This is a genomic window from Streptomyces buecherae (genome assembly GCF_014295035.1).
Taxonomy (GTDB): Bacteria; Actinomycetota; Actinomycetes; order Streptomycetales; family Streptomycetaceae; genus Streptomyces; species Streptomyces youssoufiensis.
On sequence record NZ_CP060404.1, the window covers coordinates 715343 to 773013 of the forward strand.

The following is a 57671-nucleotide window of genomic DNA, read 5'->3' on the forward strand; positions in this document are numbered from 1 at the left end:
CGGGGACGGCGAACTCCACGACCTCGCCGTCGTACCCGGCGTGGTCGCCGCGCGGCCGGTCCAGCGGCAGCGCCAGCTCGCCCGGCGCGCCGGCCAACCGCTCGCGCCAGTACGCCGTCTGCCGGCCGATGCCGCTGTCCGGGTCGTCCTCGGCGCCGAGCACCTCCCGCTGCCACAGCGCGTAGTCGGCGTACTGCACGGGCAGCGGCGTCCAGCGCGGGGCGTGCCCGGCCACCCGGGCGGCGTAGGCGCTGCTCAGATCGGTGAGCAGGGGCCGTACGGACCACTCGTCGCCCGCGATGTGATGCAGTACCAGGAGCAGGACGTCGCCCTCGGTGTCACCGTCGGTGTCGGTGTCGGCGGCGGCCTCGTCGAGGCGCGCGCCGGTGGCGGCGGGGAGCGGGCGCAGCACGGTGGCGCGCAGCGGCAGGTCGCGGGTCAGGTCGAAGGGGCGTACGGCGGCGGCGTGCAGCGCGGTGTCCAGCGCGGCGCCGTCCGACGGGGGCGTGGTGACGAGTTCGACCTCCACCCGGGCCTGGTCGGCGGGCACGACGTGCTGGCGCGGCACGCCCTCGGTGTCCGGGAAGACGGTGCGCAGCGCCTCGTGCCGCACCACCAGGTCGTGCAGGGCGGCGCGCAGCGCGGGCAGCTCCACGCGCCCGGTCAGCCGCAGCGCGATGGGCACGTTGTACGCCGCGGTCCCCGTGTCGAGCCGGTCGAGGAACCACAGTCGGCGCTGGGCCGGGGACAGCGGCAGCTCGGCCGGGCGCGGGCCCGCCACCAGCGGCGCCCGCTGGTGCGTCGCGGGCCGCAGCAGCGCGGCGGTGGCGGCGGGGGTGCGGGCGGTGAAGAGGTCACGCACCGCGAGCGAGACGTGCAGCGCCGCCCGTACGGTGCCCACCAGCCGCATCGCCGACAGCGAGTGCCCGCCGGCGGCGAAGAAGTCCTGGTCGGGGGCGACGGACTCGACGCCGAGCGCGTCGGCGAACAGCCGACACAGCAACTCCTCGCGCTGCCCGAGCGGCGCGGCGGGCACGGCGGTGGCCCGTCGCGGGGCGGGCAGCGCGGCCCGGTCCAGCTTGCCGTTGGCGGTCAGCGGCAGCCGCTCCAGGCAGACCACGGCCGTGGGCACCAGGTACTCCGGCAGCGTCCGCGCGAGCCGCTCGCGCAGCGCGCGGCCGAGGGCTTCGCCGTCGCCGGCCGGGGCAGCGCCCGCGTCGGCCGTCGGCTGGCCGGCCCGCGCGACGGCCGGCACGACGTACGCGACCAGGGCCGGGCCCCCCGGCAGGTCGGTGCGGGCCACGACGGCGGCGTCCGCGACCTCGGGCAGGGCCCGCAGCGCGGCCTCGGTCTCGCCGGGTTCGACGCGGTAGCCGCGCAGCTTGACCTGGTCGTCGGCGCGACCGACGAAGTCGAGCCGCCCGTCGACGCGCACCCGCACCACGTCGCCGGTGCGGTAGAGGCGCGCGCCGGGCGGGCCCGCGGGGTCGGCGACGAACCGCTCGGCGGTCAGCCCGGGTTGGCCCACGTAGCCACGGGCCAGTCCGGTGCCGCCGAGGTACAGCTCGCCGGGCACGCCGTCCGGCACCGGCCGCAGCGCCCCGTCCAGGACGCTGGCGGTCATCCCGTCCAGCGGGGTGCCGATCGGCAGCGCCGCGTCGGCCTCGATGGTGTCGGCCTCGACGGTGTCGGGGTCGGCGGTGGCGGGCTCGGCGGTGGCGGATTCGGCGGTGCCGGGCTCGGCGCTCCCGGGGTGCTCGTCTCGCCCGGCGTGCCCGGTGGTGAGCTGGCTCGACGTGGCGAAGGTGGTGGTCTCGGTGGGGCCGTAGCCGTTGACGATCCGCAGGTGCGGCGCGGCGGCGCGCACGGCCCGTACGGCGGCGGGCGAGACGACGTCGCCGCCCGTCCAGACCTCGCGCAGGCCGTGGAACGCCTCCGGTGTCTCGTGGGCGAGGAGCGCGAACAGGCCCGCGGTCAGCCACAGCGCGGTGGCGCCGCTGGCGGGCAACAGGGAGCGCCAGGCGGCCGGGGCGGTGTCGCCTTCGGGCGCCACGACCACCTCGCCTCCGCGCAGCAGCGGCACCCACAGCTCGTACGTGGCGGCGTCGAAGGAGTGCGGGGAGTGCAGCAGCACGGCGCGGTGCGCCGCGCCGTCCCAGCGGGTGTCGGCCGCCAGCGCCAGCACGGCCGCCTGCTCCACGGCCACGCCCTTGGGCGCCCCCGTGGAGCCGGAGGTGTACATGACGTAGGCGAGTTGCCCGGGATGCGCGGGCGCGGGCGGCTGCCACGGGGCGCCGACGACGCCGGGCGCCGGGCCGGCCGGCGGCGGGGGCAGGATCGGGAGCGCGCCCGCGGCCTCGGCCGCCCGGGCGTCGTCGGCCGCGGCGACCAGGGCGATGGCCCCGGCGGCGGCGAGCACGGCCCGGCAGCGCTCGGCCGGCCAGCTCGGGTGCAGCGGCAGGTAGCCGGCGCCGGCCCAGGCCACCGCGAGGAGGCTGGTGACCAGTTCGGGCGAGCGCGGCAGCAACACGCCGACCACGGCCTCCGGGCCCGCGCCGGCCGCGCGCAACCGCTCGGCCTGGCGGGAGGCGCGGGCGGCGAGTTCGGCGTAGCTGAGCCGGCCGGTGCCGTCCGCGCGCCGCACGGCGGTGGCGTCGGGGGTCGCCGCGGCCTGGGCGGCGAACGCGGCGGCGATGCCCGTTCCGCTCGCGTCACACGGGGTGACCGGTGACGCCTGGGCGAGGGCCGGCAGCGGGCGGGCCGGGGCGCCGGTCAGCCGCCAGCGCGGCGGGCGGTGCGGGTCGGCGGTGTCCACGGAGCCCACCGGGGCCTCGGGGGCGCGCGCCAGGTGGTCGATGGCGGCGGCCACGCGGCGGGTGATGTCGCGCGCGGCGTCGGCGTCGCAGAAGTCGGTGCGGTACTTCAGAGCGAGCCGCAGTCGGCCGGCCTGGGCGGTGGCGGAGAGGGTGAGCGGGTAGTGGGTGGCGTCCCGGCCGCCGACGCCGCGCACCGCGAGGCCGGCGGCGCGCTCGCTGCCGCTGAGGGCCTCGTCGTCGAAGGGGTAGTTCTCGAACACCATCATGGTGTCGAGGAGTTCGCCGTGCCCGGTGGCCCGCTGGATGTCGGCGAGGCCCAGGTGCTGGTGGTCCAGGAGCGCGACCTGCTCGGCGTGCACCTCGGTGACCAGTTCGCGCAGCGGGCGTCCCGGGGTGAGCCGTACGCGCGCCGGCACGGTGTTCACGAACAGGCCGATCATCGACTCGACGCCGGCCAGCTCGGGGGGCCGGCCGGAGACGGCGTTGCCGAACACCACGTCGTCGCGGCCGGTGAGTTGGCCGAGCACCAGGCCCCAGGCGGTCTGCGCCAGGGTGCTGAGGGTGACTCCGACGGCCCGGGCCGTGGCGTCGACGGCGGCCGTCGCCCGCGGGGACAGGGTCAGTTCCGTCTCGCCGGGGACGGCGGCCACGCCCGTGCCGCCCGCCGGCGCGACGAGCGTGGGCCGCTCGAACCCGGCCAGCGCCCGCCGCCAGGCGGCCAGCGCCGCCTGTTCGTCGCGCCCGGCCAGCCAGCGCAGGTAGTCGGCGTACGGGCGGCGGGTGGGCAGCGGCTGGTGCGCGTACGCGGCGAACAGGTCGGTCAGCAGCAGCGGCGCCGACCAGCCGTCCATCAGCAGGTGGTGGCTGGTGAACAGCAGGCGGTGCCGGTCGGGGGCGATCTGGGCCAGCGTGAAGCGCAGCAGTGGCGGCCGGTCCAGGTCGAAGCGTTCGACGCGGTCGGCCTCGGTGAGCTGGGCGAGCGCGGCGAGCGGGTCGGGCTCGGCCCGCAGATCGCGCTGGCGCCAGGCCACGGGCGCGGTCGCCGTCGTGTAGCGCACCAGGGTGCCGTCGCCGAGCTGTCGGAACCCGGCGCGCAGGCTCGCGTGCCGGTCCACGACGGCCTGCGCGGCCTGGCGCAACCGGTCCGCGTCCAGCGCCCCGGTCAGCTCCAGGTCGAGTTGGACGACGTAGACGTCGAGGGCGCTGGTGTCGGCGAGCGCGTGGTAGGCCAGGCCCTGTTGGAGCGGCGACAGCGGCAGCACGTCCGCCAGGTCCGGGTGGGCCCGCTCCAACTCGTCGATTTGCGCCTGGTCGAGGCTGACCAGCGGGAAGTCGGAGGGGGTGTGCCCGCCGTACGCGCCGTGGCCCGCGTGCTCGGCCAGCTCGCGCAGCGTCGCGGTGAAGCGGTCGGCGATACGGCGTACCCGCTCGGCGTCCAGCGGGCCCGGCGGGTAGGTCCAGCGGACGGTCAGGCTCGGGCCGTGTGGTCCACCGACGGCCGAGGCGTGCACGTCCAGCGCGTGGTCGGCGGGGAGGCGGGGGTCGGTGGGGGCGGTGACGGCGTCGGACTCGGGGGCCGGCGTCCAGCTTCCGGCGACCGGGTCGCCGCCGGGCGCGGCGCCGTCGAAGCGGCCCAGGTAGTTGAAGGCGACCTGGGCGCCGCTGGGGGCCTGCGCGTACAGCAGCCCGTAGCCGGTGCCCTGGCGCGGCACCGCGCGCAGTTGTTCCTTCACCCGCTTGACCGCGGCGGCGGTACCGGCCCCGCCGGGGGCGACGCGGACCGGGTACTGGGTGGTGAACCAGCCGACCGTGCGGGAGAGTTCGGCGCCCTCGACCAGTTCCTCGTGGCGGCCGTGCGACTCCAGGTCGATGAGGAGGGAGTCGGTGTCATCGCCGTCCGTGGCCTCCCGTTCCGCGACCACGGCCAGGGCGAGGGCGGCGAGCAGCACGTCCTCGGGACTGGCGTGGAAGGCGGCGGGCACCTCGCCGAGCAGCGGGCCGGCCAGTTCGGGCGCGAGGACGGTGCGCAGCGTGCGGCAACCGGCGGCGGTGTCGGTCACCGGGTCCAGGGGCCGCGTGCCCAGCGGGGGTTCGGCGCCGGCCAGGGTCGCCTCCCAGTGCGCGCGCTCGTCCTCGTGCCGGCCCGCGCCGGCGCGCAGTTCCCTGGCCCAGTGGCCGAAGGAGGTGCCGGGGGCCTCCAGCGTGCGGGGCGCGCCGGTGGTCGTGGCGCGCGGCCCGGTGCCGTCGCCCGGGTGGTCGCCGAGGAGGGTCGCGAGGTCGGCGAGCAGGACGCGCCAGGAGACGCCGTCCACGACCAGGTGGTGGATGGTCAGCAGCAGCCTTCCGCTCTCGCCGTGGCCGGCGTCGAACCACACCGCCTCGACCAGCCGGCCCCGCTCCGGGTCCAACCGTTCGACGGCGGCGGCCGAGTGCTCGGCGACCTGGGCGCGCAGCCGCTCGGGGCCGGCGTCGGCCGCGTCCACGACGGTCAGTCGGTACGTGGCGGGGGCGGCGCCCGCCTCCGCGTCGGTGGGCCGGTCGGCCGTGAGGGCGGGTGCGCCGGTGGCGTCGCGGACCACGGTGGCGCGCAGCATGCCGTGGGTGGCGACCAGTTCGCCCAGGGCGGCGGCGAGGGCCGGCTCGGTGAGCGTGCCGGGGACGCGGACCAGCATGGACTGGTGGAAGGTGCGCCAGGCGGCGGGCCGGCCGGCGAGCCAGTGCATGAGCGGGGTCAGCGGCACGGTGCCGCCCTCGCGGGCGCCCGCCGCGGCGGGCGCGGCGTCGCCAAGGGGGCCGACCACGGCGGCCAGCGCTCGCGGGGTGCGGTGCTCGAAGATCTGTCGGGCGCTCAGGGCGAGGCCCGCCGCCCGGGCGCGGCTGACGAGTTGGATGGAGGAGATGCTGTCGCCGCCGATGGCGAAGAAGCTGTCGTCACCGCCCGCCGGCGCGCGGCCGAGCACTTCGCCGAAGAGGGCGGCCAGCGTGGCGGCGGTGCCGTCGAGTGACCGCTCGTCGGTGGCGGTCGCGACGGGCGCGGGCAGCGCCGCGCGGTCCACCTTGCCGTTCGGGCTGAGCGGGAAGGCGTCCAGCTCCACCAGGACGGCCGGGACCAGGTAGTCGGGCAGCGTCCGGGCCAGCGCCGCCTGGAGCGCGGCGCTGTCCAGCGGGCCGCCGCTGCCCCGGTCGGCCACCAGGTAGCCGACCAGCAGCGGCCGTCCTGGCTGGTCCTCGCGGAGCAGCACGGCGGCCTGCCGTACGCCGGGCAGCGCGCCGAGCGCCGCCTCGACCTCGCCCAGTTCGATACGGAACCCGCGCAGCTTGACCTGGTCGTCCGCGCGGCCCAGGTACTCCAGGACACCGGCCGTGGTCCAGCGGGCCAGGTCGCCGGTGCGGTACATGCGGGCGCCTGGCGGGCCGTACGGGTCGGCGACGAAGCGCTGCGCGGTCAGGCCGGGGCGCGCGTGGTAGCCACGGGCGAGGCCGGTGCCGGCGACGTACAGCTCGCCGGGGGTGCCGGGGGGCACGGGTTGCAGGGCGGCGTCGAGCACGTAGGTGGCCGTCTCGGTGACGGGCCGGCCCACCGGCACCGGGCCGCCGCGCAGGGCGCCCGGGTCGCAGCGCCACAGCGTCGCGTCCACGGTGGTCTCGGTCGGCCCGTACGAGTTGAACATCGCCGTGTGCGGCGCCCAGGCGCGCACGAGTTCGGGCGCGCACGCCTCGCCGGCGACGATCACGGTGGTGCCGGGCGCGACGGCCCGCTCGGGGAGGGCGGCGAGCACCGCGGGCGGCACGGTCAGGTGGGTGATCCGGCGCTCGGCGACGAACCGCGCCAGGGGCTCGCCGAGTCGCCGCTCGGCGGGGACGATCTCCAGGCAGCCGCCGGACAGCAGCGCCATGACGATCTCCCACAGGGAGGTGTCGAAGCTCAGCGAGGCGAACTGGAGGACCCGGGAGCCGGGCCCGGCGCCGAAGCCGTCGATGACGGTGTCGGCGAGGGCGGGCAGCCCCGCGTGCGTGACGACGACGCCCTTGGGGCGGCCGGTGGAGCCGGAGGTGTAGATGACGTACGCCGCCGAGTCGGGGCGCAGCGCCCGCCACGTTCCGGGGTCGGTGGTCGGCTCGGGGTCGGTGGGCGTGGCGGGCAGGGCCAGTGTGGGCAGCCCGGCGGGGGTCGGCGGGTGGTGGCCGGGCGCGACGAGAATCAGGGTCGGCGCGGCGTCGGTGAGCGTGAACCGCACCCTCTCGGCGGGGTAGTCGGGGTCGACGGGCAGGTAGACGGCGCCCGCCTTGTGCACGGCGAGCAGCGCGGTGACGGCCTCGACGGTGCGCGGCAGGGCGACCGCCACCCGGTCGTCGGGCCGTACGCCGTGCGCGATGAGGGCGTGGGCGAGCCGGCTCGCCGCGTCGTCCAACGCGCGGTAAGTGAGGGCGAGGTGGTCGCCGGTGAGCGCGGAGGGGCCGGCGACGGCGGGCGCGGCGCCGTCCGCCGCGACGCGCGCGGCGAACAGCGCGGGGAAGGTCGCCGGACCGCCGGCGGGCAGGGCGGGGCCGCGCGCGGCGGGCCCGGTGGCGGCCGACCGGCGCGCGGGCGCGGCCGGCGCCGCGCCGGTCAGCGCCGCGCGCTCGGCGGCCGAGAGCACGTCGAGTCGGTGCAGCGGGACGTCGGGCTCGTGCGCCGCGGCGGTCAGCAGGCGCACCAGGCGGTCGGCGAGCGCCTCCGCCGTGGGCCGGTCGAAGAGGTCGGTGGCGTATTCGAGAATGCCGTCGATGCCGTCGGCGCCGGCCCGTTCGGCGAGCGTGAACGTCAGGTCGAACTTGGCGGCCTCGCCGAGCGCGGGCACGGCCGTGGTCCGCACGCCGGGCAGCCCGATCTCGGCGGCGGACCGGTTCTCGTAGGCCAGCATGGTCTGGAACAGCGGGTGCCGGGCCAGCGAGCGGTGCGGGCTCACCACGTCCACCAGGTGCTCGAAGGGCACATCGGCGTGGGCGTAGGCGGCCAGGTCCACGGCCCGGACGCGGTCGACGAGCGTGCGGAACGTGGGGTCGCCCGAGGTGTCGGTGCGCAGCACCAGGTTGTTGACGAAGAAGCCGACCAGGTCGTCCAGGGCGGCGTCGGCGCGGCCGGCGACGGGGGTGCCGACGACCACGTCGGTGCCGGCGCCGACCTTGGTCAGCAGGGCGGCGAGCCCGGCGTGGGCGGCCATGAACAGCGACCCGGAGGCGGCGCCGGCCACCTCGCGCAGGGCCCGGTGGGTGGCGGCGGGGACCCTGAAGCGCACGAAGCCGCCCCGGTAGCTGGGCTGGGACGGCCGGGGCCGGTCGGTGGGCAGGACCAACTCGTCGGGCAGCTCGGCGAGTTGGGTACGCCAGTAGGCGACCTGCGCTTCGAGGGGGCCGCCGGGCAGCGCCCCGTCCTCGGCCCAGCCGAGCACCTCGCGCTGCCAGAGGGTGAAGTCGGCGTAGCTGACCGGGAGCGGGGCCCAGGCGGGCGCGGCGCCCTCGCGGCGGGCGGCGTAGGCGGTGGCCAGGTCGGTGAGGAGCGGGCGGGCCGACCACTGGTCGGCGGCGATGTGGTGCACGACGAGGGCGATGACGTGCTGCTCGGCGCCGAGGGCGAGCAGCGTGGCGCGCAGCGGTATCTCCCGCTCCACGTCGAAGGCGGCGCCGGTGAGCTGGGCCAACTCGCGCTCCAGGAGCCCCGGCGCGACCGCGCGCACCGGCAGCACCTCGCCGATCTCGGCGAGCGGCACGACCGCCTGGTGGGGCCGCTCGTCCGCGGCCGGGAAGACGGTGCGCAGGCTCTCGTGCCGCTCAAGCACGTCGCGCACCGCGGCGCGCAGCGCTGGCACGTCCAGCGGCCCGGTCAGCCGGGCGACGAAGGGGATGTTGTACGTGGCGTTCGGGCCGTGCAACTGGTGCAGGAACCACAGCCGGCGCTGGGCCGGCGAGAGCGGCACCCGCTCCGGGCGCGGGCGCGGCACCAGCGGCGCGCGGCGGGAGCTGCCGGGCTCGGCGCGGCGGGCGAGCCCCTCGACGGTGGGCGCCTCGAACACGTCGCGCACCGACACGTCGGCGTCCAGGGCGGCCCGTACCCGGGAGGCGAGTCGGGTGGCGAGCAGCGAGTGCCCGCCGAGGGCGAAGAAGTCCTCGTCCACGCCGACGTGCGGGACGTCGAGCAGATCGCGGAAGAGGCCGGCGACGATCTCCTCCTGCGGGGTGCGCGGAGTGCGCCCGGCGCGCGCCCCGGCCCGCTCGGGCTCGGGCAGCGCCCGCCGGTCGAGCTTGCCGTTGCCGGTCAGCGGCCACCGCTCGACGCGCACGACGGCCGCCGGCACCAGGTAGCCGGGCAGCCGGTCGGCGACGCGGGCGCGCAGCCGGTCCACCTCCAGGTGGTCGGTGGCGGGGCGCACGTAGCCGATCAGGCGGGTGCCGCCATCGGGCCCGGGGCGGGCCAGCACGACGGCGTCGGCGACCTCTGGGTCGGCGGCGAGCGCGGCGCGGGCTTCACCGGGCTCGACGCGGAACCCGCGGATCTGCACCTGTTCGTCGGCCCGGCCCAGGTAGTCGAGTTCGCCGTCGTCGCTCCAGCGGGCCAGGTCGCCGCTGCGGTACATGCGGGCGCCCGGCGGGCCGAACGGGTCGGCCACGAAGCGGGTCGCGGTCAGCGCGTGCCGCCCCAGGTAGCCGCGGGCGAGCCCGGGCCCGGCGACGTAAAGCTCTCCCGGGTGGCCGGGGGCGACGGGCCGCAGCGCGGAGTCCAACACGTAGACGCCGAGGTCGTCGATGGGCCGGCCGACGGGGCTGAGCGGTCGCGAGGCAGCTCCCCCAGCGTGTTCGGCGCTCTCCCCGGCCTCGGCAGCCTCCCCGGCCCCGGCAAGCTCGGAAGCCCTTCCGGCCTCGGCAGGCTCGGCCTCAAGAACGTGCTGCGTGACATGCACCGTGGTCTCGGTGATCCCGTACATGTTGACGAGTTCGGGGCCGTCCGCGCCGTACCGGGCCTGCCACGGCGCGAGGCGGGGTGGCTCCAGGGCCTCGCCGCCGAAGACGACGGTGCGCAGGGTGAGCGGCGCGGCGTCGGCCGGAGCGGCGCACTCGACCTCGGCGAGTTGGTAGAACGCCGACGGGGTCTGGTTGAGGACGGTGACCCGCTCGGCGGCGAGCAGGGCGCGGAACTCCTCCGGCGCGCGTGTGGTGGCCGGGTCCACGACGACCAGCCGCCCGCCGTGCAGCAGGGCGCCGAAGAGTTCCCAGACGGAGAAGTCGAAGGCGTAGGAGTGGAAGAGGGTCCACACGTCGGCGTGGTCGAACGCGAAGAGTTCGCGGGTGGCGTCGAAGAGCCGCAGCACGTTGCCGTGCGGGACGACGACGCCCTTGGGGGCGCCGGTGGAGCCCGAGGTGTAGATGACGTACGCGGTGTGGGCGGCGGTCAGCCGGGGCGCGGGGGCCGGCGCGCCGGCCAGCTCGGCGAGGCGCGCGGCGGTGTGCGGGGCGTCCAGGGCGACGCGCGGCACGCCGCCGGGCTCCTGCGGGAACGTCTCGCCACGGGTCAGCAGCGCGACGGGGGCCGCGTCGCGGAGCACGGTGGCGGTGCGGTCGGCGGGACCGTCGGCGACCAGCGGCAGGTAGCCGGCGCCCGTCTTGAGTACGGCCAGCACGGCGGCGACCTGGTCCGTGGACGGCGGGAGGGCGAGCGCGACCAGCTCGCCGGGGGCCGCGCCGTGCTCGCGCAGCAGCGCCGCCAACTGGTCCGAGCGGGCGTCGAGTTCGCGGTAGCTGAGGTGGGTGGTGCCGTGTGTGACGGCGGTGGCGTCGGGATCGCGGCGGGCGGCGCGGGCGAAGCGGGCGGTGAGGGTGTCGTCGTCCGCCGGGGCTTCGGTGGTCAGCGGGGCGCCGTCGGACAGGGCGCGGCGGCGCTCGTGCGGGGCGAGGAGTTCGACGGAGCCCACCGGGCGGTCCGCGGCGCGCGCGTAGGCGCCGAGCATGCGCGCGTACGCCGCACCCAGTGCCCGCGCCCGCTCGGCGGTGAGCTGGTCGGGGCGGTAGCGCAGCGCGACGCGCGGGTTCGGTCCCGGGTGGACGACGACGGTGACCGGGTAGTGGGTGGCGTCCTCGCCGCGTACGGAGGCGACCCGTACGCCGCCCGCGGCCTGGGCGGCGGCCAGCCCGTCGGAGTCGACCGCGAAGTTCTCCACCACCAGGAGCGTGTCGAAGAGTTCGCCGATACCGGCCGCCTGTTGGATGCGGGCCAGGCCGATGTGCTGGTGGTCCAGGAGGCGGGCCTGGTCGCGCTGGAGGGTGTGGGCCACGTCGGTCAGCGCGCGGGCGCTGGGCGCGTGCACCACCACCGGCAGGGTGTTGATGAACAGGCCGATCATGGCGTCGGCGCCGTCGAGTTCGGCGGGGCGGCCGGAGACGGTGGTGCCGAAGGCGACGTCGGGGCGGCCGGTGTGCCGGGCCAACGTGGCGCCCCAGGCGGCCTGGTAGAGCGTGCTGGTGGTCAGGCCCTGCGCGCTGGCCAGCGCGGCGAGCCCGGCGCCGGTGCCCTCGGGGAGGGTGAGGTCGAGTTGGTGGGGCAGTTCGGGTACGCCGGCGAAGGGCCCGGGGACCAGCAGCGTCGGCTCGTCGAGGCCGGCGAGCGCGGCGCGCCAGGCGGCCTCGGCCGCCGCGTCGTCCTGTCCCGCGAGGTGGGCCAGGAAGTCCCGGTAGGGGCGGACCGGCGGGAGCGCGCTGTCCGAGCCGCCGGCCGCGTAGCAGGCGAACAGCTCCTTGCCGAGCAGCGGCACCGACCAGCCGTCGATGAGGATGTGGTGGGCGCACAGCAGCAGGTGCCACGCCTGGTCGTCGAGCTTGATCAGGGTGAGTCGCAGCAGCGGCGGCTCGGTCAGGTCGAAGCGGCGGGCCCGGTCGGCCGCGGTCAGCCGGGCGAGTTCGCTCTCTCGCTCGGCCGCCGGGTACGCCGACAGGTCGTGCTCGTACCAGGGCAGTTCGCAGTGGTGCGGGATGACCTGGACGGCGCGGTCCAGGCCGTCCTGGAGGAAGGCGGCGCGCAGGTTGGCGTGCCGGCGCAGCAGGCTCTGGCCGGCCGCGCGCAGGGCCCGGCCGTCGACGGGGCCGCGCAGGTCGAAGGCGAGCTGCAGGGTGTAGACGTCCAGGGCCCGCGCGTCGAACGCGGAGTGGAACAGCAGGCCCTCCTGCAACGGGGACAGCGGAAGGATGTCGTCCAGGCCGTCGTGCTCACTCACCGGTTCCTCCATCGTGCTTGGAGCAGGGCGCTCTGTTCTGGGCTGAGCGGGGAGAGCGGCGGCCCGGCGGGCCCGCGCTCGGGTGCGGGCGCCGGCCGCGGCTCGGCCGGCGCCGGCCGCGGCTCGGCCGGCGTCGGCCGCGCGCTCGCGGGCCGCGGCGGCTCGGCGCTGTCGTGCGGGTGCTGGTCGGCCGGATCGGCCGGATCGGCTGGGTCGGCTGGGTCGGCTGGGTCGTTCGGGTCCCTCTGGTCGGCCGGGTCGCCGTGGGCCAGGCGGGTCAGGGCGGCGAGCCACAGCGCGCCGAGTTCGGTCACCTCGGCCTCGGTCAGCGAGCTGGGCGCCCAGGTGAGCCGGGTGTGCAGGGCGGGTCCGCCCGGGGTCTCCCGGGTGACGGCGTTCAGCTCCAGCGGGTGGGCCATCGCCAGTGCGCCGTCGATGGCGCCGCCGAGCACGCCGGCCTCGGGCGCCGCCGACCAGGGCCGGTCGTCGGACGCGGCGGCGAAGCGGCCCAGGTAGTTGAAGGCGATCCGTGGCGTGGGGGCCTCGCGGAGCGCGGCCCGCCCCTCGGGGTCGAGGTGGCGCAGCAGCCCGTAGCCGATGCCGCTGTCGGGGATGGCGGCCGTCGCCTCGCGTACGCGGCGCACCGCCTCGCCGACGGGGCCGGTGACGGGGGCGTCCAGCAGGACCGGGTAGAGGCTGGTGAACCAGCCGACGGTGCGCGAGAGGTCGGCGCCCGGGCTGATGTGCTCCTCGCGGCCGTGACCCTCGACGTGCACCAGGAACCGGGCCCGCGCGGCGCCGCCCCACGCGCCGACAGCGATGGCCAGCGCGGTCAGCAACAGGTCGCCGACCCCGGCGCGGTACCGCTCGGTCGCGGTGGTCAGCAGCGGGCCGGTGGTCTCCGGTGGCAGCACCACGACGCGGTGCCGGGCCGCGCCCACGGTGTCGGTGACGGGCCCGTCGGCCCGGCCGCCCGGCAACCCGTCCGAGCCCGCCAACATCTCGCTCCACAGAGGGAGTTCGGACCGTCGCCGGGCGGCGAGGCGCGGCAGGTCGGCGGCCCAGGCCGGGAAGGAGGTGGGCACCGGCGGCAGCGCGGGGCGCCGCCCGGCGGCCACGGCCTGCCACGCCGCGCGCAGGTCGTCGACCAGGACGCGCCAGGACACGCCGTCCACGGCCAGGTGGTGGACGACCAGCAGCAGCCGGCCGGGGCGCGCGGGCCCGTGGTCGAACCACACGGCCCGCACCATCCGCCCGCGCGCCGGGTCGAGTCCGTCCGCCGCCGCCTCGACCGCGGCCTGGGTCGCGGCCTCGGTCAGCGGTCGCGCGTCGGCGACGTGCCGCAGCGGCGGTTCCGGGACCGCGTCGGCCGCCTCCGGTACGTCGAAGGTGCCTTGCTCAGCGCTCAGGTCCACGCGGGCCCGTAGCATCGCGTGCCGGTCGACCAGCGCGGCCAACACCGTCTCCAGCTCGGCGCGTTGGATGCCGGACGGCAGGGTGAGCAGCATCGACTGGCTGAACCGCCCGGTGGGCCCGGCGCGCTCGGCCAGCCAGCGCATGATCGGGGTCAGCGGGGCGGGCCCGGCCGGCGCGGCGGGCGCAGTGGTGGGTTCGGGCGCGGGCTCGGCCCGGTCGGCGACGAGTGCGGCCAGCCGGCGCACGGTGGCCTCCTCGAACACCTCGCGCGGGCTGATCCGCAGGCCCGCCGCGCGGGCCCGGGCCACCAGTTGCATGGACAGGATGCTGTCGCCGCCGAGCGCGAAGAAGCTGTCGTCGGCGCCGACCGTCGGCAGCGCGAGCACCGCCGCGAACAGTTCGGCGAGCAACTCCTCGGTCGGCCCGACCGGCTTGGCGTGCCCGATGGCCGCCGCGAAGTTGGGCGCGGGCAGGGCGTCCTGGTCGAGCTTGCCGTTGGCGGTCACGGGCAGCCGGTCCACCACGACGAGCGCGGCGGGCACCATGTGCTCGGGCAGCGCGGCGGCGAGTTCGGCCCGCAGCGCGTCGGTGTCCACCGCGCCGGCCCGCTGCCCGTCCCGGGCCTCGGGCTCCGTGGCCGGGACCAGGTAGCCCACCAGTCGCCTGGGGCCGCCGCCGTCGGCGCGGACCACGACGGCAGCCGCGCGCACCTGGGGCGAGCGGGTCAGGGCGGTGGTGATCTCGCCGAGTTCGACCCTGAAGCCCCGGACCTTGACCTGGTCGTCGCCCCGGCCGTGGTAGCGCAACTGGCCGTCGGGCCCCCAGGAGACCAGGTCCCCGGTGCGGTACAGGCGGGCGCCGGGCGCTCCGAACGGGTCGGCCACGAAGCGCTGCGCGGTCAGCCCCGGGCGCCGCAGGTAGCCGCGGCCCACGCCGTCGCCGCCCACGTACAGCTCCCCCACCACGCCGGGTGGCACCGGGCGCAGCAGCGGGTCGAGGACGTGCGCGGAGGTGCCGGGCAGCGGGCTGCCGATCGGGGGTGAGGCGGCGCCGGCGAGCGGCCGGCTCATGGTCACGCAGGCGGTGGTCTCGGTCGGCCCGTACGCGTTGACCATGCGCCGCCCGGGTGACCAGCGGGCCACCAGTTCGGCTGGGCACGCCTCGCCGCCGACGACCAGGGTGCGCAGGCAGTCCAGGCCGGCGGGTTCGAGGCCGGTGAGCGCGGTGGGCGGGATGAGGGCGTGGCTGACGCGGTGCTCGGCGATGGCCTCGCCGAGCGGTTCGCCGGCCAGCGGTCCGGGCGGCGGGACGACCAGCGTCGCGCCGGTGGCCAGGGCCATCAGCGTCTCCATCACGGAGGCGTCGAAGGAGGGGGAGGCGAGCGCGAGGACGCGGCTGTCCGGGCCGATGGCCAGCCGCTCGGCCTGGGCTCGCGCGAGCGCCGCCAGGCCGTGCTGCTCGATCACCACGCCCTTGGGCCGGCCGGTAGAGCCGGAGGTGTAGATGACGTACGCGGCGTCGCGCGGCGAGGGCGCGCCGCTCACCTCGCGCTCGCCCGGATCGGCGGACGCCGCCTCGCTTGTGGTCAGGTCCTCGATGTGCAGCGGGCGAGCGTCGGTCGCGGGCACCTGGTCGGCCAGGGCGCGGGTGGTGAGCACCAGGGCCGGGGCGGCGTCGGCGAGCATGAACGCGATGCGCTGGGCCGGGTAGTCGGGGTCGATGGGCACCTGCGCCGCGCCCGCGTACTGCACCGCGAGCAGCGCGACGGTCAGGTCGACGGAGCGCGGCAACAGCAGGGCGACCAGCCGCCCGCGGCCGGCGCCGTGCGCGGCGAGCCGCCCGGCCAGGTGCCGGGCCCGCGCGTCGAGTTCCCGGTAGGTCAGTTCGCCGGTGGGCCCGGCCACGGCGATGGCCCGTGGACGGGCCCGTACCTGGTCGCCGGCCAGGCGCGCCCAGGTGGTGGGGGGTGGCGCCGTGGGGCCCTGGCCGTGTTCGGCGAGTGCGGCCCGTTCGGCGGGCAGCAGCAGGTCGAGCGCGCCGACCGGGGTGTCGGGCGAGGTCACGACGGCCCGCAGGCCCGCTACGACGCGTTCCGCGATCCGCCGCACTGCCGTGGCGTCCAGCGCGTCGCCCTGGTACCTCAGCCGCAGCGTCAACGCGTCGCCGGGGATGGCGACGCAGGTGAGCGGGTAGTGCGTGGCGTCCCAGCCCTGGACCTCGGCCACGGTCAGGCCGGTGCCCTCGGTCAGTTCCGCCAGGTCGTCCACGGGGTAGTTCTCGACGGCCGTCAGCGTGTCGAAGAGGGTGCCGATGCCGGCCTCGCGCTGGATGTCGGCCAGGCCCAGGTGCTGGTGCGGCAGCAGGGTGGTCAGCTCGTCCTGGACGCGGGCGAGCAGCGCGCCGAGCGGTTCGCCGGGGCGCAACCGGACGCGGACCGGCACCGTGTTGACGAAGAGGCCGATCATGTCGGTGACGCCGGGGACCTCGGCGGGGCGGCCGGAGACGACGGTGCCGAAGACGACGTCGCCGCGGCCGGTGCAGGCCGCCAGGGTCAGCGCCCACACGGTCTGCACGACGGTGCCCAGGGTGAGTTCGGTACGCCGGGCGAACGCGGCCAACTCCGCGGTCAGGTCGGCGTCCAGGACCTGGGTCAGCTCCTCGGGCACCCCGGCCACGGCGCGCGCGGCGGCGGGCGCGAGGAGGGTGGGCTCGGTGACGCCGGCCAGCGCGGTGCGCCAGGCCGCGCCGGCCGCCGTACGGTCCTGGGCGGCGAGCCAGCGCAGGTAGTGCGGGTACTGCGGGGCGGCCGGCGGGCCGCCCACCGCCGGCGCGTCGCCGTCGGCCGCCCGTGCGCGGGCGTATCCCTGGAGCAACTCCCGTACGAGCAGCGGCATCGACCAGCCGTCGAGGACCAGGTGGTGGCCGGTGAGGACGAGTTCGCTGGTGGTGTCGTCGAGCCGGAGCAGCGTGCAGCGCAGCAGCGGTGGGGCGTTCAGGTCGAAGCGGCGCAGCCGGTCGTCCTCGGCGGCGCGCCGGGCGCGCCGCTCGCGCTCGCGCCGGGTGTACCGGCGCAGGTCCCGCTCGCTGACCTCGGCGCGTGCGACCTCGGCGGCCCGCTGCGTCCAGCCGCCGGCCGCCCCCGGGTCCTGGCCGGCGCCCGGCTCGGTGGGCGAGAACGCCGTCCGCAGCGGGGCGTGCCGGTCGACGACGCCGTCCAGCGCGGCGCGCAACCGCTCCGTCTCCACGGCGCCGCGCAGGCGCAGCGCGACCTGGACGTGGTAGAGGTCGAGCGCGCTCTCGTCGTACCGGGACAGGAACAGCAGCCCCTCCTGGAGCGGCGTCACCGGCCAGTCCGCGCCGGACGCGGTGGTCGGCGCGGCGTCCGGCGCGGCGTCCGGCTCTGTCACCGGTACGCGCACCGCGACGGTCAGCAGGCCGCGCACGGTGCGCTGGCGGAAGACGTCCTGCGGGGTGAAGCGCAGGCCGGCCCTGCGGGCGGCGCCGACCAGGTGGATGGAGAGGATGCTGTCGCCGCCGAGCGCGAAGAAGCTGTCGGTGGTGCCGGCCTCGGGCAGGTGCAGCAGTTCGGCGAAGAGCCCGGCCAACAGGTGCTCGTCGGGGGTCTCGGCCCGCACCCGGCCGGCCTCCTGGGCGAGGTGGGGGGCCGGCAGCGCGGCGCGGTCGAGCTTGCCGTTGCGGGTGACCGGCAGCGCCTCAAGCCCGATCAGGGCGGTGGGCACCAGGTGCGCGGGCAGCACCGTGGCCAGGTGGTCGCGCAGGTCGGCCAGTGCGGCGGCGTCCAGCGCGGCGTCCAGCGGGGGGTGCTCCCCCGGCGCCGGGTGCGCGGCCGGGACGACGTAGCCGATCAGGTGCGCGGCGCCGGTCGCCGGATCGGTGTGGGCGACCACGGCGCTGTGCGCCACGGCCGGGTGCGCGTCGATGGCCGCCTGGATCTCGCCGGGTTCCACCCGCAGCCCGCGCAGCTTGATCTGGTCGTCGGCCCGGCCGAGGTGGTCCAGGCTGCCGTCGCGCCGCCAGCGGGCCAGGTCGCCGGTGCGGTAGAGGCGGGAGCCTGGGGGCCCGTACGGGTCGGCGGTGAAGCGCTCGGCGGTGAGCGCGGCCCGACCCAGGTAGCCGAGCGCGAGTTGGCTCCCGGCCAGGTACAGCTCGCCGGGCACGCCCGGGGGCACCGGGCGCAGCGCGGCGTCCAGGACCAGGGTGCGGGTGTTCCACACCGGCCGCCCGATCGGCACCAGGACCGCGTCCGCGTCGGCCGCCTCGGTCTGCCAGGCGGTGACGTCCACGGCGGCCTCGGTGGGCCCGTACAGGTTGTGCAGTTCGGCGTGCGGGGCCAGGCGTCGCCAGGTGGCGACGGCGGCCGGCGGCAGCGCCTCGCCGCTGGCGAACACCCGGCGCAGGCTGGCGCAGTCGCCCGGGTGGGCGACGGCCGTGAACGCGGCGAGCATCGAGGGCACGAAGTGCGCGGTGGTGATCGCCCGGTCGCGGATGAGGGCGGCGACGGTGGCCGGGTCGCGGTGGTCGTCGGGGCCGGCGACGACGAGCGTGGCGCCGGCGAGCAGCGGCCAGAACAGCTCCCACACCGACACGTCGAAGCTGGCCGGCGTCTTGTGCAGCACCCGGTCGTCGGCGCCGATCGGGTAGGCGTGTCGCATCCAGCGCAGCCGGTTGGCGATGGCGTCGTGGGTGACGAGCACGCCCTTGGGGCGGCCGGTGGAACCGGAGGTGTAGATGACGTACGCGGCGTCGCCGGACCGCGGCGCGGTCAGCTCGGGTGCTCGCGCGTCGGCGGGGTCGGGTTCGGGTGGCGTGCCCAGCCGCAGCAGCGGCAGCGCGCCGCCGTCTGCTCCCGCGCCGTCGGCCACGGCCCACCGGCCCGCGCCCCTCGCCCCAGGGAACCACCGCTCGGCCAGTTCCGGCGTGGTCACCAGGGCTCCGGCGCCCGCGTCGGCCACCAGCGCGGCGGCCCGTTCGCGCGGCAGTTCCGGGTCGACGGGCAGGTAGGCGGCGCCGACGCGCTGCGCGGCGTGCACGGCCAGCACCAGGGCGGCCGAGCGCGGCAGCGCGACGGCCACCACGTCGCCACGGCCGAGCCGGGGGCCGTCGCCGGCGCCGGTGTCCGGGGCGGCGAGCAGGCGCGCGAAGGCGTCCGCCGCCGCGTCGAACTCGGCGTAGGTCCAGCTCTGTTCGCCGGCGACGAGGGCGGTCGCGGCCGGGGTGCGGGCGGCCTGCGCGCGGACCAGGTCGGGCAGGGTCGCGGGGGGCAGCGGATGGGCGGTGTCGTTCCAGTCGGTGAGCGCCCGCCGCCGGTCGGCGGCGGTCAGCAGGCTCGCGGCGCTCAGCGGCGCGTCCGGGTGGTGGCAGGCCCAGTCGAGCAGGGCGCACAGCCGGTCGGCGAGGGCCCGCACGGTGGCCCGGTCGAACAGCGCGGTGCGGTAGTTGAACGCCGCGCGCAGTCCGTGCCGGCCGTGTTCCTCGACGATGGCCAGGGTCAGGTCCCACTTGGCGCCCCGGGTCTCGACCAGTTCCACGGTGGCCCGCGCGGGGCCGAGCGCGACGGTGCGGCGCGGCGCGTTCTGGTGCACCAGGGCGACGTGGAACAGCGGGTGCCGGGACAGCGAGCGCTCCGGGCTCAGTCGGTCCACCAGGCGTTCGAAGGGCAGCTCGCCGTGGTCGAAGGCGTCCAGGTCCACCGCGCGCACCCGCTCGACCAGCTCCCGGAAGGTGGGGTCGCCCGAGGTGTCGGTGCGCAGCACGACCGTGTTGGAGACCAGGCCCACCAGGTCGGCCAGGGCCTGGTCGGCGCGCCCGCTGAGGACGGTGCCGATCGGCAGGTCGGTGCCGCCGCCGTGGGCGGTCAGCAGCGCGGCGAAGGCCGCCTGCACGACCATGAACAGCGTCGCGCCCGACTCGGCCGCCAGCTCGGCCGCCGCGCGGTGGGCCGGCGCGTCGATGGTGAACTCCGCCGAGTCGCCGCGCTGGTCCACCTCGGTGGGCCGGGGCCGGTCGAGGGGCAGCGGGATCTCCTCCGGGGCGCCGGCCAGCGCCGCGCGCCAGTAGTCGGTCAGCGCCTCCTCCCGGTCGGCCAGGGCCGCGGCCTGCCACAGCGTGTAGTCGGCGTACTGCGTGGCCGGCGCGGGCGGCGCCGCGCTGGTCGCGCCGGGCAGGCCGGCCGCGTAGAGCGCGGCCAGGTCGGCGACCAGCGGCCCCACCGACCACTCGTCGCAGGCGATGTGGTGCAGGACCAGCACCAGTACGCTCTCGCCGTCCCGGGTGCGCAACAGGTGGGCCCGCAAAGGGGGTTCAGTGGCCAGGTCGAACTCGTACGCGGCGAGCCGACGCACCTCGGCCGTGACCGCGTCGGCCGCGACCTCGCCGGTGTGCAGGGTGGGCACGGCCGCCTCGGGCGCGAGCACGCGCTGCGTCGCGCGGCCGTCGCGCTCGGGGAAGACGGTGCGCAACACCTCGTGCCGCGTGGTCAGTTCGGCCAGCGCGGAGCGCAGCGCGGCCGGGTCGAGCCGGTCGTGGGTGCGCAACACGAGCGGCACCGTGTACGTGGTGCCGGAGCCGGCGAGCCGGTGCAGGAACCACAGCCGCTGCTGCGCCGGGGACAGCGGCAGCGCGGCCGGCCGGGTGGGCGCGGCGGTCAGGGCGGGCCAGGGCGCGCGCTCGGCCCGGTCGGCGGCGGCGACGCGTTCGGCGAGCGCGGCGACCGTGGGGGCCTCGAACAGGGCCCGGAGGGGCAGGCGTACGCCGAGGTCAGCGTGGACGCGCCCGGCGAGCTGGGTGACCAGCAGCGAGTGGCCGCCGAGGGCGAAGAAGTTGTCGTCAAGACCCACCGGTGGGACGCCGAGCACCTGGCCGAACGCGGCGCTGAGCGCCTTCTCGCGCGCCGTGCGCGGCGCCCGTCCGGCCGCTGCCGGCGCGCGGGTGGGCAGCGGCAGCGCGGCCCGGTCGAGCTTGCCGTTGGTGGTGAGCGGCAGCCGGTCCAGGGTGACGAAGGCGGCGGGCACCATGTGTTCGGGCAGCGCGGCGGCGCACGCGGCGCGCAACGCGGTGGCATCCGGTCCCCCGGGGTGGCGGGTGGTGGCGTCGGCGGGGTCCGTCGGGTCTGTGACGACGTAGGCGACGAGGCCCTCGCCGGTGGGCAGGTCGGTGCGGAGCACCACGGCCGCCGCGCGCACGCCGGCGACCGCGAGCAGCACCGCCTCGATCTCGCCGCTCTCCACCCGGAAGCCGCGCACCGAGACCTGGTCGTCGGCGCGGCCCAGGTAGCGCAGCACCCCGTCGCGCGACCAGCGCACCAGGTCACCGCTGCGGTAGAGCCGACTGCCGGGCGGCCCGAAGGGGTTGGCCACGAAGCGGCTCGCGGTCAGGCCCGGGCGGCGCAGATAGCCGCGCGCGAGGCCGCCGCCGGCCACGTACAGCTCGCCGCGCACGCCCGGCGGCACCGGCCGCAGCCCGTCGTCGAGGACGTACAGGCGCAGGTCGTCGATGGCCCGGCCGATGGGGCTGGCCACCTCGGCGTCGGGTGCGGCCTCCTGTCGCCCGGTCAGCTCGTGTCCGGTGACGTGGACGGTGGTCTCGGTGATGCCGTACATGTTCAGCAGTCGTGGCCCGTCCGGCCCGGCCGGCCCCGCCGTCCAGGGGGTGACGCGACGCGGGTCGAGAGCCTCGCCGCCGAAGACGACCCAGCGCAGGGAGGGCGGTGGCGCGGCGTCGCCCAGCGCGTCGGTGAGCTGGTAGAAGGCGGACGGCGTCTGGCTGAGGACGGTCACGCGCTCGTCGGCGAGCAGGCGCAGCACGTCCGGGGCGGAGCGCGCCGTGTCGTGCGGGACGATGACGAGCCGGCCGCCGTGCAGCAGGGCGCCCCACAGCTCCCAGACGGAGAAGTCGAAGGCGTACGAGTGGAACATCGTCCACACGTCGGCGGGCCCGAACGCGAAGCGCTCGCGGGTGGCGTCGAAGAGGCGGGTGATGTTGCGCCGGGAGACCACCACGCCCTTGGGGCGGCCGGTGGAGCCCGAGGTGTAGATGAGGTACGCGGCGTGCTCGGGGTGCGCGGGGGCCGGGCCGCCGGCGCGCGCGGGCGCGGCGGCCTCGGGTGCGGCGGCCTCGGGCGCGAGGGGGTCGCCGTCCTCGGTCAGGGTCAGTACCGGGTGGCCGCGCAGGGCCTGGTCGTCGGCGTGCTCGGCCGTAGTGAGGACGGCCGCCGGGGCGGCGTCGGCGAGCGTGTACGCGATCCGGTCCGCCGGGTAGCGCGGGTCGATGGGCACGTACGCGGCCCCCGCGCGCAGCACGCCGACGATGGCCACGACCGCGAGCGGCGAGCGGGGCAGCAGCAGGGCCACGCGGTCCTCGGGGCCCACGTCCCGGGCAGTGAGCCGGGCGGCCAGGCGGCGGGAGGCGGCGTCGAGTTCGCGGTAGCTGAGGGTGCGCCCGGCGTGGCTGACGGCGGGCGCGTCGGGGTCGGCCCGCACCACGGTGGCGAAGCGTTCGATGAGGTCGGGCTCGCCGTCGTGCTCGCCGGTGGGGTTCCACTCGGTGAGCTGGGTGTGCCGCTCGGCGGCGGTGGTCACGGCCAGCCGGGACACCGGCGTGTGGGGCCGGGCGACGGCCGCGGCCAGCAGCCGGACCAGGCGGGCGGCGACGTCGGTGGCGGTGGGGCGGTCGAACAGGTCGGCGTCGTAGTTGAGCGCCCCGGTCAGCGCGCCCGTCCCGGCGTGGTCGGTGAAGCCGACGATGAGGTCGAACTTGGCGGTGTCCGTCTCGCGCAGCGCGAAGCCCACCTCGGCGCCCTCGGCCGTGAACGGCGGCTCGTCGCGGCTCTGGTAGGTCAGCATCACCTGGAACAGCGGGTTGGCCGCCGGGGAGCGGTCCGGGTTCAGCTCCTCGACCACCCGCTCGAAGGGCACCTGGGCGTGGTCGAACGCCTCCAGTGTGCCGCGCCGTACCCGGGCGAGCAGGTCGGCGAAGTTGGGGTTGCCGCTCAGGTCGGTACGGAGCACCAGGGTGTTGACGAAGAAGCCGACGAGCGGCTCGGTGTGGCGGTCGTCGCGGCCCGCGGTGGGCACGCCCAGCGGGATGTCGTCGCCGGCGCCGAGCGCGTGCAGCAACGCGGCGACGGCGGCCTGGGCCACCATGAACGGGGTCACGCCCCGCTCGCGGGCCAGCGCGCGCAGCGCCGTGGCCGTCGGCTCCGGCACCTCGAAGGGGACGAAGCCGCCGCGCCCGCTGGGCACCGCGGGCCGCGGCCGGTCGGTCGGCAGCTCAAGCACGCGCGGGGCGCCGTCCAACGCGGCCCTCCAGTAGGCCAGTTGCTCGTCCCAGGTCGGTCCGTCGAGGAGTTCGAGCTGCCAGGCCGCGTAGTCCGCGTACTGCACGGCCAGCGGCGGCAGGTCCGGCGCGTGCCCGGCGCGGCGGGCGGCGTAGGCGGCGGACAGGTCGGTGAGCAGCGGCTCGACCGACCACTCGTCGGCGGCGATGTGGTGCAGCAACAGCAGCACCGTCCACGTGCCCTCGCTCCGCAACACGCTCACCCGCAGCGGGAACTCCGTCATCAGGTCGAACGGCCGGCGGGCCAGCGCGTCGAGGGTGTCCTCCACCGCGTCGGCCGGCACGGTCCGCGTCTCGAACGGCGGTTGCCAGTCGGCGGCGACGCGCTGGTACGGCTGGCCCTCTTCGGTCTCCGCGAACACCGTGCGCAGCACCTCGTGCCGGCCCATCAGGTCACCGACGGCGGCGCGCAGCGCGTCGGGGTCGGCGTCGCCGGTCAGGGTGAGCACGAAGGGCAGGTGGTAGGCGGCGCCCGGGGCGGCGAGCCGGTGCAGGAACCACAGTCGGCGCTGGGCCGGGGACAGCGGTGGCCGCTCCGGTCGCGGGCGGGCGGTCAGCTCGGGCGCCGCCGGCCGGTCGGTGGCGACCAGCGCGGCCAGCGCGCGCACGGTGGGGGCCTCGAAGACGGCGCGTACGGAGACGTCGAGCCCGAGCGCGCGCGCACCGACGGCCAGCCGGGCGGCGAGCAGCGAATGGCCGCCGAGGGCGAAGAAGTCGTCGTCGGCGCCGACCTCGGGCAGCCCGAGCACCCGCGCGAACAGGCCGGCCAGTACCTCCTCGCGCTGGCCCGTGGGCGCGCGTCCGGTGACCGCGTCGAACCGTGGGGCGGGCAGCGCGGCGCGGTCCAGCTTGCCGTTCGGCGTACGCGGCAGCTCCTCCAGCGGCACCAGCAGCGCGGGCACCAGGTGGTCGGGCAACGCGGCGGCCAACCGCGCGCGTAGGCCGTCGAGCGCGCCGGCGTCGGCCGGCCCCACGACGTAGCCCACCAGGCGTGCGCCGCCGCCGTCGGGGGTGCCGGCCGTGGTGGCGACGACGGCCGCGTCGCGCACCCGGGCGTCGGCGCGCAGCGCCGCCTCCACCTCGCCGGGCTCCACCCGGTGGCCGCGGATCTTGACCTGCTGGTCGGCGCGGCCGACCACCTCAAGGGTGCCGTCGGGGCGCTGCCTGGCCAGGTCGCCGGTGCGGTACATCCGCTGGCCGGGACCGCCGTGCGGGTCGGCCACGAAGCGCTGGGCGGTGAGCGCGGCCCGGCCCAGGTAGCCGCGGGCCACGCCGGCGCCGGCCAGGTACAGCTCGCCGGTCAGGCCCGTGGGCACCGGGGCCAGCGCGCGGTCCAGGACGTAGGCGCGGGTGTTCCACAGCGGGCGGCCGACCGGCGGCGCGCCGGCGTCGCCGGGCCTGATGACGGCGGCGGTGGACCAGATGGTGGTCTCGGTGGGCCCGTACAGGTTGACCACCCGCCCGCCGAGGGCGACCAGTTCCGCCGCCAGGTCGGGCGGCAGGGCCTCGCCGCCGCTGAGCACGTGTAGGCCGCGCGGCGCTTCGGGGTCGGCCTCCAGCAGCGCGCGCCACAGCGAGGGCGTGGCCTGGACGAGGGTGGCGCCGCTGGTGCGCAGCAGGGTGGCGAGCAGCGCGGGGTCGCGCACCTCGGCGCGGCTGGCCAGGACGACGGTGCCGCCACGGGCCAGTGGCAGGAAGAGTTCGAGCACGGAGATGTCGAAGCCGACGGTGGTCACCGCGAGGAGCCGCTCGTCGCCCGTGAGGCCGAGTTCGTCCCGCAGGCAGGCGAGGAGGTTGGCGACGGCCGCGCGCGGCACCGCCACGCCCTTGGGGCGGCCGGTGGAGCCCGAGGTGTAGATGACGTACGCGCTGTGCAGCGGGTGCGCGGCGCGGGGCCGGGTCAGCGGCTCGGCCACGGCCAGCAGCGCGGCGGTCGACTCGTCGTCCAGCACGATCGGGCGCGCCGCGAACAGCGGATCGGGGCCCTCGGCCGGTGCCGGGCCGTCGGCGGTGGCGCGGTCGGTGACCAGGAGGGCCGGGGCGGCGTCGGCGAGCATGTACGCGATGCGCTCGGCCGGGAAGTCGGGGTCGAGGGGCAGGTAGGCGGCGCCGGTGCGGGCCACCGCGAGCAGGGTGACCAGCAGGTCGGCGCCGCGCGGCAGCAGCACGCCGACCAGGTCGCCGGGGCCCGCGCCGCGCGCGGCCAACAGGCCGGCCAACCGGGCCGCGCGGGCGTCGAGTTCGCGGTAGTCGAGCCGGTCGCGGCCGGCCAGCAGGGCGATGCGGTCCGGGGTGCGCGCCGCCTGGGCGGCGACCAGGTCGGCGATGCCGGCAGGGGGCACGTCGCGTTCTGCGCCGCCGGGCGCGGCCAGCAGCCGGCGCCGCTCGGCCGGGCCCGTGACGTCCACGGTGGTGACGACGGACTCGGGGCGCTCGGTGACCGCGTCGAGGAGGCGCAGCAGCGCGGCCACCAGGCGGCGCACGTCGGACGCCTCGAACAGGTCGCTGGCGTACTCGACCTGGCCGCTCGCGCGGCCGGTGGCCGGGTCCTCGGTCACCGTGATCTGCAGGTCGAACTTGGCCGTGCCGGTCTCCACCAGGCGCGGGCGCCCCTCCTGGCCGGGGAACGGCTCGTCCGCCGCGAACTCCTCACGCACCGCGAGCAGCACCTGGAACAGCGGGCTCAGCTCCCGGCCGCGCGTCGGGTTCAGCTCCTCGACCACGCGCTCGAAGGGCACCTCCTGGTGGGCCATCGCCGCCAGGTCCACGTCCCGCACCCGGGCGAGCAGGTCGAGGAAGGTGGGCTGGCCGCTCAGGTCGACGCGCGGCACCAGGGTGTTGATGAAGAACCCCACCAGGTCGTCCAGGGCGGCGTCGCCGCGCCCCGCGACCGGCACCCCGACGGGGATGTCCTGGCCCGCGCCGAGCCGGGACAGGGTGGCGGCCAGCGCGGCGTGCACCACCATGAAGGTGCTGGTGCGGGTGCGCAGCGCCAGCTCCCTGACCCGGACGTAGACCCGCGGATCGAGGGTGAAGCGCTCCACGTCGCCGCGCCCGGTGGGGTGTTGGGGCGTCGGCCGGGCCCACGGCAGGGCGATCCGCTCCGGGGCGCCGGCCAACCGCGCGCGCCAGTACGCGAGGGACTCGGCCTCCCGTTCGGCGGCGCCCGCGCGCTGCCACAGGGCGTAGTCGGCGTAGCTCACGGGCAGCGGAGCGGCGGTGGGCGCGGCCCCGGCCAGGCGGGCGCGGTAGCCGGCGGCCAGGTCGCGCAGCAGCGGCGGCAGCGACCACTCGTCGCCGGCGATGTGGTGCAGCACGAGCAGCAGGGTGTGCCGCTCGGGGGTGAGCGAGAAGACGTGGGCGCGCAGCGGCAGTTCCCGCTCGATGGCGAACGGCTGGCGCGCCGCGTCCGCGATGGCCCGTTCCAGCTCGTCCTCGGCGACGTTCGTCACGGTCATCGGGACGACGGCCTCCGGGACGGGCAGCACCCGCTGATGGGGCTCGGCGTCGGCGCCGGTCACGGCGGGGAAGACGGTGCGCAGCACCTCGTGCCGCTCGGTCAGGTCGCGCAGAGCGGCGCGTAGCGCGGCCGGGTCGAGCGGGCCGTTGACCCGCACCGCGAGCGGCACGTTGTAGGTGGCCGTCGGGCCGTCGGCCTGGTGCAGGAACCACAGCCGGCGTTGGCCGGCCGACAGCGGCAGGCGGGCCGGGCGCGGCTGGGAGGTGAGCGGCGCGCGGGCGGTGCGGGCCCGCTCCAGCTCGCCGGCCAGGGCCGCCGCGCTGGGGTGGTCGAACAGGGCGCGTACGGGCAGCTCCGTACCGGCCTCGGCGCGCAGCGCGGCCACCACCCGGGCGGCGGTCAGCGAGTGTCCGCCCAGGGCGAAGAAGTCGTCGTCGGCGCCGACCTCGGGCAGCCCGAGCACCCGTGCGAACAGGCCGCACAGCAGGCGCTCGGCGTCGGTCGCCGGCGCTCGGCCGGCGGGCCGCGCCCGCCGGCCGGGGGCGGGCAGGGCGTTGCGGTCGAGCTTTCCGTTGGGGGTACGGGGCAGTCGCGCGAGCGGCACCACGAGTTCGGGTACGGCGTACCCGGGCAGCGCGCCGGCCAGATGCGCCCGCAGCGCCGCGACGGCCTCGGCCGGCACGGGGCTCCCGGCACCCGCCTGCTCCGTCTGCTCCGTCAGGACGCAGTACGCCACCAGCGCGAGCGCCGCGCCCTCCTCCCCTCCCTCCTCGCCCAGCGGCCTGGCGACCACGGCGGCCTCGCGCACCAGCGGGTGGGTGAGGAGTGCCGTCTCGATCTCGCCCGGCTCGACGCGGTGGCCGCGGATCTTGAGCTGCTGGTCCACCCGGCCGCGCAGGTCCAGGGTGCCGTCGGCGCGCCAACGGGCGAGGTCACCGGTGCGGTACATGCGCGCGCCCGCGGGCCCGAACGGGTCGGCCACGAACCGCTCGGCGCTCAGCCCGGGCCGCCCGAGGTAGCCGAGCGCGACGCCGGTGCCCGCGATGTACAGCTCGCCGGTCGCGCCCGGAGGCAGCGGCGTGAGCGCGGCGTCGAGCACGTACAGGCGGGTGTTCCAGATCGGGCCCCCGGCGTGCGGCGCGGTCGTCGTCTCGGACGCGATGCACGGGGTGCGGCTCACCTCGCCCGCGCTGGACCAGATGGTGGTCTCGGTCGGCCCGTAGAGGTTGACCACCGACGAGCCGAGCCCGGCCAGCCGTCCGGCGAGGTCCGGGGGCAGCGGCTCGCCGCCGGTCAGCACCCGCAGGCCGACGACGGCCTCGGGCGCGGCGTCGGTCAGGGCCCGCCACAACGACGGCGTGGCCTGCATGACTGTCGGTTGGGTGGCGTCGATCAGGTCGCGCAGCAGGAACGGGTCGCGCACCTGCTCGGCGCCTGCCAGCAGCACGGTGCCGCCGGCCAGCAGCGGCGTGAACAGCTCCAGGGCGGCGATGTCGAAGGAGACGGTGGTCACCGCGAGCAGCCGGTCATCGGCCGTGAGGGGCAGCTCCGCGCGCAGGGCGGCCAGCAGGTTGGCCAGCGCGCGCCGGGGCACGACCACGCCCTTGGGCAGGCCGGTGGAGCCGGAGGTGTAGATCACGTACGCGGGGTGTTCGCCGTGCGCGGGGCCGGCCGGCGCCGCGTCGTCGCCGGGCGCGTGGGGTGCGGCCGGCGCGTCGGGGGCCGGCTCGGTGCCCAGCACCGTCCACGGGCCGGCGGCCACCGCCGCCGCGCAGGCCGCGCCCACCGCGTGCGGATCGCTGACCACGGCGACCGGGGCCGCGTCGCGCAGCATGTGCCCGATCCGGTCGGCGGGATAGTCCGGGTCGACGGGGACGTAGCCGGCGCCGCCGCGCACCACCGCGAGCAGCGCGACCAGCAGGTCGGGCGTCCTGGGCAACGCCACGGCCACCAGGCGCCCGGGCCCGGCCCCGTGCGCCCGCAGTCGCCGACTCAACGCATCGACCCTGCGGTCGAGTTCGGCGTACGTCACCACCTGGTCGCCGCCGCGCACGGCCACCGCGTCCGGCCGCTCCCGGGCCCAGGTGGCCAGGGCGGCGTCCAGGTCGGCGCCCGCCTGCCCGCCGGCGCCCGGCGCGTTGAACTCCGTGAGCACCTGGTGGCGCTCGGCCGCGCCCAGCGTTTCGACCCTGCCCGTGGGCGCCGTGGCGTCGGCCCGCGCGAGGCGGGCAAGGAGTGCGGTGAACCGCTCGGCGTGCGTGGCGAGTTCGGTCGCGGAGTAGAGGGCGGGGTTGGCGTCCAGGGTCAGCGCGAGGCCGCCGGTGGGCATGCCGCTGACGGTCAGCGTCAGGTCGTCGACGGCGCCGGCGGCCAGGTAGTGCGTGGTGCCGGTGGCGGCGCCGAAGCGCAGCTCGGGCGGGAAGGGCTTGACGTTGATCTGCGGCCCGACCAGCCTGCGGCCCGCGCCGAAAAGGCCGAGGTCACGACGGAGTTGTTCGCCTCGGTAGCGCTGGTGGCGGCGCTGGGCGCGCAGTAGTTCGGTCACCCGGCGCACCTGGGCGGCCAGCGGGGCGCCCTCGGTGACGGGGACACGCAGCGGTACGACGTTGACGGCGGTGGCGGGCACCCGGGCCAGCGGCGTGCCGGTGCGGTTCATCACCGGCAGCCCGAGTACGACGTCGTGGGTGCCGGTGAGGCGGGCGAGGTAGAGCGCGCTGGCCGCGAACACCGCCTCCGGCCACGAGGCGCGGCACGCCTTGGCGAAGCGTTCCAGCGCGGCGGCCTGGTCCGCGTCCAGCCGGCCGCGGTGGCGCAGGAAGGTGTGCCCGGGGGGCGCGGTGCGCTCGGTGAGCGAGGTCGGCCGGGGCCGGTCGGCGAGCAGGCCGTGCCAGAACGCGGCGTCGGCCCGCTGCCCGTCGGAGCCCTCGTACGCCTGGTCGGCGGCGATCGCGTCGCGGATCGACCCGAACGGGTTGGCGGGCGGCGTGGCGCCGGCCGCCAGCGCCTCGTAGACGGCGGCGACGCGCTGGGCCAACTGGAAGAAGCCGTAGCCGTCGAGGAGGATGTGGTGGCAGCGGTGGTACCACAGCCAACGCCGCTCGCCGACGCGCAACAGCGCGTGCCGCACCAGGTCGCCGCCCTCCAGCTGGACCGGCACCGCCCGGTCACCGTCCATCCACGCCGCGGCCACCGCGTCCGGGTCCGCCTCACCGCGCAGGTCGACGCGCAGCGGCGGCGCGGGCGGCGCTCCCCCCAGCTCCTGCCAGACCGCCGCGCCCCCGGCCCCGGGCAATCCGCCATTTAGCTGACCAGCCGTCAATTCCCTTTCGGGTGAAGCCTCTTCGGCCTCCGTGGTGAAGCGCACCGCGAGCCCGTCCGCCTCGGCGATGGCGTGCTCCAGCGCCGCGAGGAACGCCCGCTCGTCGAGGGCGCCCCGGATCTCGACGTACTCCGCGGTGAGGTAGGCGGGGCTGGCCGGGTCGAGTTGCTGGGCGGACCACAGTCCGAGCTGGGCCGCGGTGAGCGGCAGGCGGGTGGCGCGGCGTTGACTCATGCGGAATCTCCCAGCGGTACAGCTCGTACGGCCATGACGGAACGGGGCGCGGCGGTGGCCGGGCGCGCGGAGGGAACCGTCCGCCCGGGGGCGGGCGACGGGATGTGCGGTGGCGCCGTGCGGCGGTGGGTGGACCCGGGGGCTTCGGGGTTAGTGGCCGTGGGCCGGGCCGGCGCCGTGGCCGGGCGGCGCGGCGGCGAGCACCTCGGGCGGCATGATGACGAAGGGGCGCATCATCATCATGTCCTCGTGCTCGTAGATGTGGCAGTGGTGCATGAAGCGGCCCGCGGGGCCGGTGAACTCGGCGGCCACGTTGACCATTTCGCCGGGGCCGAGGCTGATGACGTCCTTGGGTCCGCGCTCGCCGGGGGTGAGCGTGCTGCCGCCCTTGCGCTTGAGGGGTGAGGTGGTGCCGGCGCCGTAGCCGCCGCCGGGCAGTTCGAAGAACTCGAAGGTGCTGACGTCGTACCGGTCCCGGCCGAGTGCCTGGAAGGCGACCGCGTGCAGGTGCATCGGGTGCGGGTAGCTGCCCTCGGACTTCTCCAGGCTGAGGAAGCTCCAGCGCTCGGTGGAGCCGCTGGGCACGGTGAAGCGCACCGGGTCCTCGAAGGTGTTGGAGACCCGCTTGTAGGTGTGCACGGTGCCGTCGGGGTGCTCGAACTGAATCACGCCGTCGATGGGGAAGGGCCCGTCGGGCGCCTTGACCCGCTCCATCTCCCACAGCTCCGGGTCCTTGGGGTAGACCGGCGTGACCACGACCATGCGTGGGGTCGCGTCGGCCACGTCCGCCTCGGTGCGCCGGCGGTAGGAGGGCGAGAGGGTCGCGCCCGGCGCGGGGGCGATGGCGCCGCCGTGGCTGGCGCGCGAGGCGACGCGGAACTCCATCATGTCGGGCCTCGCGCCCGGCTCGGGCAGCGCGTTGACCAGCCGCAGCCTGCGTCCGCGCAGCGCGCGGAAGTCCACCAGCAGGTCGGCGCGTTCGGCCGGGGTGAGGGTGATGCCCTCCCCCAGCGGCACGGGCTTCGGCAGCAGGCCCGCGTCCCCGCCGATCTGGAGGAAGGCGCCCGCCGGGATGGGCTTGTCGTCCTCGTCCACGACGCGCAGCCGGTACGGCCGGTTGTTGGCGGCGTTCAGGGCCCGGAAGCGGTACCAGCGGGCCTCGACGTCCAGGTGTGGCCAGATCACCCCGTTGACGAGGGTGTAGGGGCCGGTGAAGGGCCGGACCAGTTCGTACGGGTCGTCGGCGACGACGATGCCCTTGTAGAGCAGGTCACCGGTCAGCTCGCCGCTCTCGTCGGCGTCGAGGTTGCGGTCGTAGAAGACCAGGGGTATCTCGTGCTCGCCCGCCGGCAGGTCCAGCGCGTCCTCCTCCTCGTCGCGGATGAGGTAGGTGCCGGCGCCGAGCCCGGTCATCACGTTCAGGTGCGTGATGTGCATGGCGTGGTCGTGGTACCAGAAGTGGCCGGCCGGTTGGTCGTTGGGGTACTCGGCCAGTTGGGCGTGTCCGGGTGATATCGCGTTCTCGGCCCAGCCGTCGTTGCCGCCGCCGGTGACCGCCCCGTGCAGGTGGACCACGGCCCACGGTGGGAGCGCGGCGACCTCCTTACGGGGCGTGCCGCCCTCGCGGCCCGGCCGGTCCCACATCAGCGGCTGTTCGGGGTCGTACGCGAAGGGGACCCGCACCGCGGTCACCGGGAAGTCGCCTTCGAGGTGGTTCTCCCAGGCGACCCGCAGCCGCCGGCCGCGCCGCACCTCGATGGTGGGCCCGAGGTGGCTGCCGCCGTAGGTCCACAGGTGGGTGGCGGGCAGTGCCCGGTGCAGCCGTACCCGGGCCCGCTCCAGCGGCAGCGTGAGCGTCTCGCGCGGGCGCAGCACGCGCGGGATCGGCAGCGGGTCGAGGAAGGGTCTCAGGGTGCGCAGGGCCGCCGCCGCCCGGGCCGCCCGGGCCGCGGTGGGGCCCGCCGGGCGGGTGGCCGGCAGGTTCGGCAGGTCCCGTACGGGGGTGCCGAGCGCGGCGGTCATCAGGTCGGGCCGGGGGCCGGCGGCGCGCGCCGCCGAGGCCCCCGGCACCGCCGCCGCGACCCCGATGGCGAGCCCGCCGACGGCACCGGCGCCGGCGAGGAAGTGCCGTCTGCCCAGGCCGCTACGGGGCTTCGGCGTAAAGCTCATGACGGGTCGTCGGCCATGCTCGCGATGAGGCTCTTGGGCCGCAGGTCGGTCCAGTTCTGCTCGATGTAGTCCAGGCACGCCTGCCGGGTGTCCTCGGGGTGGACGACGGTCCAACCCTCGGGTACGTCAACGAAGTTGGGCCACAGCGAGTGCTGACCCTCGTCGTTGGCGAGCACCAGGTACACCCCGTCTTCGTCCTCGAACGGATTGGTCACCGAAACCTCCACGTCGTCGGCCGGTCCGCGACACCCGGACCTGCAATTTAGGTAAGCCTAACCTTGCTTTTTCGTTTGCTTCAAGAGCCGCAAAGGAGTGCTGGTTCACATCGCGGAACGGCTAACGCCGTCCCTCGCCGCGCCGGTTGAACAGCACCCAGGCGAGATAGAGCCCGCCGAGCACGGCTGTCGTCACGCCCACCGGCAACTGGCTGTTGCGCTGGCTGTCGTCCACCACCGCGAGCCACGGCACCCGGTCCCCCACCCACGCCAGCACGGCGAAGAACTGGTTCGACGCCAGGTGCGCGGCCGACAGCAACGCGGCCCCCGTCACCCCCGCGGCGACCACGCTCACCCCGGGTGACCTGGTCAGCCGGGCGGCGATCTGCGGGGCGGCCAGGGCCACGAAGGGCACCGGCCCCGCGCTGGCCACCGCCACCCCGCACAGCCCGATGCCGAGCACCGTCAGCGCCAGCCGGGCCCGGTCCACCCGCAACCCGAGGCCGCTGGCCAGTTCGTCCCCCAGCTCCAGCACGCGCAGTCGCCGCCCGAGCAGCACGGTCGCCGGCAGCAGCACGAGCAGCGCGACCACCATCGTCCGCACCGAGCCCCAGGTCCGCCCGCTGAGCGTGCCGATGAGCCAGATGTGCGCGTTCTGCGCGCTGTTGAGGGTGGAGCGGGTGAGCAGGTACGAGTTGACGGAGCCGAGCATCGCGGTGACCCCGAGCCCGATCAGCACCAGCCGCACCCCGTGCACCCCGCCCTTGCTGGCCAGCAGGTACACCACCAGGGCCGTCAGCAGCCCGCCGCCGATGGCGCCCGTGGCCACCTGGGCCGCGCTGCCGCCGAAGGCGACGATGACCACGATCGCCCCGGTGGCCGCCCCGCTGTTGAAGCCGATGACGTCCGGGCTGGCCAGCGGGTTGCGGGACAGGCTCTGGAAGACGGCTCCGCTGATTCCCAGCGCCCCGCCCACCAGGATCGCGAGCAGCGCCTGCGGCAACCGCTCCTGGTTGACGAAGTGCACCGCGAGCCGGTCGCCGGTGCCGACGAACAGGGCCCGCGCCACGTCGGGCACCGGCACCGGATAGGCCCCCACGCACAGGCTCACGGTCAGCAGCAGCCCGCTGACCAGCAACCCGACGCCGCACACCCAGGCGGTGCGCGGGTGCGCACGGAAGGAGACCCGGCCCGACCACAGGCTCACCGGCCGGGTGCCCGCGCCCCCCTTCGCGGCCCGCTCGCGCGCGCGGGGCGCCACGTCCGTTGCCGTCACAGCGACACCTCCTTGCGGCGCCGCACCATCGCGATGAACACCGGCGCCCCGATCACGGCGGTCACCGCGCCGACCTCCAACTCCCCCCGGGGCAGCACGACGCGCCCCACGATGTCGGCGCCCAGCAGCAGGCAGGGCGCCAGCAGCATCGAGTACGGCAGCACCCAGCGCAGGTCAGGGCCGGTGAACCAGCGCGCGACCAGCGGAATGACCAGTCCCACGAAGCCGATCGGGCCGGCCGCGGCGGTGGCCGTACCGGTGAGCAGCGTCACCGCCACCACCCCGAGCAGTCGGGTCCGCGCGATCCTGGCGCCCAGCGCCCGCCCCAGGTCGTCACCGAGCGCCAGCGCGTTCAGCGGCCGGGCCAGCAGCAGCGCGATCACCAGCCCCACGGTCACGAACGGCAGCATCTGGGGCACCAGGTCCGAGGACCGCCCCGCGAGCGAGCCGACCATCCAGAACCGCAGGTAGTCGTAGGTGGCCGCGTCGAAGACGGTGAGCCCGGCGATCAGCCCGCTCAGGCTGGCGCTGATCGCGGCGCCGGCCAGCGCGAGCCGCACCGGCGAGGCGCCACCGCGCCCGGAGGCCCCCAGCACGTAGACGACGACGGTGGTCAGCGCGGCCCCGACGAAGGAGAACCAGACCAGCGTGGGGTAGCCGCTCACGCCGACCACGCCGAGCCCGAAGACCACCGCGGCCGACGCGCCGGCGTTGACCCCCAGAAGGCCGGGGTCGGCCAGCGGGTTGCGGGTCAGCGACTGCATGATCGCCCCGGCCGCGCCGAGCCCGGCGCCGGCCATCAGGCCCACCATGGTGCGCGGCAGCCGCAACTCCTTGATCACCTCGGTGGTGTACGAGCCGTCGTCCGACCACAGCGCCCGCCACACCTCGGCCAGCGAGGTGTCCTTGGTCCCCACCCACGTGCTGACCACCGTCAGCAGCAGGAGCAACCCACCCAGGGCCAGCAGTCCGCCGCCGCGCAGGGCGGCGCGGCCCGCGCCGCCGTCGGGCGCGGCCTCCCGGCCGCCGGCGGCGCGGGCACGGGCACGGTCACGGCCCGGCGTGGTGCTCCCGGGCGCCGGCGGCGAGGCCACGGCGCCCGGGTGACGGGCCGGGCCAGGCGGCCCGGCGGTTGACTGTGCCACGGCGTTGACTCACCCAGCCGTTTCCGGCTGGCCGCGCAGGTAGCCGCCCATGGTGCGGAAGTAGTCGGTCGCCGCCAACTCCGTACCGTCCTCGGTGCGTACGCGCCTGACCAGCAGCCCACGGCTGCGCCCACGGCGGGCCTCGGAACCGGCCACGATGACCACGCCGTCGCCCTCCTTGATGAAGATCCGCCCCGGCGTGCCGCCGTAGGCGCCCTTGGAGAGCCCCGCGGAGACGATACGCAGCCGCTGCCCCCGGTGGTAGGTGAAGGCGTTGGGGTACGGGTCGGACTGGGCGCGCACCAACCGCTCCAGGTCCTCGGCCGGCCAACTCCAGTCGATCCGGCTGTCCTCGAGGGCCCGCTTGTGGAAGAAGCTGGCCTTCGAGGGGTCCTGTGGCGTCCACTCCGCCTTGCCCGACTCGATGAGTTCGAGGGCCTCGGTGACGATCGGGGCGATCAGGTCCACCGTGGCGTGGAAGAGGTCGGTGGCGGTGTCGGTGGGGCCCACCGGCACGGAGCGTTGGAGCAGGATGTCGCCGGCGTCCAGGGTGGCGTCCATCCGGTGCGCGGTGACGCCCACCTCGGGCTCGCCGTTGATGAGCGCCCAGATGATCGGCGAGAAGCCGGCGTAGCTGGGCAGCAGCGAGTCGTGCACGTTCAGGGTGCCGTGCCGGGGCAGGTCGAAGATCTCCGGCGGTATCCAGGTGCGCCAGTTGTTGGCGACGATCAGGTCGGGGGCGCTCTCGCCGAGGGTCTCGACCAGTTCGGCGTCGGGCCGGTTGGCCAGCACGACGGGGACGCCGTGCTCGGCCGCCAGGTCGGCCACCGAGTCGTCCCACACCTTCTCGTAGACGTGGTCGCTCTTGGGGTGGGTCACCACCAGGCATACCTCGTGCCCCGAATCCAGCAGCGCACGCAGCGTGCGGTGCCCCCAGGTCTGGTAGCCGAACATGGCGATCCGCATACAGCAGCTCCCTTGGAGTTGGATGACGCTCCGTCATACGCCAGCCGGGATGGTGTGACCTGAACGAGCCACACCGTCGTTGCAAGGCAAGGCTAACCTTACCTAGGATTGCCCCGGCTAGGGAGGCGATGCTGCGTTGAACCATGTCAGCCGCGACACGGAAACCATCTATGACCTGCTAGGAATCGGCTTTGGGCCGTCCAACCTGGCGCTCGCCATCGCGATTGAGGAGCACAACACTCACGCCGGGACCCAGGACCACATCCGCGCCCGATTCCTCGAGAAACAGGCCACGTTCGGCTGGCACCGGGGGATGCTCATCGACGACGCGACCATGCAGGTGTCCTTTCCCAAGGACCTGGTCACGATGCGGGACCCCACCAGCGACTACAGCTTCCTGTACTACCTCAAGGAACAGGGACGCCTGGTCGACTTCCTCAACCAGAAGACGCTCTTCCCGCTCCGCATCGAGTTCCACGACTACTTCGAGTGGGCGGCCGGCCGGCTGGCCCCCCTGGTGGACTACTCGGCCGAGGTGGTCGCGGTGACGCCGGTGACGGTCGACGGCGAGGTGCGCTACTTCGACGTGACCAGCCGCGAGGGCGACGCCCTGCACGTGCGGCGCGCCCGCGACATCTGCCTGGCCACCGGCATGCGCCACCGCCTGCCGGAGGGCGCGCCGCTCTCGGACCGCGTGCTGCACAACCGCGATCTGGTGCCCCGGGTCACCGAGTTGACGGGCCAGCCGCTGCACCGCGTCGTCGTGCTCGGCGCCGGCCAGTCCGCCGCCGAGACCGTGGGCTACCTGCACCGCGCCTTCCCCGAGGCGGAGGTGTGCGCGGTGTTCGCCAAGTACGGCTACACGCCGGCCGATGACAGCCCGTTCGCCAACCGGATCTTCGACCCGGAGGCGGTGGACGCCTACTACCAGGCGCCGACCGAGGTGAAGGAGTCCCTGCTCGGCTACCACCGCAGCACCAACTACTCAGCCGTCGACATCGAGTTGATCGAGGCCCTCTACCGCACCCAGTACCAGGAGCGGGTCCAGGGCAAGGAGCGGCTGCGGATGCTGAACGTGTCCCGGCTGCGCTCCGTGGAGTCCGACGCCGACGGCCTGCGCGTGACCGTGGAGTTCCTGCCCACCGGCGAGCAACAGGTGCTCGAGGCCGACCTGTTGGTGTACGCCACGGGGTACCAGCCGCCGGACCCCGGCCCGCTGCTCGGCGAGGCGGGCGCGCTGTGCCTGCGCGACGAGCGGGGCGAGCTGAGCGTCACCCGCGACCACCGGGTGGCCGTCGCCGATCACGTGACGGCGGGCATCTACCTCCAGGGCTCCACCGAACACACCCACGGCATCACCTCCACCCTGCTGTCCCACACGGCCGTCAGGGTGGGCGAGATACGCGACTCGCTCCTCAGCCGCCGCCACCGACCAGAGCCGTCCAGGCCCCGCGTCTGACCCACCCCCAACCCCCACCGTCCGCCGCTCGCCGTACGACCGAACGGCGACACCCCACGCGGCCCGGCGCGCCCCACGCCCCTCCCCCACCAGAGAGGAGGCGGGGCGCGCCGACCCCAACACGCCTTTCCCGTGCGCCACTTGCCCGCACCGACCGGCAGGCCGCCGCACGCGGGGCTGCCCCCGTCCCACCCCACCACCGCCGTACGGTTTCGTCGGTCGGCGTACGGGGCAGGGCCCGCGCGGGCGCCCGCCGCGCCCGCGACCCGGCGCGCGCCCCGGCGGCGCCCCACCCCCAGCGAAGGCGAGCGACATGCTCGATCTCCGGCTCACCAACGGCACCTTCCACACCATGGACCGCTCCCGCCCCCGGGCTCGGTCGCTGGGCGTCTGGCGGGGCCGGATCGTCGGCGTGGACGAGGCGATCGCCGGCCTGCCCGCCGCGCACGAGGTGGACCTCGCCGGCGCCACCGTGCTGCCGGCCTTCATCGACGCGCACGTCCACCTCGCCTGGACCGGCCTGGCCGCCCGCGCCACCAGCGTCGCGGGCCAACGCGACGCGGCCTCCGTCCTGGCCGTCATCCGCCGGGCCGCCGCGCACGCGCCGCCCGACGCCTGGGTCGACGTCGCCGACTACGACCAGCGCCCACTCGGCCGGGACCTGACCGCCGCCGAACTGGACGAGGCGGGCGGCGGGCGAAAGGTCCTGGTCGCCCACCGCTCGGGGCACGCGTGCGTCGTGAGCAGCGCCGTGCTGGCGCTGCTGCCGCCCGGCACGGAGCACCGCGACGGGCTGCTCGCGGAGAGCGGCATGGCGGCGGCGCGCGCCGCGCGGATGCCGTACTCGCTCGCGGAGTTGACCGACGCGATCGAGAGCGCCGGCCGCGCCTGTCTGACCGAGGGCATCACCGCCGCCGCCGAGGCCGGCATCGGCGGCGGCCTGATCGCGCACAGCGCCATCGAACTCGCCGCCTACCAGCGCGCCCGCGACGCCGGCCGGCTGCCGCTGCGCATGCGGCTGATGGTCGCCGCCGACCTGCTACGCGAGGTGGCCGCCCATCCCGACGACGGGCTGCGCCACGGCATCGACCTGGGCCTGCGCACCGGGCTCGGCGACGACCGGCTGGCCATCGGCGCGCTCAAGGTCTTCACCGACGGCGGGATGATGCCGCGCACGGCCGCGCTGACGAAGCCGTACGTCGGGCTCGACCACGGCGGCGCGCTGTTCGCCGATCCGGCCGAACTGACGGCGACCATCGTGGCCGGGCACCTGGCCGACTGGCAGCTCGCGATCCACGCCATCGGCGACCGTGCCGTGGACGTGGCCCTGTCCGCACTGGCCGAGGCCCAGCGGCTCAGGCCGCGCCCGGGGGCCCGGCACCGCGTCGAGCACGCCGGCCTCGTGCGGCCCGACCAACTCCCGCGCCTGGCCCGCAGCGGGGCGACCGTGGTCGTCCAACCCGCCTTCCTGTGGAGCTTCGGCGACGACTACGCACAGCTCATGGGCGCCGACCGGGCTGACTGGCTCTACCGTGGCCGTGCCTTCCGGACGCACGGCATCCCCCTCGCCGGCAGCTCCGACCGCCCCGTGGCCGTGGGCGCCCCGCTGCGGGCCATCCAGTTCATGGGCGAGCGCCGGTCCCACTCGGGCCGGGTGATCGGCCCGGACGAGGGCCTCTCGGTCGACGAGGCCCTGCGCGCCTACACGATCGACGCGGCCCGCGCCTGCCACTGGGAACACGCGCTGGGCAGCCTCACCCCCGGCAACCACGCCGACCTCGTCGTCCTCTCTGACGACCCACACCGGGTCGCCCCGTCACGGATCGGCGCCATCGAGGTAGTGACCACGTTCTCGGCGGGCGTGCCGGTGTACGGCGGGGCCGGGCTGGGGCTGGGGTGAGGGCGCGGGCCTGGCCCATCGAGGAAGCTCACGTCGACACCTCTTGCCTCGCCGCCCTTCGGCGGGGTGACGGTTTACCGGAGCACCCCGCCGAAACCCCGCTCTCGCTGGCCTGAGCAGCACCTGTTGGCGGCGCGGCCGACGACGAACCCGGCATGCTCAGCCCAGGGTGGAGACCGACCAACCGCACGCTGTCGCGGGTGCGTGCACGCTTCTCGCCCCATGACTTCCTCGTGCAACAACCTGTCGTCTTGCGCCGCCGGTCGGTTTCTGACTTCACGCTTCGGGCCAATGCGACTAGCGTCGCCCACGAGTCATGCGAACGCTGTCACTCGCACGCCGCTTTTCTCGGGTGCGTCCAGTGACCGTGGAAGGACACGAGCACACATGGCAACCTCGTTACTCGCGCCGCCACCGCCCTCGGGGCAGGTCCTCAAACCCCGTACCGCCCTTATCCATTTTCTCGTCATCACGCTCGGGAGGCTGCTCAGCGCCTTGACCGTGCTGGCCGGCGCCACCGTGACACTGGCAGTCACCGTTGCCCGCGCCGTGCTGCTCCGGGACACGCATTAACAGCCTTCTCCTTTCCTGCGTGCCCGGGCCCGGGCACCGAAGGCGCCCTCCTCTCCGGTCGCGTTCCCGCGAGCGCGCAGGGCAGCGGGAAATCGGAAGCCTCGGTACCGCGAAACTCGACCAACTTGCCGCCGATGTCGAGGGCAACGACGAGGGGATCCAGGACCTACTACACGCCATTGACGAGTTCACATAGTCGACGGCCGCCCCGTGCACGACTGACACGATCAGGGCGACATCAGGCATTCAGGCTCAGTGGCGCGTGACGAATGGCCGAACACGCCTCCTCATGGGAACCGTCATCCAGAGCTGATCTGCGGTGTTGTTGATGCGCCGGGAGGTCATCGAGGCCAACAGCAAACCGGTGCCCCGAACCAGCAGGACTGACCATCTGTCCGTGACGCATTCGATCCCCTCTCAGCGACGTGAATCACGCCGCTAGACGAGTGCGCCCGAAACCGGGCGCTTTGCCCGTGAGACGCTGGCGTAAATTGTCACCACGCGTTTACCACCGTAAGTTTTTACTGGTAGGCTTTTTGCATCGATGACTTTCCTACCAAGGGGTAGACGCGTGCCAGTCGGGATTGTTTCTGTCTCCGGGTACCTACCGAAAAGGGTGATCAGCAACTCCGAGATCGCCAATGAGACCGGAGTGAGCGAGGAGTGGATCGAAAGCCGGACCGGCATTCTTGAGCGACGGTACGCGGCAGACGAGCTCGCGACGTCTGACCTCGCCGTTCGCGCTGCCGAACCCCTCCTGCGAGACGATTCGGTGCGGCAGGACGTAGGGGCGGTCATCGTGGCCACCGCCACGCCGGATCAGCCGCAACCCGCGACAGCCAGCTTCGTCCAGTCGGGCCTGCGCCTCCCGCCGATCCCCGCCTTCGACGTCAATGCGGTCTGCTCGGGTTTCCTTTACGCGCTGTCGGTGGGTGAAGGGCTGATGTCCGCGCACTGCATCACAGGGCATGCACTGATCATCGGTTCGGACAAGTTCTCCTCGATCATGGACAAGGCCGATCCACGCACCGTCAGCCTTTTCGGTGATGGCGCGGGAGCAGTTCTCCTGGGGCAGGTCCCCGACGGCTACGGGATCCAGGGACGGTCCTTGATCGCGGATGGCTCCGCATCGCAGTTCGTGCGGGTCGAGGGCGGTGGGTCACGTTCCCCTCTTGATGCCGAGGCTATCGCGTCAGGTGGTCGGTTCTTTCGGATGGAGGGTCGTGCCGTCAAGGAATGGGCGCTGCAGTTCGTCCCGAAGGCTGTACACGAGGCGTTACTCCAGGCCGGCTTGTCGATAGGCGATCTGGACCGGGTCGTCTTCCATCAGGGCAATACCCGCATGGTGCAGTCGCTCGCTGCGGAGCTGGGAATACCGACAGAGAAAGTCGCGTTGACCGCACCTCTTTGGGGAAACACCGCAGCGGCCTCGATTCCTTTGACTCTCGCCGGCGAGAACGATCGGCGTCGGCTGCGCCGCGGCGAGCGGGTTCTTCTGGCATCGGTCGGCGGCGGGATGACCGCCGCGGCCATGGGTTCTGAACCACTCAGAAGATCGTTACGGACATCGCTTTTCCGTCGCTATAGGAGGTCACCTTGTGTTGCCTGTTGTCAGCCGCGCATCCGGAGTTTTCGTGTTCGACACCGAGGGCAGGGAATATCTGGACGGTTGTTCCGGAGCCATCAACGTCAACCTGGGTCACGGTCTGCCGGACATCACCCAGCGCATGCACGAGCAGTTAGACCGAGTGAATTTCGTCTACCGCACCCAGTTCCGGTCACAGCCCCTGCTGGAGCTCACCGAGAGACTGGTGGATCTCGCCCCCGGGGATCTGAACCACGTGGAGTTCACCAACTCCGGTTCGGAGGGGATCGAGATGGCGCTCCGTCTCGTCACGCTCTTACACGCGCGCAAGCACAATCCGCTGAAGTGTGTCGTCCTGACCGAGGAGCCGAGCTACCACGGGATGACGGCCGGCGCACTGGGAGCGTCAGGGCATCCGCTGCGCAGGAAGGATCTACAGTCCCTGCTCGCCAACCAGGCGACCGTCACGCGGGTACGACCGAAGAACGGTGCTCTGCGAGCGAGCGTGGAGGACTGGCAAGAGGCAGTCGACAGGATCGGCCCCGCCCGGCTGGGAGCGGTGATCATCGAGCCAGTGGGCGGTGCGGCGAGTGGTGCGGCTCCCTGTGACCCGGAGGTGCTGCGCTTTCTCCGCCATGCGGCGGACGAGCGGCGGTTCGTGCTGGTGGCCGACGAGGTCATGACCGGGATGGGTCGCACCGGCCGCTGGTTCGGGTGTGACCACGCCGGCATCACCCCCGACGTGATGGTGCTGGGGAAGGGGATATCCGCTGGCTACGCGGCGATCTCCGCGGTGCTGATATCCGACAGGATCGTGCGGGCTTTGGACCGGCCGGTCAGCTCGTTGGTCTTCGGTCACACCATGGCGGGCGCGCCGCTCGCCGCGGCAGCGGCGCTGGCCGTCACCGAGTACCTGGTGACCCATGACCTGGCGGCGCGTGCCGCGGTGGCCGGTGAGCACCTGGCTGGCCTGCTGAAGCGGCTTTGCCAACGTCATCCGTTGGTGAAGGACGTCCGGGGCACCGGTCTTCAGAGGGGGCTGGGACTGCATGGCGATCCGGAGCGTTTTCCGGGCATCAGCCTGGACCTGACCGAGGCCGCGCGCGCCAAGGGGCTGTTGGTGTATCCCGCGGGCTGCACTCCGGTCACGGAGTCCGTACTCATCGCCCCGCCTCTGAGGAGCACCGACGCGGAACTCGACGAACTGGCTCGTCGGCTCGACGGCGCACTGTCGTGCCTCTCGCCGACCCCGGTCTCCTGACCCCCGTCTCCTGACGCCGGTCGCGTCCGTCTGCCGGCGTCCTTCCCCCGTGCCCCGCCCCTCCTCGCCCGGCACACCCACGTCCGAACCTCACAACGACCAAGGACACGCACATGATCAGTCATTTCGCGGACTCCGCCCTACGTCCCCGGTACATGGAGATGGCCGCGGATTCGGTGGGCAAGCGAGCCGAGAGCTGCGCCGCCGACGGCCGCCTGGACCGTGACTCGTGGCAAGAACTGAGCGATGAAGGGCTGTGGAGACTTCCTGTGCCCGTCCGGTGGGGCGGCACCGGAGGCACCTGGTGGGATTTCGTCGCCGCCTTCGAGGGGATCGCCGCCGGCGGCCGCGATCTCGGCTTCAACCTGTCACTGGTGGCTCAGGCAGGACTCATACGGTCGATTCTGCTCTACGGCACGGATGAGCAGAAAGAGACCTGGCTGCCTCCCCTCATGAGCGGCTCCGTCGGCGCCACCGCGCTCACGGAGACCACCGGGGGGTCCGACGTGACCCGGATACGCACGGCGGCCCGCCAGCACCAGGGGCACTTTCTCCTGAGCGGGCACAAGGACCACATCACCAACGGGCCCGTGGCGGACGTGGCCCTGACCCTCGGCCGCGTACCCGAGCACGGAGACCGGGACATCACCCTGTTTCTGCTGGACCTGCGCTCCGAGGGCGTCACCAGAGGCCCCGTCGAGAACATGATGGGCAACCGCACCAGCCCGACCGGCCCCATCACCTTCGACCAGGTACGCGTGGATGCCACAAACGTCATCGGTGGCATCGGCGCCGGTATCGAAGCCATCTACAACACGATCTCCCTCGACCGGCTGTTGTACGGCGTTCTCGCCGCCGCGTACCTCGACCCGCTGCTCGAGGACGTGCTTGCCTACGCACGCTCCAGAACCGCGTTCAACGTCCCCATCGCCGACCACCAGTACGTGCAAGGGCGCATAACCGACGCGAAGTTCGCGGTCGAGGCCACCCGCTGGGTCTCCTACGGGGCGCTCGACGCTCTCCTGAAGGAGTCGCCCCAGACGTCGCTGATGTGCTCGGTCGCCAAGTACCACGCCGGCGAGACCCTGAAGCTGGGCACCGAGACCGCGCTGCGGGTCATGGGTCATCGCGGCTACATGGAAGGCCCGCACACCCAGGCCCTCAAGGACGCTCTGGGGACGGTGATCGCCGGGGGCACGGCCGAGATACAGCGCAAGAACGTCTTCAACCAGATGCGCCGACTCTCCTCCACCCACTGACCCTTCCCTTGGAGTGATCATGAACTCGTCCCAGCCCGTCCCGCGCACCGATCTGACCGCGCTCGCCGGCCGCACGGCGACCCTGACCCACGTCGTCACCGAGGCCGACTCGGCGCGTCAGTGGGGAAACGACATCGATGTTCTCGCCACGCCCGTGCTGCTGTGGTTAAGCGAGATCGCCGCGATGAAGGTGCTCGGCGACGCCGTGACGGAACCCTCCATGACGGTCGGCCTCAGTCACGCTTCCCAGCACCTGGCGCCGACTCCCACCGGGGACACCGTGACCCTCACCGCCGAGCTCACCGCCGTCGAAGGCCGACGTCTGGTCTTCGACGTGGTGGGCCACGACTCCCTGGACACGGTCTTGCGAGGCCAGCACGAGCGGGCGGTCGTTGACCGCACCAGGTTCGTCGAGAAGCTCGCCCACCGCACGCATAGCTGACAGTCGTCCGTCGCACCCACGTCGCGTAGGAGCACACTGTGCGCCAGCAACTCGTTATCGGAAACGCCACCACCGAGTACACCTACCAGAGCTCGGTCGACTCCTTCTCGCCCAAGGTACTGAACAAGCGCCACGCCGAATCCACCCGAACGGCTTGGCTGCTGCACGAGGGCGACGCCATGCTCACCGACCGCCCTCTCACCCCTGAATTCCTCCAGTACCTGGAACGTGTTCTCGGCCTCGACCTGCGGACCGTCACCTTCCTGACCCATGACAAGAACGCTTCAGGCTCGGAGTTCCTGGACCATCCCAGCCTGTTCGAGCCCGGAATGCTCGAACGCCTGCGGCAGATCGTCGGCCCCGACTGGTCGCTGACGCCCTACATCCACGATCGGACGATCGCCACCCTCGGCAGACGGCTCGGCCTCGACAGTGAGGCGAACCCGCCGTTCTTCGCCGAGGGCGGGAGCGACATCTTCAACAGCAAGTCCTTCTTCCGCGCATGGAGCAGCGGTCTGGGCGTACCGGTCCCCCGCGGCCAGGTCACGCGCAACCGTGCCGCCACAGCCGCGGCGGTAGCCGAGCTGTTGCCCGAGACCGGGTCGGTCATCGTCAAGCAGGACTTCAGTGCCAGCGGCATGGGGAACGTCCTGTTCACGACCGACGGTGAGCTTCCCGGCATCGGGGTATCCATCGTGCACGTCATCGCCCCGGGAACCGTTGAGTCCGAGATCGACAGGCTGCTCGCGGAGTCCTTTCCGACGGTTGAGCAGACCAGGGACTTCCCCGCCGGTCTACGCCCCACCGAGGCCGTCGTGGAGGTCTATTACGGAAGGAGCCTGACCTTCTACAGCGAGGTCCACGTTCCCGCCCCGCCGAAGGAGCCGGAGATCCTCAACTGGGGCGGGATGCGCATGGAACCGGTCTGGAACGGCTTCGAGCTGCCGCCGCTGGACCTTCCGCGGGCGGTCGAGGCCGACATGTTCATGTGGTCGGCGAAGATGGCCAGTTACCTCCAGACCACCGGCTACCGAGGTCTGGTGAACTGCGACTCGATCCTGACTCCGGACGGAACGCTGTACTTCAGCGAGGTCAACGCCCGAGTCGGCGGCTGCACCCACCTCCACCACGCCGCGGTACGTGTCCTCGGACCTGACTACATGAGGAAGTACACCCTCCTCACGCGCAACGATCTCTCCTGCCGCGACTTCACCGCCCTGGCCAAGGCCATCGACGGTGACCCGCTGCTCAGCGGGGAGGACGGCCAGTCCGGGGCGCTCCTCCTGGTCGACGACACCCCGTACAACGCGGTCGTGCAGTACCTCGTCTACGGTTCGTCCGTCGAACTCGCGCAGGAAGCCGAGCGACGGCTACAGAACCTGCCCCGGTAGAGGCACAGAACGCCCAGGAGATCGCCGTCCGCACCGCGCCCCACGCGCGGGGGCGGTGCGGACGGCGGTTGGTCATGTGCGACACCGCCGGTCTCGAGGTAGCAACGTGGCCGGTGTTTCCACTCCGCACGGCGAAGCCCGCCCGACTCATGCGGACTGGCGACCGCGTGCCCGTCTCACCTTGGCGATGCTCCCGCAGGCACGGCCCGTGCTGCCCGCGTACATGCTGCACCACGTGCGGGAGTTGTTCCGGGACTGGTCGTAGAACACCCACTTGCAGTCCGGGCAGGACCGCAGACGTTTCCAACGGCCTTCCAGCACCGTACGGGTGGCGAGCCCGAGGAGACACGCCTGGGGGCTGCCGTCACCAGAGAACCCCAGCTCCCCGTCTACCACACGCACCCGCAGTGGGCACTTCTCCAGCCAGCCGTCCAACCGCCGGCTCGAGCCCTCGGCCACGTCGGCACGCAGGTCGTCGCGCAGCACGAGCAGTCCCGCGACCTGACGCCCGTCCGGCAGCGGAACCTTGGCAAACGCCTCGTGCCACGCTGAGGGATCTTCCACGAGGGCAGGAAGCGTCTCCGTTGGCGTCCGCGTGTCGTTCGGGATGAGCCAGCTGTTCAGAAAACTCCGCAGCTCCTGTGTGTCCTCGTCCTCAATCGTCGACGCAGTCATGCAACCAGGATAGGTGGTAAACAGAGCCGGCCAACAAGCGTTACCATCTATCGCTATGACCGGTAAACGTTCGTCGAGCGAACCACAGTCCAGCCTCCGTGCGGTTCTCGACCTCCCCGGGCACAAGACCTGGTACACGGCGTCCGCCCTCATCCGGCTACCTGTCGTCATGGCGCCCCTCGCCCTCGTGTTCCTCGGTCACGAGGCGCAGTCCTTCGCCGTCGGCGGCCTGCTGGCAGCGACCCACGCCATCGGCGAAGCCGCGGGCGCGCCTCTGATGGGCCGCCGTTTCGACACCCGCCCCTTCCTCGCACAACTGCGCCTTTCCCTGGGCGCCGAGGCTGTCGCCTTCGCGGTCATCGCTCTCGTCGCCGGTCACGTGTCCATCGCGCTCCTGGCCGCGATCGCCTTCCTCGCGGGCGCGGCGGCATCCGGAGCCCCCGGAGGAATGCGCGCACAGCTGTCCGCCGCGTCGCCGGAGCACCTGCGACCAGCCGCGCTCGGGCTTGAGGGCTCCCTCAGTCAGGCCACCTGGGCCGTAGCCCCACCTCTCGTGGCCGTCCTCTACACCTGGGCCGGGGCTTCCGGTGTCCTCCTGGTCATGGCGGTGTCCGCGGCCGCGCCGCTCCTTTTCGCCCGACACATCCCGCACGCCGATCCCGCGGCTCCCAGCGCCACGGAAACCGTCGCGGGGATGCGGGCCACCGAAGTCCTGCGCATCGTCTGGCCCACGGCAATGCTGTCCGTTGCGATCATGTTCCTCATCGGCACCGCGGACGTCCTGCTGCCTCCTCGCCTGGCGGACACCGGCGACTCACCAGCCCTCGCGGGCCCCGTCATGACCGCCTTCGCGGTCGCCAGCATCGTCTCCGGCCTCGTCTACGGGGCCCGGCGGTGGCCCGGCACACCGTTCGCCCAAACGGCATGGCTGCTCCCCGCGTTCGCAGCCGCATTCGCACTACCAGCGCTGACCAGCCAACCGTGGTCCTTCGCGTCCGCCTTCGCTCTCGGCGGCCTGCTCTTCAGTCCGCTGATGGTCATCCGCAACCTCGCACTGCAGGATCGTCTCCCCCAAGCGGCCTGGGCCACCGGGTTCTCCGTCCTGTACGCCGCGGCCGGGCTCGGGTACGGGGTCGCCGGCCTCATGGCAGCCGTGCTGCTGCACACCTCCACGCCCAGCACGGCATTCCTTGCCTGCGTCCTCACCACCATGCTCATCGGAATGCTGTCTCTGGCCGGCGAGCACGCCACGCGCGACAGATCCGCAACGTCGACCTTCGCCACCCCTCCCGAGCCGGACGGGACCACGCGACGAACAGACACACCACCGACCTGATACGCCGGCAGCCCTTCCCTTTTCGCAGGTCAGGGCGACAGTGAGGTAACGTTCGTGGTTGACGTGGCATCACGTGCGCGCGCCGCTCGTACCCGTCGGTCAGGTCAATGCTGACGGAACCACGCGGCTGGGCGGGCCTGCCCTCACCCCTCGTCGATGCCCTCGAACCAGGCCGGGCCCTCGCTCAGCGCCATCTTGATCCGCGAGGTGGCGAACTCCTCCAACTCGTCCGGCAGGGCGTCCAGGTCGAACCAGCCGACTTCGAGGTTCTCGTCGTCGTTGACCCGTGCCTCGCCGCCGACGGCGCGGCAGCGCAGGCAGATGTCCATGAACTGACACACGTCGCCGTTGGGGTAGGTGATCGGCTTCTCCTGGCTCTGCACCAGGACCAGGCGCTCGGGTACGCAGTGCACCGCCGTCTCCTCGTACACCTCCCGCACCGCCGTGCGTGCCGGCTGTTCGCCCGGCTCGGAGATGCCACCGATGATCGACCAGCGGCCGTTGTCCGAGCGGCGGGCCAGGAGCACCCGGCCGTCGTCGTCGAAGACGATGGCGCTGACGGCGGGCAGGAAGAGCAACTGTTGGCCGGCGCTGGCCCGCAACGTGCGGATGAAGTCAGGGGTAGCCATGAGCCGAGCGTATGCCCCCGACCGGCCTGCCCGGACCTCGGGGGCCCGGCCCGCGTCCGCGCGGCACGGCGGGCCGCGTCCTCTCCGGACTCGCGGCCCGGCAGCGCCGCCCGGCGACCCGCAGCGCGCGGGCGGCGCGCCGCGCGCGCTGTCCGTGGGCCTCGCGCGCCGGTCTCGGTGCGCGGGCGCGCACACCGGCGCCGCATCGTTTCTGCGCAGGATGTCCACAACCTCTCCCGCACCCGATACGGTGGCCCAAAGTCCGTGCCCGCAGGCGACGTTCGTCCCGCCGCGCGGTGCCCGCTTCGACTCGGGGGGTCGACGGGATGGTCTCTGCAGCCGTGTCTCCTGTGCTCACGACGCGCCATCGGTCCGACCGCGCCGGCGTGGTGATCCTCGGCGCGTGCGCCGCCTGGGCGCTGTTGTGCGCTGCCGGTCGCCCCGCGCGGCCGGAGGGCGTGCTGCTCGCCGTCCTCGCGGTGGCGGCGGGGTACGCGGGCGGCCGGATCGTCGGGGCGCTGTTGCCGGTGGTCGCGCCCGCGGCGGCGGCCGTGGTCGGCCTGGGGCTCGTGCTGGTGACCCCGCACTCGGGGCAGGCCGGCACGCCGGGGCCCGCGGGGCTGCTCGTCGCGTACGCCGCGCTCGCCGTCGGCGCCGCCTGCTGCGCGGCCTGGGCCAGCACGTCCACGCCGATGCGCGTCGGCTGCGCCCTGCTCGCGCTCGCCGTCGTGGTCGCCGCCTTCGGCGTGGGCTCGGTGCCCGGCGGCCTGGCCGGGACGGCGATCGCGCTGTTCTCGCTGGTGGCGCGGCGACCCCGGCGGCTGCTCGGCCTCGTCGGGTTCGCCCTGTGCGCCGCGCTGGCCACGGGCACCTCCTGGGCCACCGCCGAGCGCGCGCTGCCCGCCGGCCTGTCCACCTCGCTCCAGGGCCAGCTCACCGAGGAGCGGGTGCACCTGTGGCAGGACGCGATCGACATCACCGCGAGCCATCCGGTGCGCGGCGCGGGCCCCGGCCGGTTCGCCGAGCTGAGCCCCACCGCGCGACAGACGGCCGAGCCGGCCAGCCGCCCGAACTCCGCTCCGTTCCAGCAGGCCGCCGAGCAGGGCGTGCCGGGCGTCGCGCTGCTCGCCGCCGCCTTCGGCTGGGTGCTCTACGCGCTGCGCTGCTCATCCCGTACCACCCCGGTGGTGCTCACCGCGGGGGCGGCGCTGACCGCGCTCGCGGTGGCGGCGGCCGTGGGCAACGTGCTGAGCTTCTCCGAGGTCACCGCGGGCGCCGGGTTGCTGGCCGGGGTCGCCACGGCGCACCTGGTCAGCGAGGACGCGAGCGCGCGCAGGGAGTGCGCCGCCCACGCCTGACGGCCGCGGCCGGGGCGGCGGGGGCTGACTAGGCGGGCGAGGGGCGGCCGGGGTGGCCGGTGCGCGACCGGAGGCGGTCACGGATGACGCGTACGGCGGCTTCCGCGTCGTCGACGGTCACCGTGAAGACGCGGCCGTCGCCGAGCCTGAGCACCAGCCCCTCGCCGCGCCTGACCACCACGGCGGTGCCCTGCTCGGGCCGCCAGCGGTAGCCCCAGCCGCCCCACTGGCACGGGGTGACCCGGGGCGCGAACTCGGCCCCGATCACCTGCTCCAGCGGGATGCGGCAGCGCGGCAGCCCGATGTGCCCGCAGCGCACCTCCAGGGCCTCGGCGTCGACGCGGACGGCGACGTGGACGAAGGCGAGGGTGCCGAAGAGCATGAGCAGCCCGGCGGCGACGCAGCCGATCACGGACATGAGCAGCGGGACCGGGCCGGGGGTCCACGCGGAGTCGACGGCCAGTTGGATGCCGAGGGCCATGCAGGCCGCGCCGACGGCGGCCAGCGCCCACTGGAGCCGGTTGGTCGCCCGCCCGGTCCATACCTCGGCGTGCTGCCCGGCTGCCCGCGGCGGCTCGTCCTTGGAGTGGTGCCTCATGCTGCGCAGCCTACGCTCGGCGCCGCGCGCGGGCAGTGCGACCGGGCCCCCGACGCCGCCCGTGCCGCCGGCGCGCTACCGGGCCCGGCGGCGCTCCCCGGCCCAGGTCAGACGGCTCCCACGCGGACGAGCTGGCCGCCCTCGGGATAGGCCAGCGCCTCGGCCGGCAGCGCCGACTCGCGCCCGCTGGACAGCACCGTCAGGGCCCCGGTGGGGGCCGCGTCCGGGGCGGGCTGCGCGCCGATCCGGCGCAGCGCCTGCGCGGCCACCGCGGCGGCGGAGCCGAAGAGCGTCACCGGCTCGGCGGCCTTGGCCTGGACGGCGGCCCGGATGCGGTCGGCGAGCAGCTCGTAGTGGGTGCAGCCGAGCACGACGGCGCGTACGCCCGGTGGAGTGAGTCCGGCCGCCGCGCCGACGGCGGCGTCGATGCCCAGCTCGTCGGCGTACTGCACGGCGTCGGCGAGGCCGGGGCAGGGCACCTCGACGACGCTGACCCGGGCGGCGAACTCTCGGATCAGCCGGGTCTGGTACGGGCTGCCGGTGGTCGCCGGCGTCGCCCAGATGGCCACCGGGCCGCCGCCGACGGCGGCCGGCTTGATGGCCGGCACCGTGCCGATCACCGGGAGCGCGGGCTCCAGCTCGGCGCGGAGGGCGGGCAGCGCGTGCACGGAGGCGGTGTTGCAGGCGACGATCAGCGCGTCGGGGCGGTGCGCGGCGGCGGCCCTGGCGCAGGCCAACGCGTGCGCGGTGATGTCGTCGGGGGTGCGCGGGCCCCAGGGCATGCCGTCGGGGTCGCTGGACAGGACGAGATCGGCGTCCGGGCGCAGCCGGTGCACGGCGGCGGCCGCCGCCAGCAGGCCGAGGCCGGAGTCCATGAGCGCGATCTTCACTGCCGTACCGCCTCGCCTACCGGTCCGTCGCTGGGTGGGCCCGGCCGCTGTCGCGGGCGGCGGCGCGTGGCCCCGTGCGGCACGCCACCTGAGCGCGGCACTCGGTCACTTTAGTCGATGGGCCACCCCGCCCCGCCGGCGGATGCGGGCCGGGCCACGGGGCGAGCGCCGGCCGGACACGTCGGACACGTCGGGACACCGGCCCGCGCGAGCCCGCGCTGGCGCGCCCGCCGCACCGGATCGCGGGCACTGCCCCCGCGCACGGCGTTCACTGGGGCAGACTGCGAGGGGTGAGCGCGCTTACCTGGATCGCCCTGGCCTCGCTGGCCGCCTGGGCGTGGCTGCTGCTGGGGCAGGGTCTCTTCTGGCGTACGGACATCAGGCTGCCACCGCGCGGCGCGCCGGCGGACGGGGCGTGGCCCACCGTCGCCATCGTCGTCCCCGCGCGGGACGAGGCGCAGGTACTGCCGATGAGTCTGCCGTCCCTACTGGAACAGGACTATCCGGGTCGGGCCGTGGTCTTCCTGATCGACGACGGCAGCACCGACGGCACCGCGAAGACCGCGCGCGTGCTGGCCACCGACTGCGAGCGGGGGCTGCCGCTGGTGGTGGCCTCGCCCGGGGCGCTGGAACCGGGCTGGACCGGCAAGCTGTGGGCGGTGCGGCACGGCATCACCCTGGCCAGGGCCCAGCTCGCGCCGGAGTACCTGCTGCTGACCGACGCGGACATCGCGCACGAGCCGGACAGCCTGCGGGAGTTGGTGTGCGCCGCTCGCTCGCGCGACCTCGACCTGGTCTCGCAGATGGCACGGCTGCGGGTGGAGACGGTCTGGGAGCGGCTGATCGTGCCGGCCTTCGTGTACTTCTTCGCCCAGCTCTACCCGTTCCGCTGGGTCAACCGCCCCGGGGCGCGGACCGCCGCGGCGGCCGGTGGCTGCGTGCTGCTGCGCACCGACGCCGCCGAGCGGGCGCGCGTTCCGGAGAGCATTCGCCAGTCGGTGATCGACGACGTGGCCCTGGCGCGCGTGGTCAAGCGCGCCGGCGGGGGTCCGGTGGCGACGGCGCGCGGTGCGGGTGCGCCGGACGCACCGGGCGGGCGCGCGGCCAGGGGGCGGATCTGGCTGGGCCTCGCGGAGCGGGTGGACAGCGTGCGGCCCTATCCGCACCCGCGCGAGCTGTGGCGGATGGTCTCGCGCAGCGCGTACGCCCAACTGCGGCACAGTCCGGCGCTGCTGGCGCTGACCGTGGTCGGGCTCGCCGTGGTCTACCTCGCTCCCCCGGTGGCCGTGGGCGTGGGGGCCTGGCGGGGCGAGCGGGTGGCGTGGCTGGTCGGGGGGCTGGCCTGGGCGGTGATGGCCGGCACGTTCCTGCCCATGCTGCGCTACTACCGGCAGTCGCTGTGGTGGGCGCCGCTGCTGCCGCTCATGGCGGCGCTGTACCTGCTGATGACGGTGGACTCGGCGATCCAGCACTACCGGGGCCGGGGCGCGGCCTGGAAGGGGCGCACGTACGCCCGTCCCGAGGCCGCGCCGTGAGCGCGGTGAGGCGCGGCGAGCGCCGCCCCGCGCACCCGTCCGGGCCTGGTGTCACTTGCGGCCCGGCGTCCAGTTCATGCCCCAGCCGTACGCGCGGTCCAGGGTGCGCTGCGGGCTGACGCCCCGGTCGGGCACCAGGTAGCGGGCCTCGCGCTGGACGACGAGGTCGCCGTTGTCGTTGGTGATCAGCGCGAGCGCGCAGACGTTGGAGGGCACGGTGCACTCGTCGAGCGAGAAGTCCACCGGCGCGCCGTGCTGCGGGCTGAGGGTGACGGTGGCGTTGAGGTTGGCGAAGCTGCGGGCGCCCTCGTAGATCGTGACGAAGACCAGGATGCGGCGGAAGAGGTCCTTGGCGTCGAGGTTGATCGTGAGGTTCTCGCCCTCGCTGCGGGCGCCGGTGCGGTCGTCCGCGTCCAGGTGGATGAAGGGCGGCTGGTGCAGGGCGCCGAAGGAGTTGCCCAGCGCCTGCACGACGCCCTTGCTGCCGTCGGCCAGCTCGAAGAAGGCGCCGAGGTCCAGGTCGAGGTCGGAGTGCAGGGCCATCGCCTTGCCCAGCTTCTGGCCCCAGCTCTTGAACTGCTTGTGCTCCTGCCAGTTGAGGTTGACCCGCATCGCGCCCGAGGTGCCGCCCTGCTTGGTGAGCGAGACGGTGGGCGCCTCCTTGGTCAGCGTGACCTTGGTGAGCCGTACGGGCCCGCCGGCGGGGGCCGGGGCCGCGGGCGCGACGGGCGGCGCGGGCGCGGCCGGGGCGACGGGCGGGGGCGGCAGCGGGGCGGCGGGCGCGGTGGGCGGCGGGGGCGGGGCGGTCACGGGGGCCGCGGCGGGGGCGGCTGCCGCGGTGTCGGCGGGGCCGGGCCGCGGCTCGTCGACGCTGATGCCGTAGTCGGTGGCCAGGCCGCCGAGGCCGGTGTCGTACCCCTGGCCGACGGCGCGGAACTTCCAGGCGCCCTGGCGTCGGTAGAGCTCGCCGAGGACGAACGCGGTCTCCACGGAGGCGTCGTCGCTGTCGAACCGGGCCAGTTCGGCCCCGCCGGCAGCGTCCAGCACTCTGATGTGCAGCCCCGGCACCTGCCCGAAGGTTCCGCCGTCGGCGGAGGCGGCCAGCACGATGGTCTCGATGGCCGGCTCGACCTGGGTCAGGTTCACCGACAGGCTGTCGGTGACCTCGGCGCCGGTGCGCTTGCCCTCGTGGCGCACGGCGCCGGAGCTGTGCTCGGCCTGGTTGTAGAAGACGAAGTCCGCGTCGGAGCGGACCTTTCCGCCGGCCAGCAGCAGGGCCGACGCGTCCACGTCAGGAACTCCCGCCCCGCCGCGCCAGCTCAGTTCGATCCGTACCGCCGAGGCCGGCACGGGCACGTTCATGCCCTTGCGCATCGTCATGTTCCCCCACTTTCCTTTCACTCACCGGACGCCAAGACACAGGACAACTGCCGGCAACCCGTCCAGAACGCGCTCTTTACAGGATCTCAACGTACCCCGGCGACCGATTTTCCCGAATTCACGCGGATTGGGAACCACGGCCGGCCGGAACACGCGTAACAAGCTTCTTATCCGACTCCCCAACCGGCACATGGTGGGCTTAACTTAAGGGCTATGACCCTCCCCCGCAGCGGCTACGGCGGCGGCTACTATCCCGCGCCGAACTTCCCTGACACCCCGATCTACGACAGCCTTGTCGCCGAGCGGGGCACACCGCAGATCGCCCCCATCCGCGTCCCGTCGCCCTACGACGCGGGCGGCCACTTCCCGCCGGCCCTGCCGTCGGCGCTCCCCGCGCTCCCGGCCGGCCCCTCCCAGCACACCCCGCCGCCCTACGGCCAGCAGGGTCCGCCGCAGCCCGCCCTCCAGCAGGCGCCCGCACCCTACATCCCGCCGCAGGCGGGCGGCCCGCGCGGCTACCCGGGCCCGCAGCAGGCCCAGCAGCCGCGCCCGGCGGCTCCGAACGGGTACGAGGCCATGCGCCCGATCGCGGCCCGGCCCGCGGCCCCGCGCCCCAACCCGGCGCCCTACCCCGAGCAGTACGGCCGCCAGCACCCCGGCCAGGGTTACTGAGCCGGCCCGCCACCCCGCGCGGGCCCGCGCCACACCCGTCCGATCGCACCGCCGCTACGGTCGGCATCGCCCGCGGTCACGCCGCGGGCGATGCGGGGAACCGAGGGAAGTACCGCCGGCCCCAACGCCGCCGAGCCGCCGGCCGCCACGCACCACGTGTCGTACGCCACGTGTGCGGGCCACCCACCGACCCACCGGCTGCCGGGCGCGCGGGGCCGGCTGGCAAGATGGGGCCATGTCCGAAGCTCAGCTCAGCGCGGTCCACGTCTACCCCGTCAAGTCCGTCGGCGGGTGCGCACTCGGCGAAGCCGCCGTCGAGCCGTGGGGGTTGGCCGGTGACCGGCGCTGGCTGCTCGTCAAGCCCGACGGCACCTTTCTGACGCAGCGACACCTGCCGCGCATGGCGCTGGGCACCGCCGAGCCGCTGCCGGACGGCGGCATCGCCCTCAGCGCGGCCGGCCTGGAGCCCCTGACGGTGCCGGTGCCCGATCCGCGCGCGCACCGCGTCTCCACCGTGCGCGTCTTCCAGGACCCGGTCGAGCTGGTGTGGACCGAGGGTGCGGGCAGCGCGTGGTTCAGCGAACTCCTCGGCCGCGAGGTCTTCCTCGCCCACCTCGACGACCCCGCGCGGCGGCGCCCGATCAACCCGCGGTACGCGCGCCCCGGCGAGACGGTCTCCCTCGCCGACAGCATGCCCTTCCTGGTCACCACGACCGCCTCGCTGGCAGACCTCAACTCCCTGATCGCGCGGGGGGATCTCGCGCACGAGGGCCCGCTGCCGATGAACCGCTTCCGCCCCAACCTCGTCGTGGACGGCGTCGAGCCCTGGGCCGAGGACGGCTGGCGCAAGCTGTTGATCGGCGACGTCGCCTTCCGCGTGGCCAAGCCCAGCTCCCGCTGCGTGATCACCACCACCGACCAGCGGACGGCCGAGCGCGGCAGGGAGCCGCTGCGCACGCTGGCCCGACACCACCGGATCGACAACAAGGTGGTCTTCGGACAGAACCTCATCCCCGAACACACCGGGACCGTACGGGTAGGCGACCCAGTCAAGATCCTTGAGTAGTGACCAGTTTCGGGCAATTCAGATCAGAACAAGGGCGCATCGTCCTGTACGCCGTAGTGTCAGCTCTCGCTGAGAGCGCCCCCGCGGGCGCCGCGACGCCATCAGCAGCGCTGCCGACGCCGACAGGGGGCCGAGAGACAGATGCCTGCCTCGGAGGTGGAGGGCAGCCGCCTGATGCCCGTGCACCACATGCGACCTGGAGACCATGCCTTCGTGAGTTACGGAGACGGCGAGTCCCGTTCGCAGATCATGGCGACCTACGCCTGGCTCGGCGTCGCGCGCGGCGAGAAGGTGACGATCTACGCCGACCCCCGCCTCGACGAGCGGGAGATGCGGCACACGGTGCACGCCCGTGGCCCGTCCATGGCTCCCGCGCTCGGCCGGGGCCAGGTGGAGTTCAGCACGATGCGGGCGCTGCTCAGCCCTGACCGCGAGTTCACCGTCCGGCGCCAGCAGTCGCGGCTGGCCGAGGAGACCGAGCGCGCCCTGCACCAGGGGTACACCGGCTTCCGCGCCTTCATCGACATGGCCTGGGTGGCCGACCTGAACGCCGACGTCGCGGTGGTCATCCACCGCGAGACCCACGCCGACCACCTGTTCGCCGACGGCCACTACAGCGAGATCTGCGCCTACGACCAGCGCTGGTTCGCCCGGGACGTGCTCGACCAGATGGCCGAGGCCCACCCCTGCCGGCTGCTCGACCGGCTCGGGCTGCTCAGCATCACCGCGGCCGAGGACACGCTGCTCGTGGTCGGCGAGGCCGACGTCAGCGGGCGGGCGCGCTTCACCGGCGGCGTGCGGGCCGCGCTCGCGCGCACCGACCGGTCGGCCCTGCTGACGATCGACCTGTCGCGGCTGCACTTCCTCTCGCTGGGGTGCGCGACCGACCTGTTGGCGCTCGCTGCCGTGGGCGGCCCGCGGCTGTCGGTCGCCTGCTCCCCGCTCGTGGCGCGCACGCTGCGCCGACTCGGCTCCGATGCCCTCCCCCAGCTCGCGTTGATCGAGGTGAGCCGTCAGTGCTAGCCGATTTCCGCCGCCCCTCCCACGGCGAGGCGGACGGACGCTTGCTGGACCGTCACTTCACCGCGCGCGACCTGCCGTTGCTGCGGGTCCTGGTGGAGGAGCGCGCGGCGTGGGCCGGGCTGCCCGAGGCCCGGCGCGGGGACTTCGTACTGGCCGTGGACGAGATCGCCACCAACGCGATCGAGCACGCGGGCGGCCGGGGCCACCTGGTACTGCGCCGCGTCGGCGGCGAACTGGAGTGCACCATCAGCGACAACGGCCCCGGCTTCAGCGAGGAGGTCATCCCGGACGTGCTCCCGGGGCTCGACGGGGCGCACACCGGGCGCGGCCTGTGGCTGACCCGACTCGTCTCCGACCGGCTCGCGGTCAGGGCGGGGAGCTTCGGCGCCGTCGTCACTCTGGCGATGCGCGTGCGCTAGCCCCGGCGCCGCCCGCGCGGAAGCAGGCGCGCGGGCGCGAAGCCGGCGCGCGGGGCGCGGCGAAACCACCCGAGCCGACGGTCGCGGACGGCGGCGATGACGGCGCACGGCGGCGCACCGAGGGCGCGCTGAAGCAGGGCGCCGCCGAGGGCGAGCCGGCCCGGATCGGGGCATGCCGGGCACCGGATGCGCACTGGTCAACTCCCCCACACGGCGCACGCTACGGTGGTCCTTCCGGTACACCACACGGCCGTACGCCGGTCGACGCACGCACGAGGTGGGGGCACGACAACACCATGGCTCAGGGCTCGGTCCAGGTGACGCACAGCGGCACGTCGCGGTGGCGGCGGCGCACGGGAGAGTACGCCTCGCTCACGGCGGCCCTGGAGGCGGCGGGGGACGGCGACCTGCTCACCGTGGCCCCGGGCACGTACCGGGAGAACGTGGTGCTGACGCGGGCCGTCACGCTCCGCGGCCCGGAGGGGGCGCGGGGCGCGGTGCGGATCGCCCCGACCGAGGGCGTCGCGCTCACCGTGCGCGCCTCGGCGGTCGTGCGGGACGTGCACATCGAGGGTCAGGACTCCGCGGCCCCGGCCCTGCTGGTCGAG

27 protein-coding genes and 1 pseudogene (2 of these 28 running past the window's edge) are annotated in these 57671 nt (G+C 74.7%); 16 read left to right on the forward strand and 12 right to left on the reverse strand.

What is annotated here, in order from left to right:
- From H7H31_RS02475 to H7H31_RS02505, 7 genes are all read right to left on the reverse strand, one after another.
- On the reverse strand, positions 1 to 12058 hold the 5' portion of the coding sequence (locus tag H7H31_RS02475) for a non-ribosomal peptide synthetase (protein ID WP_187117723.1). The gene continues 4058 nt to the left of window position 1, outside the view; only the first 12058 of its 16116 coding nucleotides appear in the window; the start codon lies at positions 12056 to 12058; its stop codon lies off the left edge, out of view.
- Positions 12055 to 29841 (reverse strand): non-ribosomal peptide synthetase, encoded by a 17787-nt coding sequence (locus H7H31_RS02480; protein ID WP_187064253.1) that lies wholly within the window; start codon positions 29839 to 29841, stop codon positions 12055 to 12057. Before H7H31_RS02480 ends, H7H31_RS02475 begins: the two co-directional genes overlap by 4 nt.
- Before the next feature lie 150 nt (positions 29842 to 29991).
- Positions 29992 to 32010 (reverse strand): multicopper oxidase family protein, encoded by a 2019-nt coding sequence (locus tag H7H31_RS02485; protein ID WP_187064254.1) that lies wholly within the window; start codon positions 32008 to 32010, stop codon positions 29992 to 29994.
- Positions 32007 to 32225 carry an MbtH family protein gene (locus H7H31_RS02490; protein WP_187064255.1) on the reverse strand — a complete coding sequence of 73 codons (219 nt, stop codon included), beginning with the start codon at positions 32223 to 32225 and terminating at the stop codon, positions 32007 to 32009. The genes H7H31_RS02485 and H7H31_RS02490 overlap by 4 nt, the downstream gene beginning before the upstream one ends.
- Positions 32226 to 32346: 121 nt before the next feature.
- Positions 32347 to 33501: a FecCD family ABC transporter permease gene (locus tag H7H31_RS02495; RefSeq protein ID WP_187064256.1), complete on the reverse strand. Its 1155-nt coding sequence runs from the start codon at positions 33499 to 33501 to the stop codon at positions 32347 to 32349.
- On the reverse strand, positions 33498 to 34595 hold the full coding sequence (locus tag H7H31_RS02500; RefSeq protein WP_187064259.1) for a FecCD family ABC transporter permease: 1098 nt from the start codon (positions 34593 to 34595) through the stop codon (positions 33498 to 33500). Before H7H31_RS02500 ends, H7H31_RS02495 begins: the two co-directional genes overlap by 4 nt.
- Positions 34596 to 34655: 60 nt before the next feature.
- A complete protein-coding gene (locus H7H31_RS02505; RefSeq protein WP_187064257.1) occupies positions 34656 to 35612 on the reverse strand; it encodes a methionyl-tRNA formyltransferase in 957 nt (318 codons plus the stop codon).
- A 136-nt stretch (positions 35613 to 35748) separates the two neighbouring features.
- Here H7H31_RS02505 and H7H31_RS02510 point away from each other — a divergent pair, with 136 nt between their 5' ends.
- The 8 genes and pseudogenes from H7H31_RS02510 to H7H31_RS02545 all read left to right on the forward strand — a co-directional run bounded on the left by H7H31_RS02510 (position 35749) and on the right by H7H31_RS02545 (position 45482).
- On the forward strand, positions 35749 to 37071 hold the full coding sequence (locus H7H31_RS02510) for a lysine N(6)-hydroxylase/L-ornithine N(5)-oxygenase family protein (protein ID WP_187064258.1): 1323 nt from the start codon (positions 35749 to 35751) through the stop codon (positions 37069 to 37071).
- A 313-nt stretch (positions 37072 to 37384) separates the two neighbouring features.
- Positions 37385 to 38971 carry an amidohydrolase gene (locus H7H31_RS02515; RefSeq protein ID WP_187062431.1) on the forward strand — a complete coding sequence of 529 codons (1587 nt, stop codon included), beginning with the start codon at positions 37385 to 37387 and terminating at the stop codon, positions 38969 to 38971.
- 387 nt (positions 38972 to 39358) lie between these two features.
- Complete coding sequence (locus tag H7H31_RS02520; protein ID WP_187062432.1) at positions 39359 to 39544, forward strand: hypothetical protein; 186 nt, start codon at positions 39359 to 39361, stop codon at positions 39542 to 39544.
- Between the two features lie 544 nt (positions 39545 to 40088).
- Positions 40089 to 41066 (forward strand): annotated as a pseudogene (locus H7H31_RS02525) (3-oxoacyl-ACP synthase III family protein); the annotation flags it as partial.
- A gap of 76 nt (positions 41067 to 41142) precedes the next feature.
- Positions 41143 to 42390 carry an aminotransferase class III-fold pyridoxal phosphate-dependent enzyme gene (locus H7H31_RS02530; protein WP_269475436.1) on the forward strand — a complete coding sequence of 416 codons (1248 nt, stop codon included), beginning with the start codon at positions 41143 to 41145 and terminating at the stop codon, positions 42388 to 42390.
- A 113-nt stretch (positions 42391 to 42503) separates the two neighbouring features.
- Positions 42504 to 43649 carry an acyl-CoA dehydrogenase family protein gene (locus H7H31_RS02535; RefSeq protein WP_187062434.1) on the forward strand — a complete coding sequence of 382 codons (1146 nt, stop codon included), beginning with the start codon at positions 42504 to 42506 and terminating at the stop codon, positions 43647 to 43649.
- 19 nt (positions 43650 to 43668) lie between these two features.
- Positions 43669 to 44091 (forward strand): thioesterase family protein, encoded by a 423-nt coding sequence (locus tag H7H31_RS02540; RefSeq protein WP_187062435.1) that lies wholly within the window; start codon positions 43669 to 43671, stop codon positions 44089 to 44091.
- Between the two features lie 38 nt (positions 44092 to 44129).
- On the forward strand, positions 44130 to 45482 hold the full coding sequence (locus tag H7H31_RS02545) for a preATP grasp domain-containing protein (RefSeq protein ID WP_187062436.1): 1353 nt from the start codon (positions 44130 to 44132) through the stop codon (positions 45480 to 45482).
- Positions 45483 to 45629: 147 nt separating this feature from the next.
- Here H7H31_RS02545 and H7H31_RS02550 read toward each other — a convergent pair whose 3' ends face one another.
- A complete protein-coding gene (locus tag H7H31_RS02550) occupies positions 45630 to 46157 on the reverse strand; it encodes a CGNR zinc finger domain-containing protein (protein WP_187062437.1) in 528 nt (175 codons plus the stop codon).
- A gap of 55 nt (positions 46158 to 46212) precedes the next feature.
- Here H7H31_RS02550 and H7H31_RS02555 point away from each other — a divergent pair, with 55 nt between their 5' ends.
- Positions 46213 to 47493, forward strand: coding sequence for an MFS transporter (locus H7H31_RS02555; RefSeq protein ID WP_187062438.1), 1281 nt, complete (start codon positions 46213 to 46215; stop codon positions 47491 to 47493).
- Positions 47494 to 47636: 143 nt separating this feature from the next.
- Here the strand turns inward: H7H31_RS02555 and H7H31_RS02560 are convergent, their stop codons facing one another.
- Complete coding sequence (locus H7H31_RS02560) at positions 47637 to 48122, reverse strand: NUDIX hydrolase (protein ID WP_187062439.1); 486 nt, start codon at positions 48120 to 48122, stop codon at positions 47637 to 47639.
- A gap of 341 nt (positions 48123 to 48463) precedes the next feature.
- Between H7H31_RS02560 and H7H31_RS02565 the strand changes: the two genes are divergently transcribed.
- Positions 48464 to 49480, forward strand: coding sequence for an O-antigen ligase family protein (locus H7H31_RS02565; RefSeq protein WP_232109648.1), 1017 nt, complete (start codon positions 48464 to 48466; stop codon positions 49478 to 49480).
- 28 nt (positions 49481 to 49508) lie between these two features.
- Here the strand turns inward: H7H31_RS02565 and H7H31_RS02570 are convergent, their stop codons facing one another.
- Both H7H31_RS02570 and H7H31_RS02575 read right to left on the reverse strand, forming a co-directional pair.
- Positions 49509 to 50078: a hypothetical protein gene (locus H7H31_RS02570; RefSeq protein ID WP_187062441.1), complete on the reverse strand. Its 570-nt coding sequence runs from the start codon at positions 50076 to 50078 to the stop codon at positions 49509 to 49511.
- Positions 50079 to 50185: 107 nt separating this feature from the next.
- Positions 50186 to 50968 carry a glutamate racemase gene (locus tag H7H31_RS02575; protein WP_187062442.1) on the reverse strand — a complete coding sequence of 261 codons (783 nt, stop codon included), beginning with the start codon at positions 50966 to 50968 and terminating at the stop codon, positions 50186 to 50188.
- A 290-nt stretch (positions 50969 to 51258) separates the two neighbouring features.
- Here H7H31_RS02575 and H7H31_RS02580 point away from each other — a divergent pair, with 290 nt between their 5' ends.
- Positions 51259 to 52503, forward strand: coding sequence for a glycosyltransferase (locus tag H7H31_RS02580; protein ID WP_187062443.1), 1245 nt, complete (start codon positions 51259 to 51261; stop codon positions 52501 to 52503).
- Between the two features lie 51 nt (positions 52504 to 52554).
- Here the strand turns inward: H7H31_RS02580 and H7H31_RS02585 are convergent, their stop codons facing one another.
- Complete coding sequence (locus tag H7H31_RS02585; protein ID WP_187118202.1) at positions 52555 to 53877, reverse strand: TerD family protein; 1323 nt, start codon at positions 53875 to 53877, stop codon at positions 52555 to 52557.
- Between the two features lie 219 nt (positions 53878 to 54096).
- Here H7H31_RS02585 and H7H31_RS02590 point away from each other — a divergent pair, with 219 nt between their 5' ends.
- The 5 genes from H7H31_RS02590 to H7H31_RS02610 all read left to right on the forward strand — a co-directional run.
- Complete coding sequence (locus H7H31_RS02590; RefSeq protein ID WP_176165249.1) at positions 54097 to 54555, forward strand: DUF6643 family protein; 459 nt, start codon at positions 54097 to 54099, stop codon at positions 54553 to 54555.
- A 235-nt stretch (positions 54556 to 54790) separates the two neighbouring features.
- A complete protein-coding gene (locus H7H31_RS02595; protein ID WP_187064429.1) occupies positions 54791 to 55621 on the forward strand; it encodes an MOSC domain-containing protein in 831 nt (276 codons plus the stop codon).
- Positions 55622 to 55834: 213 nt separating this feature from the next.
- The gene (locus tag H7H31_RS02600; protein WP_232109649.1) at positions 55835 to 56644 is read left to right on the forward strand and encodes an MEDS domain-containing protein; all 810 of its coding nucleotides are present in this window, start codon (positions 55835 to 55837) and stop codon (positions 56642 to 56644) included.
- Positions 56638 to 57063, forward strand: a complete 426-nt coding sequence (locus H7H31_RS02605) for an ATP-binding protein (RefSeq protein WP_187064431.1) — start codon at positions 56638 to 56640, stop codon at positions 57061 to 57063. Before H7H31_RS02600 ends, H7H31_RS02605 begins: the two co-directional genes overlap by 7 nt.
- A gap of 296 nt (positions 57064 to 57359) precedes the next feature.
- Positions 57360 to 57671 carry the 5' portion of a right-handed parallel beta-helix repeat-containing protein gene (locus tag H7H31_RS02610; RefSeq protein WP_187064432.1) on the forward strand. The gene runs 2121 nt beyond the window's last position, so the window shows 312 of its 2433 coding nt (coding positions 1-312); the start codon lies at positions 57360 to 57362; its stop codon lies off the right edge, out of view.

Excerpts from the sequence above, each read along its gene's own strand:
- H7H31_RS02480 (WP_187064253.1), bottom strand. The coding sequence starts at position 29,841 with ATGAGTCAACGCCGCGCCACCCGCCTGCCGCTCACCGCGGCCCAGCTC.
- H7H31_RS02485 (WP_187064254.1), bottom strand. The coding sequence starts at position 32,010 with ATGAGCTTTACGCCGAAGCCCCGTAGCGGCCTGGGCAGACGGCACTTC.
- H7H31_RS02505 (WP_187064257.1), bottom strand. The coding sequence starts at position 35,612 with ATGCGGATCGCCATGTTCGGCTACCAGACCTGGGGGCACCGCACGCTG.
- H7H31_RS02515 (WP_187062431.1), top strand. The coding sequence starts at position 37,385 with ATGCTCGATCTCCGGCTCACCAACGGCACCTTCCACACCATGGACCGC.
- H7H31_RS02520 (WP_187062432.1), top strand. The coding sequence starts at position 39,359 with ATGGCAACCTCGTTACTCGCGCCGCCACCGCCCTCGGGGCAGGTCCTC.
- H7H31_RS02535 (WP_187062434.1), top strand. The coding sequence starts at position 42,504 with ATGATCAGTCATTTCGCGGACTCCGCCCTACGTCCCCGGTACATGGAG.
- H7H31_RS02540 (WP_187062435.1), top strand. The coding sequence starts at position 43,669 with ATGAACTCGTCCCAGCCCGTCCCGCGCACCGATCTGACCGCGCTCGCC.
- H7H31_RS02550 (WP_187062437.1), bottom strand. The coding sequence starts at position 46,157 with ATGACTGCGTCGACGATTGAGGACGAGGACACACAGGAGCTGCGGAGT.
- H7H31_RS02555 (WP_187062438.1), top strand. The coding sequence starts at position 46,213 with ATGACCGGTAAACGTTCGTCGAGCGAACCACAGTCCAGCCTCCGTGCG.
- H7H31_RS02560 (WP_187062439.1), bottom strand. The coding sequence starts at position 48,122 with ATGGCTACCCCTGACTTCATCCGCACGTTGCGGGCCAGCGCCGGCCAA.
- H7H31_RS02570 (WP_187062441.1), bottom strand. The coding sequence starts at position 50,078 with ATGAGGCACCACTCCAAGGACGAGCCGCCGCGGGCAGCCGGGCAGCAC.
- H7H31_RS02585 (WP_187118202.1), bottom strand. The coding sequence starts at position 53,877 with ATGCGCAAGGGCATGAACGTGCCCGTGCCGGCCTCGGCGGTACGGATC.
- H7H31_RS02590 (WP_176165249.1), top strand. The coding sequence starts at position 54,097 with ATGACCCTCCCCCGCAGCGGCTACGGCGGCGGCTACTATCCCGCGCCG.
- H7H31_RS02595 (WP_187064429.1), top strand. The coding sequence starts at position 54,791 with ATGTCCGAAGCTCAGCTCAGCGCGGTCCACGTCTACCCCGTCAAGTCC.